The sequence below is a fragment of the Sinorhizobium terangae genome (assembly GCF_029714365.1).
GTDB classification, from domain to species: Bacteria; Pseudomonadota; Alphaproteobacteria; order Rhizobiales; family Rhizobiaceae; genus Sinorhizobium; species Sinorhizobium terangae.
This window is the reverse complement of record NZ_CP121659.1, coordinates 629,202-683,479: the sequence shown is the minus strand read 5'-3', so window position 1 is coordinate 683,479 and position 54,278 is coordinate 629,202. Positions and strand designations below refer to the sequence as shown.

Here is a 54,278-nt window from a genome sequence, read left to right as displayed (position 1 = left end):
AGAGGCTCGGCGGCGGCACTCGCGCCACCGCCCTGGTAGAGTCCGTTTCGAAGAAAGCGAGCGTCGAACGGGTAGAGGCCTGGCTGCGTGCGGATGGCCAGGGTGCCGCCGAGCCAGCCCGCTACGAAGCCCATTTCGCCGACAATCGTGGCGCCGACCCTCGCCAGCAAGAGGCTCGTCCAGCCGTCGCTCATCAAGGCACGACCCAGCCCATGCGAGGGTTCGGGCGGCGCTAACCCTCACATCGCCCGCGCCTTGCTTATCGCCGGCGATCGACGTCGTCGGCCACGACCTCGAACAGACCGTCGCAATCGTCCAGTTCAATTTCGACAATCCAGCAATCAGGATCGAAGCGAATCTCGGAGGAAAGCGCGTTGTCGATGTGATGCGCTTCCGTATTCTGCAATCGTATCTCGAACTTGCGGCTCGTATCGGCCTCATCTTCGAAGAAGTTCTGCGGCGCGGGCGCGTAGAGGGTCTCGATCCCCAACCGCGAGCGCTGGCGAATGAAGATCGCGCCGGCCTCTTGCGCACCCTTGCGCAGCACGGCGGCATAGCCACCGACGGCAAAGACGCGGCGCAGCAGGGAGGACACGAAGATATCGGATTTCAGGCGCATCGGAGGCTGATACACGTGAGACCACCGGCATGCAATTGCAGCAATTCAAACCAAGCGATCTTGGCGCGTCCGATTGGACGCGCGGCGCTGTAGTGGGAAACGTCAAGCCGCTGCGGTCACGAACTAAAATTGCCAGCGCGGCTCAAAGCGCGCCGATTTCCTTCAGCTTCTTGAGAACCTTCGCATTGGGTTCACCGGTCTGCGGCAGGCGGTAATGCTTTTCAAAATGCCGGATGGCGGCGCGCGTCTGATCGCCCGCCACGCCATCGACCACGATGTCGGCATAGGCAAGATTGCTGAGCCCCTTCTGGATGCTCACCACCATTTCGCTCGAGACAGGAATGTCAGCCCGAGGGAGCAATGTCTTGTCCTCTTCGGCAGTGCGGATCGCCGCGGCGATCGGATCGACCTCTTCCGGTGCGGCCTTCGAGTCTGAATAGGGACGATCGCCAGGGGTTGCTACGGCACGTCCGGTATCGCCCGCCGCACGCAACGCCTGCAACAACTCGTCGCTCGCCTCGCCGCTTTGCATACGGCCGGCCTGTTTTTCGAAGCGCAGGATCGCGGCTGAGGTTTTCGGGCCGCTACGCCCATCGGGGGCTCCGTCGTAAAGTCCCAGCCGCGCCAGCTCGTTCTGTACGTCCGCAACAAGCGGCGAGGCAGACGAGGCGGTTTTCGCCTGTTCATCCGGCTCGTCTTGTGCAGCGGCCGCGTCGCCGATGGTCTCGGATCTTTCGGCCCCTTCCCGTTCGATGACGAAGGTCGTTACGTTACGACGCTCGACCGGCTCACCCTTGGCAGCCGCCAGGCGCTCGGCTACTTCGGGTCCGACCAACGGAACACGGGTGCGCAAAAGCGGCGACGGGTGGGCCCCGTGCTGATACCACATGGCATTGGCAGCGACGAAACTGAAGACGATGACGAAGGCTGCCGATCCGCCGGCGCCGACGGGGTGGCGCGCCATCATTCTGCCGGCAAATGCAAGACCGCGAGCGGCGACGGCCAGGCCGCGCAGTGCGACGCCTGGTCGATTTCGTGCCGCTCTCTTCCGCTCAGGCTGTTTGCGCTTGCGCGGAGCCATGTCCCCGGTCCTCGTTCAATCCCTCGTCCTGGAAGCCAACCCCCCGTATACGTGCCGCTCCCTCGCCGCGCTCCTTGAGGCGCGGAGGGAATTCCACGGTAACGGGAATGCTCGTTTGTTCGCCGTTCGCAATGCCGGATCCGTCGCGCGGGATTGAAACGACGATTACCGTCCCCTCGCCTTCGGAACTACGGATCGAAACCTTGCCCCCGTGCAGCGTGACCAACCCCTTCACCAGCGACAAACCGAGTCCGGTCCCTTCGTAGCGGCGCGTATAGTCATTCTGAATCTGGACAAAAGGTTGGCCGAGCATCTGCAGCTTGTCTTCGGCAATACCGATCCCCGTGTCGCTCACCGTGAGCTCCAATAGGGCGCCGTCGGTTTCGGCATCGATGGTGACCAGCCCGCCCTGATTGGTAAACTTGATCGCGTTGCCGACAAGGTTGATCAATATTTGCTGAAACGCGCGCTGATCGGCATTGATTTCACCGACCGCGCGCGTGACGCGGCTCACCAGCCTTACGCCCTTCTCGCGCGCCTGATGGGAAAGCATGGCCTCGCAAGCGGCAACGGCATCGGCCACACGGAAGGGCTCCGGAACAAGCTCGTAACGGCCGGCCTCGATCTTGCTCATATCAAGCATCGTGTTGACGACAGACAGGAGGTGAGCGCCGGATTTGTGGATCAGCGAGACGTATTCGCGCTGTCTGTCGTTCTCCAGCTTCCCGAAATATTCACCGGCCAGCACATCAGAAAAGCCCAGGATGGCGTTGAGCGGCGTACGCAGTTCATGGCTGACGGCCGCGAGAAAACGCGTCTTCGCGTCGTTCGCCGATTCGGCATGGGCTGCCTTGGCGGTTGCTTCCGCCCGCAGTCGGGCTTCCTCGGAGACGTCGCGGGATTGCACGACGATGGCAGTCAGCCGATCCTCGGCATCCCGGATCGGGGTCATCTCGCAACGCATGTGCACGAACTGCGCCCCTTCGGCCGGTGCCGACAGCCGCTCGAGGCGGATATCGACCGCCGATCTCTCGCCATTCTGGCGCAGCGCATCGATAGCCGTGAGGAACGTGATCCGATCCGAGACGTGGATCTGCTCGATGAACCCGCGGCCGCAAGGATCGCGCATCAGAGTGAGATGTTCGGCGGCATCGCGACCGTGCACGGACAGGACATGGCCGCGCAGGTCATGCACCGTAACCAGACCGGCGAAGAGATCGTAGGCTGCAGAAAGATCGGGAAGCGCAGTTGCAGGCCCGCGCTCGCCATATGCCTGACGCTGATCATCCCAACCAATGGCAGCGGCGGAGGCCAAGAGCGATGCCGAAGCCCACAGCGCCGTCCCGACCGGCAGGGCGGCGGAGACCGGCAAGACAGCCATGAGCGCCAGTGGCACGACCGGCAGAGCCGTCAGAGAGACGGCCGCGACGGCGCGCAGACGCTTGAGGTCACGATGTGGCAGCCACGCGGCGGCAGCTTCATCCACGCGGGATGCCCATCTGCCAGCCATGTCACGCAATACATTCACGCTTTGCCCTGCCACCTTTGTTGTTCTTTCGAGCCGATCCGGAACGCCTTTTTTCGCTTTCGCAGGGCGGTTGGCCGGGCTGTCTCGTGATGGTCCGAATCTCGCACTCCCGACTTAATGAAAGAATAAACGGGCCGCCTCGGAGCGGGCGCAAAACCGGCGAAAAATCCTGTTTTGGGGCAATTCCGGCGAGCTTCGTTGCTTTTGGTTAACGGGGCGTAAGCGCCGGATTTCCGTGGATTTTCCGGTTCTTGTTAAGAATTTGGGCAGCCGCTTTGAGGCCTGTCGCCCGCGCCATATGCGGTCGCTGGCTGGAGCCTTGCCATGAACCTTAACGGCTATCGCTAAAATTCGAGATAAATGCCACCTCGGATACCAAGATCGCGCATTTCATTAAAATTCGAGACAAATTCCACTGGTTTTGGAAAAGCGACCTTGTGATTCCCGCTCTAATGTCGGCCACAACGCATGGAAGAGCCGGACGCGTGATCGGTTCCGGACATGGATCGAATGCAAGCGGGCGGGTATATCAGGCGATAACACTCGTCCGGGACTGTCGAGAAGGGCAAAATCGGTTAAAAGACCGGGACCTGCGACAGCCGAACAAAGGATGGGCAGAAGATGTGGTTTCTCGTCAAGGCAGCATTCTGGTTTTCTCTGGTCCTGGTACTCCTGCCGTTCCTGGATCCATCGAGCACGGAGAAGCTTCAGCACGGACCGAAGGTTGAGATCGGCGATACCTTTTCGGCGGCCAGCGAGGCTTTCCGGTATGTTAGCGCCATCTGCGTGCAAAAGCCCGACGTCTGCGAGAAAGGTGCCGAGACCTTCGTCGCCCTTGGCCATCGAGCCCGTGAAGGCGCGCGCATCGCATATGAGTTTCTCGACACGCAGTTCGCCGAGACCGATGTTCCCGATGCCAAGATCATGACGGGCACGGTGGCGCCCACGGATGCTTCGCATGAAGAAGCGACCGATAGCGCGCCGATCTTCAAGCGCACGCCAGTTCCCGAGAAGCGTCTCGACCCAAAGGCCGCCGTGGCGCAATGACGATCGGACTACAGACGCCTGCAGTCAGCACAATTCAACTGCCTGATTAGCCGTTCCGTTTCGGCCGCCGCGAGGATGCCCATCCTGCGCGGTGTCTTTTTTTGACGATATGGAACGAGAGTGCGACGATGTGCGGGACGAAATGGTATTGGCTGTTCTCATTGCCGCCCGCATCTCCTATATGAAAGGGTGAAATCCCGATGACGCCGGCATGGGCGGGATCGAGACAGGCGCAGTTCAGGAAGCGGCGCCGAGAATTGGACGGACTATGACTTCACTTGACCAGATCATCGACGATTTTTCCTTCCTCGACGAGTGGGAGGACCGCTACCGTTACGTGATCGAGCTGGGCAAGGGCTTGCCGGAGATGCCGGAGGCCCTGCGGACGAGCGAGAACAAGGTTCAGGGTTGCGCAAGCCAGGTATGGCTTGTGACGCACACGAGCGGTGATCCGGAGAACCCCGTCCTCACCTTTGAAGGCGAATCCGACGCCCATATCGTCCGGGGTCTCGTGGCGATCGTTCTCGCCCTCTATTCCGGCAAGCACGCTTCCGAAATCGCACAGCTCGACGCCCTCGACGTCTTCGGCAAGATCGGCCTCATCGAGCATCTGTCGTCGCAGCGCGCCAATGGCCTGCGCTCCATGGTCCGGCGGATCAAGAACGAGGCGGAGGTCCGGCTGGCTGCCTGACGCCGCGCGGTCGGAGACTTTGTCGCAAAAAGGCCGGACCCTTGCTCGGCCCGACTCTTCTTTCCAAGACGAAACGCTGGGCGCACGCTTGCGCGCGCTCAGCCTAGCCGGGCCAAGCGGCGAACGGGATTACTTGCCGCGACGCTTGCGACGCTGTCCGAGGCCCATCTCCTTGGCGAGGCGCGAGCGGGCTTCCGCATAGGCGGGCGCCACCATGGGATAGTCGGCAGGCAGATCCCACTTTTCGCGATACTCTTCAGGTGAAAGATTGTGATGGGTCATCAGGTGGCGCTTCAGCGACTTGAACGTGCCGCCGCATTCAAGGCAGGTGATCTGATCATCCTGAACCGACTTGCGCACCGAAACGGCGGGTTTCGGCTTCTCGACCGGAACCACCACCGGTGCAGGAGCCGTCGTGTTGTTAAGCGCCGAGTGAACATCGGCTATGAGTGTCGGAAGCTCGGCAACCGGAACCACGTGGTTGCTTACATAGGCGGCAACGATTTCCGCCGTCAACTCAACCAGGAGTTCATGGCTCGCGCCGGGCGTGGTTTCTATCATTTCTTTCTCCTATCGGAATCCAGCAACAAATCTGAAACAGCGTTTCAGAGGGAGGAATTCGCGAAAATGCCGCCGAACAGCGCCCGCTGCCTTGGAATTGACCGATAACTGCGCGGCAGGGACCAAGGTTCTGCCGCAACATCAAGGCTCGAATTGGGATAGCGAAACCCGCCACCAAGGCATCAGGACAATCGACACCTCAAAGCAACGGATAATATTCACAACTCAAGCTGGAATTTCAGTTCAAAGTATTTTCCACGACGACACTTTGCATTTACTGCATTAACACTGATCGCCGAAAAGTCCAAACATAAATTTATGGAAAAGCAGCAACTTTATTCCAAATTGCTAAAATTGTCCCCGCGCGCGGAATTGTTCGGAAATACAGAGACAGAAACGGCGTCAATCAAAGCCGACGTGGCTCTTCCTTTTGTGGAAGCTGATCTATGACCGACAGTTTCGTCAGTTTGTAACCCGCCTGGTGCGCGCCCTTGGCCAAGAGATGGGCAGAGATCGGCGCGGTCAGAACGAAGAAAACAAAGCCGGCAAGCGCCCGCACAAGAATTGCACCATCAAGGGAATGCAACCCCGCTGCCAGGAGCAAGAGGCCGGACCCGATGGTTCCCGCTTTCGAAGCGGCATGCATGCGGGTGTAGAGATCAGGAAACCGAACGATCCCCAAAGCCGCCAGCAACGAGAAGGCGGCGCCGACAACGACGATCAACGCGACGCCAAGCTCGACTGCGGCATTGACTTGCGCTTCCATCACCGTGCTCCTCTGCGTTTGCGGCGCGCCGACTGGACTGTCTTGCCGCGCTTCGCGGGTATCTTCTTGGCCGAAACGGCCTCCGCGGCTTGTTCGGGCGCCAGTCCGCGCGCCAGGATGAAACGGGCGAAAGCCACGGTCGCAAGAAAGCCGACCAGGCCCAAAGCGATGGCGATGTCTATGTAAAGGCTGAAGCCGGTCTTTATGGCGATCACGGCGATGAAACCGATCGCGATCGCCACCAGCATGTCGAGCCCAAGGACGCGGTCCGGCAAGGTGGGCCCGCGGACAATACGCAACACCGTGAGCAACAGGGCGGCGGAGAGGAGCACCAGCGCGAAGCCGATCGCTGCGGATAGCACGGTCTGAGCCATCACGATCCAAAGGCCTCCCGGATTCGGCGCTCGAAGCCGCGCGCGATGTCCTGTCGAAGCGCGCCGGGGTCGGCGCAATCAAGCGCATGGACATAGAGGGTCTTGCGGTCGTCGGAGACGTCGACCGAAAGGGTTCCCGGCGTCAGCGTGATGAGATTGGCGAGCAGGGTGATCTCGAAATCGCTCTTGAGCGTCAGCGAATAGGAGAAGATGCCGGGCTTCAGCACCATCCTCGGCTGCATGACGAGAATGGCGACCTTGGTCGCGGAAACGGCAAGTTCCTTGAAGAAGAGCAGCATGAGAAGCAACATGCGCAGAGGCCGGATCGGATAGGTCACCGGCCGCAGCTCACGCCGAATGAGCGCCAGCGACAGTGCGCCGACCAGGAAGCCAAGCACGAGATTTGCGAGCGTGAAGCTCGAACTGATGGCGCCCCAGATAACGGTGAAGATCACGTTGATCGCAAGAAACTTCATTCCAGGGAACTTCATTGCAGGCCTCCCGCAGGAAAGACCGAGTTCAGATAGGCCGACGGCTCGGCAAGCCCCGCGGCTGCACTCCGTATCGTCGCCAGCAGCGGCTCCGGGTAAAGGCCGATCCCGAGCGTAAGGAGGGCAAGGACCGCAAGCGGCGCCAACACGGCCGACGGCAGCCGCACCGTCTCGACGGCCGCGCCAGCCTCGTCGCGCCAGTAGGCAAGCAGGAACAGGCGGCCGGTCGCAATCACCGTGCAGAAGCCGGCCAGAAGAAGCGCGGCCGCAAGCCACCAGGCGCCGATGTCGAGCGCCGCCTTCACGAGCATAACCTTTGGCCAGAAGCCGGAAAAGGGCGGCAGCCCGGAAACGGCGAAGCACAACATCAGGGTCAGCGCGGCAAATCCAACGTTCTTGCGGTAGAGACCCGAGACGGTCGCGATGGAAGAGTCACCGCCGAGCCGCGCGGCGATTCCGGCAGCAAAATAGAGGCCGGTCATCACCACCATCGAATGGAGTGCATAGAAGATCGCGCCGCCGATGCCGCCGGGACCGCCGACGGCGATCCCCGCCAGCATCGACCCGATCCCTGAAACGACGAGATAGCCGAGGATGCGGCGGAAGTCGGTCTGCGCCAGCGCGCCGAACACGCCGACGACCATCGTCAAGGCTCCCGCCAATGCGATGACGAAGCTCAGCTCCTCTCTTTCAACCGGGAAAAGCATGACCATCACGCGGATCAGCGCGTAGATACCGACCTTGGTGAGCAGGCCGGCAAAAAGCGCCGATACGACGACACGCGGGGTGTGATAGGAGGCCGGCAGCCAGAAATTCACGGGGAATGCCGCTGCCTTCATTCCGAAGGCGAGCAGATAGAGGGCGGTCAGCGTCATCAACGGCGCGCTGCCCCGCAGGCCTTCTGCCTTGCGGGCAATGTCGGCCATGTTCAGCGTCCCGAACACGGCATAGAGATAGCCCGTCGCGACCAGGAACAGCGTCGTTGCCACGAGATTGAGGAAACCATACTTCACCGTGCCGTCGATCTGCTCGGGCTCGGAACCGAGAACCAGAAGCCCGAACGAGGAAATGAGCAGAACTTCGAACCAGACGTAGAGGTTGAATATGTCCCCGGTCAGGAAGGCGCCGGAGACGCCCGCCATCAGCAGCATCAGGAACGGATAGAAGCCGTAGCGCCTGCCGCCGTCGTTGATATCGGCGAGCGAATAGATACCGCCCGCGAGCGCAACGATTGCCGCGACCAGTGCGAAGAGCGCACCCGTCAGATCGACAGTGAAGGCAATGCCGAAGGGCGGCAACCATCGGCCCATGACCATGGTCATCGGCCCCTTGGCTGCCACATGCCCAAGCAGCAAGGCGTCGATCAGGACAAGTCCCGCAAGCCCTGCAACCGCGATGATCGGATGAAGGCCGATCACGCGGCGCAACATGATCAGAAGCGCGCCGATCGCAAAGCACCAGGCGACCGGCAGTATCACCAGCCAATCGGCGAACGCCGTCGGGCCGAGAACGAGCGCGGCGGAAAGATCGACGGGGGATGAGGTCGTAACAGCCATGGGTCGATCAATATCCAAGCGGCGGCATTGGTTCCTTCACCGGCTCGGCCACACGCATCTCGTCCGTGTTGTCGGTCGACAGGCCCTCATAGGCGCGCCAGGCGAGAACCAGGAGGAAGGCGAAGAAGGAAAAGGAGATGACAATCGCCGTCAGGATCAGCGCCTGCGGCAACGCATTGGCGGCAGGGCCATCCAGCGCGTCGGTGCCGCCGGCAATGACCGGCGGCACATCGCGCGTGAGCCGCCCTCCGGTAAAGATCAACAGGTTGACGGCGTTGCCGAGAACCGCCACGCCAAGGAGGACGCGGATGATGAACTTCGACAGCATCAGGTAGACCGCGACAGCGAAGAAGATGCCGACAAGCAATGCAAACCAGGCCTCCATTACTCGCCTCCCCTTTCCTCAAGCGAAAGCGCGATCGAACTGATCGATCCGACAACGACGAGATAAACGCCGGTATCGAAGAGCATGACGGTCGAGAGCGGGATCTCGATGCCGAAGAGCGACGGATAGATCCACAGGCCGGTCATGAAGGGCACATGCGCGACGAGCGAAATTAGACCCGCGACCGTCGCGGCAAAGAGCCCCGCGCCGGCGACCGCCATAGGATGGAAGTAAATTGCATGCCTGACAGTCTCGACGCCGTGGGCGATGCCGTAGATCGCCAAGGCGGAGACGGCGATCAATCCGCCGATGAACCCGCCGCCCGGTTCGTTATGGCCCCGCAACAGGACGAAGATCGAGAACAGCGTCATCAGGCTTGTCAGGAACGGCGCGACGGTCTTGAAAATCACCGATTTCATGCGCGTTCCTCCACATCCTGTCGATCATCGGCGCCGCGCTTGAGCGACCCCGCCCTCAGCCGCACGAGCGAGAGGATGGCTAGACCGGTGATCATCACCACGGCGATTTCGCCAAGCGTGTCCGTACCGCGGAAATCGACGATGATGACGTTGACGACATTGGCTCCGTGCGCGATCGACTTCGAATAGAGATTGTAGAAATCCGTCAACGTCGCGTCGAACGGCCTGCCCGTGGCCTTGAGCAGGAAGAGGCCGAAACCGAGCCCGCAAGCGAGCGCGATCATCGAATCGGGAACCTTCTGGCGTAGCGGCCGCCGATCCGAAGGGGAAAGTCGCAGCCGGGTCATGACCAGTGCCAGCACCACCACCGACAGCGTCTCGATCATGAACTGCGTGAAGGAGAGGTCCGGCGCACCGTAGAGCAAGAAGATAACCGCGACGGCAAAGCCCTGGATGCCGAGCGAGACGATCGCAGTCAGACGATCGGCCGCCAGCACGACGGCGAAAAGGCCAGCGACCGCAATGGCCATGATCGCAAGTTCATGCACCGGAACATCCGCAGCGAAGAACGGCGCGCGCGGCAGTTCTCCAAAATGGACCGGAGTTGCAAGAAGAACGGCCGCGATCAACACGAAGACGACGGTCATATAGACATCGAGCTTGCCGCTTTGCAGGCGGCGCGTGACGGCCACAGCGAGCCGCAAGAGCCCGCGGATGAATTGGTCGAAACCCCGATCCGGGCCCCAGCCGATATCGGCAAGGATAACCGTCATGGCTGCGCGGAGACGGTCGAGGTTGAGATAGAAGACGACGCCCAGCAGCAGGGTGACAGCGGAAAGAAGCAGCGGCGCGCCGATATGCGGTGCCAGCGAAGTCGTCACCGTTCGCGGTTCGCCGGCAATGGCGGAGGACATCGGCGAAGAAATCAGGCGATGGGCATAGGCGGACATCAGAGCGATCGAGAGACCCTTCAGTGCCAGGACCGCCGGACCAAGCCAGAGGAGGATCGGCGCCTCGTGGGCGCGCCTCGGCGTCTCTACCTTTGATCCGAGGAACGGCTTCAAGGCGATGGCGAAAGCGACGGCAAACATCAGGGCGTTGCCGAGAATGGTGAGCGCAGCAAAGACTACAGAGCGTCGGTCGAAGCTGGACAGCGCTTCGTAGATTTCTTCCTTGGCGAGGAAGCCGAAAAGGGGCGGCAGACCGCCCATCGAAAGCGCGGCAGCAAGGGCGATCACGAAGGTCAGCGGCATGGCCGAGCGAAGCCCGCCGAGCTTCGTCAGGTCGCGTGAGCCGGTCTCGTGGTCGATGATGCCGGCGACCATGAAGAGTGCGCCCTTGAACAGCGCGTGCGCCACGAGATAGAGCGCCGCCGCCTCAATCGCGTGCGGCGAACCAAGGCCCGTCAGCAGGACCAGAAGGCCGAGCGACGCCATCGTCGTATAGGCAAGCATCAGCTTGAGGTCGGTTTGACGCACTGCCAGCGCCGCACCACTCACGAGCGTCGCCGCCCCGAACAATGGCAGCAGGATCTGCCATTCCGGCGTGCCTCCGAGCACCGGATTGAGCCGCATCAGCAGGTAGACGCCCGCCTTCACCATCGTCGCCGAATGCAGATAGGCCGAAACCGGCGTCGGCGCCTCCATCGCATTCGGCAGCCAGAAATGAAACGGAAACTGCGCAGACTTGGTGAAGGTTCCGCCCAGCACGAGGAGAAGTGCTGCGAGATAGAACGGGCTTTCCTTCAACTCGGCGCCGAAGGAAAGAAGCAAAGAGAACTGGGTAATGCCGCTTACGTTCCAGAGGATGAGAAGGCCGGCAAGCAGCAGCAGGCCCCCTCCCCCCGTCACGACCAATGCCTGCAGCGCCGCGCGCCGTGCGGCCTCGCGGCCGTGATCGAAGCCGATCAGCAGGAAGGACGTAATCGACGTCAGTTCCCAGAAGACGAAGAGCATCAGGAAACTGTCCGAAAGGACGAGCCCCTGCATGGAGCCCATAAACATCAGGATGAAGGAAAGAAACCGGCCCTGATGCGGATGGCCTTTGAGATAACCGCCCGAATAGAGGACGATCAGCGCCCCGATGCCGGAGATCAAAAGTGCGAAGGTTAGCGACAGGCCGTCAATCAGCCAGGAGAAACTGACGTTGAAGGAAGGAATCCAGGCATAGCCGCCGGTGACAATTTCGCCGTCGGCGATTTCCGGAACGAAGTGGAGGAAATGCACGAAGATCGCGACCGGCGCGAGAGCCAGGAGCCAGGCGGCATTGTGACCGAGAAGCCGCGTCAGCACCGGGGCCACGAGCGCCGCGACGAAGGGGAGACCGAGGGCCAGAAATGTCAGGGCCGCGATATCCATCGTCTTGGCAAGCTCCTTCGCCGTTTTGACCATCCGATCAAATTGTCACCGGACATAAAATAAGGCCTGTTACGCCTCAAGAGTGAATCGGCACGAATCGGAGTTGCGCGACAGTAATACAATGCAAAGCGCAGGCAAATCTTACAGTGTCGCGTCATGCGCGAAGTTGGTACCGAGTACCCCTTTGCCGAGCCTTACCCAATAATGAGAAACGGTCGGCGCCGATATACGGGCCTGTCGCAGCCGGGGATCCTTTTCCTCAGATACGAAATTCCATTCAGGTGGAGCTATTTCGCACCCATCGACGAGCGGACGATCAAAGAATATGTTGATCGCACGCATTTCATGGTGCGGACCGAAATCCGCTGCGCGCTGCGCGACGCCATCTCGGCCATGTTTCCCGGCCGCCCTCGGCGACAAGCTTCGCGTTGCTGCTTCGACGGCACGCCATACCTTCGAAGAGGATTGACAGCGCGAGACGGAAGCAGTGCCATGAGCGCGAGCGCTGCTTTTGTACGTTGTGTCGAACACGCGGCGCTCCTGCTGTTGCAGGACAGATAGCAAGGGCTTCGGGGCCGGGCTACGAGGGAGCGGCAGATCGAAGCGAGCCAAGAGGATGCCCCGCATGCGCCGCGCTTTCTTCGCCCTCGCCCTTGCCACGGGGCTTGCGTTCCCCGCAGCCGCGGAGGACGACTGGCACCCCTATGCCAATCCTCGCTTCGGCTACACCGTCGAGATCCCGCCGGGTTTCGAGCTTCGCCAGGACGCGCCCGACGATGGCGACGGCGCGAGTTTCCATGCGGATGACAACGGAGCGACGCTTGCTGTGTTCGGAAGCCATCCGCCGGATGGTGATTTCGAAACGGATGTCGCCGATCGCATCAGCCTTGAGACACAGGATGATTGGAGAATGCTGTTTTCGCGCGTGACGCCTGCCTGGGCCAGTTTCTCCGGCGCGCGTAACGGCGAGGTGTTCTATGCCCGGGCGATCGCCCTTTGCGACGGCAGTGCCGCCTATTTCCGCCTGCAATATCGCAAGAACCCGCTGACGAGTTTCGACGGGATCATCTCGCGCATGGCCGCAGCTCTCAGGCCGTCCGACGGCTGCCGGCCCGCACCGGAATGAGAGTCAGGAGAGGGCCGTGCCGCTGAAGCAGGTCACGACCGCCGAATAATGTACCGCCGAACCTGCGACGACAAAGCCGTGCCAGATGGCGTTCTGGAAGCGCAGGCGTTCCCAGACGTGAAAGATCACTCCGGTCGAGTAAATGAACCCCCCGATCAGGATCAGGATCAGTGTCGTCGCTGTCAGCGTGGATAAAAGCGACCGGGCGGCGAGCACGCCGCTCCAGCCCAGGCCCATATAGAGCAGGATCGCAAGCCGGTCGAACCGCCCGGGGAAGAGACATTTGATCGCTACCCCGAGCGCGGCGATGACCCAGATGCCGATCAGCATTCTGGAAAGGAACGGGTTGTCCCAGCCGCGCTGGAGAAACGGCGTATAGGTCGCCGCAATCAGCAGGAAGATCGAGGAATGGTCGAACCGGCGCAAAAGCCACTTCAACCGGCAGATCGGGAAGAGATTGTAAAGGAAGGACACCGAAAGGGTGGTGACGAGCCCGACACCGTAGATCCAGGCGGCGGCAAGCTGACCGGACGTGCTCCATAGCGTCGCATAGAAAATCAGCGCCGTGACACCGCAGAGCGCTGCCGCAAGACCGATGCCGTGAACGATTCCATCCGCAATCAATTCGAATCGGTCATAGTTCCACTTGACACCGTCGATCTCCACGCGTTCCTCCCTCGACGCCAGCGCCAAACATCCCTTGGATGCACAAAGGGCCTGCTCGTGCCCGGGTCCGCACAGCGACCGGAAATCGACACAATTTCCCCAATCGGCGGCTGATGTTCGGTCCGGTAAGGCACGTGTTCTACCCGTTTAACGTGCCACAACACGCGCCCACAGCAAAGAGCAGCCGGACGACGAAAGGATCAATTTTTGCAACCTATTACAACAGTCGCCTAATGTCCCGGAAAGCGGACGCGGCATGCCTCGCCGGCTGGCTGTCGGAGCGACAATCGTCGGCGCTTAAATGCGTCAGCGGGCGAGAGCGACGCCAAACGAAAATGTGTGGGGCCCAGCTTATTTTGCGCCTGCTACCTCCGCCGCACAGGTCTGGCAGAGCGGCGCGTGCGGTACCGCGTGCAATCTTTCCGGCGAAATCGGGTCACCGCAGCGCACACAGATGCCGAATGTTCCGGACTCAATTCGGTCCAGAGCGGCGTTAATGGCGCGGATCTCGCTCTGACCTGCGAGCCCGAGGCCCTCCAATACCTCGTCGTTTTCTCGTTCGGTAACGCGATCCGGAACATCGGCATTCATCGGTTGATCGAGATCCTCCTCGATCTTCACCAGCCGACCGTAAAGCTCGCGTTTGCGGCGGAGAAGCTGTTCGCGAAAGTCATCAAGCGCGTACTTATCCATTTGCAGGGCTCCCTTGGTCGCGGCGCGGTTCGAATCACGCCGCCTTCTTGTTCTTGGCATTTTACCGGTCGACGAGAACGGCACAGGGGCAATGGCTGACCACGCGGCTGGCGGTCGAACCGATAAAATAATCGATCAAACCCGGCCGGTGCGACGCAATAATCACGAGGTCCGCATTCTCTTCCTTGGCGAGAGCGTTGATGGTGCCCGCCGCTCCGCCGGTACGGATTTCGATACGTCCCTTGATCCCATGCTTGGTCTTCAGCGCTTCCAACGTCCTGACGGCGTGTTTGCGTGACTCCTCGATCATCTCGAGCGGAAAATCGACGATCATGTATCCCTGTGCATAGGCGTTGAGGTCCTCGACGACGTTGAGCAGGACGATTTCCCCCTCTTCGTCGATCAGCTTCTCGGCGATGTTGAGTACGGATTCGCCATGCTCCAGCTGATCCATGGCGATCGGGACGATGATTTTTTTGTACATGCTGCACTCCTTCTGCTGCGTTCCCGGGTCGCCATATGGCGAGGCCAGCCCCTAGCGCGGATCAAGGAGAAAACCGGTCTTCACCTCTCCCGTTTCCGCGCCAACATGAATTTGCGCGGAGGCGATGTTCCAGCATTGATTGAAATCAAATCGGCCGCCACCGTCGTATTAGCATCACTGAAAGATCAGGTAGTGCGGTGGTCATGACTGTCAACGCTCATCGAACACAACATCAAGTAATATAATAGCTTTCCTGAACGTGGTCACGGGCCGATATTTGTGGCACTTTCAACAAATTGCGACCGGCAGCCACGGGGCTTACCGGTCCGGCCCCGAAAGGCGACGCCATGCAAGCTACAACCCAGTCGCACCCTGCAGTTAGCATACCCGCGGACCACGCGGTCGCGATGCCGGCCTATGTCGAACGGTCCCACCTCGTGGTCCAGGACTTGCCGATGGTTTCCAACTGGTACCAGAGAATTCTGGGGCTGACGCCGATCGAAAGCGGCGCCAACGGCGAAACCCTCGGCGTCGCCGGCCGACCTCTCTTGACGCTGACGACCGAACGGAACGCGGCAAAAGCACCGCGCAGTGCGCCGGGTCTGTTCCACACGGCTTTTCTGGTTCCCAATCGACGTGATCTCGCACACTGGCTTGCGCACGCGGCGCACAACAACATTCGCCTCCAGGGCGCATCCGACCACCTGGTCAGCGAGGCGGTCTATCTCGCCGATCCCGAGGGCAACGGCATCGAGGTCTATCGCGACCGTTCGCGCGGCGAGTGGAACTACCAGCCCGATGGCACCGTGGCGATGAGCACGCTGCCGCTCGACCTGCAGGCCCTCTACAACGAAGCACCGAAGGACCATTGGGAAGGCATCGCGGAGGGAACTGCTATCGGCCATATCCACCTGCAGGTCTCTGACATCCCTCAGGCGGACGCGTTCTTCCGTGACGCGCTCGGGCTGGACCTGATGGCGCGCTACCCAGGGGCAAGTTTCTTTGCTACGGGCAAGTATCATCACCACGTCGCGGCCAACATCTGGAACTCCCGAGGTGCGTCCAAACGGCAGAGCAACATGACCGGGCTTGCGGACTATACGATCCGCTTCAACGATATTGCGAAGCTCGCAACGGCGCTGGGCAAGCTCGAGGAACTGGAAATACCGGTAAGCACGGAAGGCAGCGTCCACAGCCTGGTCGATCCATGGGGCATCGGCCTCCTGCTCGTCGCCGCATAAGGGGGTGGCGAGCAATCGTCGATAAGCGCCAATAGGAAGAAACGGCACCTGCTTTCTGCTTGATCGCTGCGGTGACGCTCTCTATCTCATGGTCTCCCATCAAATCCGGAGACGCGCCTTGTCTGCTTTCAAGAACCTGCCCACCGCCCCCGTCGCTCCGAAGAAGCCGGTCACCGATACACGTCACGGCATTACCCGCACCGATGACTATGCCTGGCTCAGGGCCGACAACTGGCAGGCGATGTTCAAGGATCCTTCCATTCTCGACCCGGAGATCCGCAAGCATCTCGAAGCGGAAAACGCGTATATGAACGCGGCGATGGCTGACACGAAGGAATTGCAGAAGGCGCTCTTCGGCGAGATGCGCGGCCGCATCAAGGAGGACGACTCTTCGGTTCCGATGAAGGATGGGGCCTTCGCTTACGGTACCTCTTACGTGACGGGCGGCGAACAGCCCCGCTACTTCCGGATCCCGCGCGACGGCAACCCCAAGGATGAGGCGATCCGCCACGTGCTGCTCGACGGCGACAAGGAAGCCGAGGGCAAGGCTTATTTCCGCCTCGCCGGTATCGACCATTGCAGCGACCATTCCCGAGGCATCTGGGGTTACGACGACAAGGGTTCGGAATATTTCACCCTGAAGGTGCGCGATCTTTCGACCGGCGAGGATCTGCCCGATGTGATCGAGAATACGGGTGGCGGCGGCGCATGGGCGCCGGACGGCAAGAGCTTCTTCTACACCGTGCTCGACGAGAACCATCGGCCGTCGAAGATCTTCCACCACATCATCGGCACGCCGCAGAAGGACGACCGGCTCGTGTACGAGGAAAAGGACCCGGGTTTCTTCATGTCGGTCGGCGGGTCGCTGCTCGACGACTTCATCTATATCGATATCCACGACCACGAAACCAGCGAATACCGGCTGCTCTCGACCACGGATCTGACGGCCGAGCCGCGGCTCGTGGCCGAGCGGGTAACCGGCCTCGAATACTCGATGACGGAAGGCGGCGAGGTCTTCTACATCCTCACCAATGCCGACGGCGCCAAGGATTTCAAGATCATGGAAGCGCCTGTGGAGGCGCCGCAGAAGGAAAACTGGCGCGAGGTCGTGCCGCACAAGCCAGGCACGTTGATCCTCAATCACATGGCCTATGCCCGCCATCTGGTCTGGCTGCAACGGCGTGAGGGATTGCCGGAAATCGTCATCCGTGACCGCAGCACCGGCAAGGAGCACGCGATCGCCTTCGCCGAGGAAGCGTATTCCTTGGGGCTCTCCGGCGCTGCCGAATACGACACCGACGTCATCCGCTTCTCCTACTCGTCGATGACGACGCCGTCGCAGCTCTTCGACTACGACATGGCAACGCGTCAGCGCACGCTCCTGAAGACCCAGGAAGTGCCTTCCGGCCATAATCCGGACGACTATGTGACCCGCCGCGTCTTCGCGCCGTCCTGGGATGGCGTCGACGTCCCTGTCACCCTGCTCTACCGCAAGGATACGCCGCTCGACGGTTCCGCCCCTTGCCTGCTCTATGGTTACGGCGCCTACGGCATCACCATCCCGGCGGGCTTCAACACCAACTGCCTCTCGCTCGTCGACCGCGGCTTCGTCTATGCCATCGCCCATATCCGCGGCGGCAAGGACAAGGGCTTCCAATGGTACGAAGACGGCAAGATGGCGAAGAAGACCAATACGTTCAAGGACTTCATCGCTGCCGCTGACTATTTGAATCAGGAGAAGTTCACGTCCTACGCGAACATCATCGCCGAGGGCGGCTCAGCCGGGGGCATGCTGATGGGGGCGGTCGCCAACATGGCGCCGGAGAAGTTCAAGGGCATCATTGCCGCGGTTCCCTTCGTCGACGTCTTGAACACCATGCTCGACGACACGCTGCCGCTGACCCCGCCGGAATGGCCGGAATGGGGCAACCCGATCGAGAGCGCCGAGTTTTACAACATCATCGCCAGCTACTCGCCCTACGACAAAGTGGAGGCGAAGGCTTATCCGGCAATCCTGGCGCTCGGTGGCCTGACCGATCCGCGCGTGACCTATTGGGAGCCGGCGAAATGGGTGGCGAAGCTCAGGGAGAAGACCACCGGCAGCGCTCCGATCCTGATGAAAACCAACATGGATGCCGGCCACGGTGGCGCGTCCGGGCGTTTCCAGCGGCTTGAAGAAATCGCCTTCGAATACGCCTTCGCCATCAAGGTCGCGGAAAAGATGTAACGGGCTGGAGGAGGCGAATGCCGGTTTACGTCGCACTGCTGCGGGCGATCAATGTCGGAGGGACCGGCATGCTTCCAATGGCGGAGCTGAAGGCTATTTGCGAGAGCCTCGGCTTCACCGATGTGAGAACTTATATCCAGAGCGGCAATGTGCTCTTTCGCTCCGAGCTTTCCGAAGCCAAGGTGCAGAAACGGCTCGAAGATGCTCTGGCGGAACGAATGGGCAAGGCGCCCGGCGTCATCTTGCGCAGCCGGAGCCAACTCGAAAAGATTGCCGACGAGGCGCCGTTCGCGGGCGCCAAGCCGAATTTTCTGCTGGTGACCTTCCTGCCCGAGCCGCCGCCGGCCGATGCGCTCGAGAAGCTCGTCGCGCCAGACGGCGAAGAGGTGCAAATCAGCGGCAGGGAAATCTATATCCACTTTCCCAACGGCTCAGGAAAGTCGAAGCTGAAATTGCCCGCCCTCAAGCCAGGAACCGCCCGCAATCTCAACACCGTCCGGAAACTCGCCGAGCTGGCCGCAGAGCTCGAGGAAAGCCGTGCCTGAACCCCATCACGCCTGCGCGATTGGTTGAAACAGCATCCGCACGAAGGTGCGGAAGACCAGCAACTGGTCGGGCAGGCTCTTCGGTTCCTTCAACGCCTTCGAAATTACGATGCCGCCCTCGATCACGGTCGAGACCATGTCGGCCAGTTGGTCGGCGTCGAGCGCTTCGCGCGGGCGGTAGTGGCGCATGATGTCCCGGAACATCCCGCCGAAGCGCCGGCGCCACATCAGTGCAGCCTGCCGGTTGATCTCCTGGATCTCGCGGTCAAAGGCGCGCTCCTGCGTGCACATGGTTGCAACAAGGCAACCGGGATGGCCGTTCGGCAGGTCCGAGAGCAATTCAGACAGCAGCTTCAGGCCGAGCAAAAAGGCTTGCAGAGGATCATCCGAGAGTTCGTGTGCCCGGCTGAAGATCTCGTCGTAGATCCGTTCGTCGTTTTCGATGTAGCGTTCCAGGAGTGCCTTGGCGAGTTCGTTCTTGTCGCGGAAATGATAGAAGAAACCGCTCTTGGTGATGCCGGTTTCGGCGATCAGTTCGTCGATCGAGGTCGCCCCAAAACCCTTCGCCAGCACGGCGGCTTCGGCGACATCGAGGAGCCTCGTCCGCGTTTCCTCACCCTTTCGCATGGTCCGCTCCTGTACCGCCGGTACGGTTTTCAGCTTAGAAAACGCCTCCCACGTCCTCCGCCGCCATCCGATCTCAACGGCAAGTGTCTGTTTTCACATCGAAATGGGGATCTCCCGTAAGTAGTATACCGCAACTCCTCTAGTTTAGCAGATGATAAAAAGGCAGAAATTCATCCAATCCCTGGCACGGAAGATCCGGTCAGGAGGAAAGAGGATGGAGCAAGAGATGGCCAAGTACAGAGAAAACCTGCCGCTACTGAACGGAGGCACATTCCTCAGCGATGGCGGCATGGAGACGACGCTGATTTTTCATGACGGCTTCGAGCTTCCGCATTTCGCTTCCTTCGTGCTCTTGTCGTCGGCCGAGGGGCGCCGGAAGCTTCTGCAATATTACACGCACTATCTCGACATCGCCCGACGTCATGATACCGGCTTCATCCTCGACACTGCCACGTGGCGAGCCAATGCCGATTGGGGCGAGAAGCTTGGCTACGACGCGGACGCGCTGGCAACGGCCAACCGAGACGCCGTCTATCTGCTGACCGAGTTGCGCGACCAATACGAGCGGCCGCAAGCACCTATTGTCCTCAATGGCGCGATCGGCCCGCGCGGCGACGGTTACAAAGCCGGCAGGATGAACGCCGACGAGGCGGAGGACTACCATGCGGCCCAGATTGCCACTTTCGCCGCGAGCGAAGCCGATATGGTGTCCGGTATTACGTTGAACAATGTCAATGAAGGCATCGGCATTGCTCGCGCGGCCAGAAGGTATGGCATGCCCTGCGCGATCTCCTTCACGGTCGAGACCGATGGCCGGCTGGTGACCGGCCAGTCACTGCAGGATGCGATCGAGACCGTGGACGCGGAGACGAATGGCTATCCGCATTACTACATGATCAACTGCGCGCATCCGAGCCATTTCGATGGCGCACTGGACCAAGGCCAAGCGTGGGTCAAGCGGATCGGCGGCATACGCGCCAATGCCTCGATGATGAGCCATGCCGAACTCGACGAGAGCGAGACGCTCGATGCGGGGGATCCTGCAGATCTCGCCCGGCGCTATCGGTCGCTGACCGGCCGTTTGCCGCAATTGCGTGTGCTCGGCGGCTGCTGCGGCACCGACCACCGCCACATCGCGGCGATCTGCGAGGCTTGCCTTCCTCGCACCGCGCTCAGCGCCTGACGCGGAGATAGAACCGTCGCCTCTCCGGCAATACACCGGAGAGGCGACGGATTAAGTCCCGGCCTCGCGGAACAATCGGCGCTCGTGTAGACTTGTCCTGAGAGTGTGGCTCGTCGGCACCGCTCCGGCGCACGCAACGGGACCAGGAACGATGAACTACGTACCCCCGCAACCGGCCTCTGAAACGGGCCCCTTCCCCTTCGATAATAGCTATGCGCGGTTGCCCGCGAATTTCTATGCTCGTGTCGAGCCGACACCGGTTGCGGAGCCCTGGCTGATCAAGTTCAACCGAAAGCTCGCCGAAGAGCTTGGCATAGACACGGAAGCGCTCGAACGTGACGGCGCGGCGATCCTTTCGGGCAACAGAGTGCCGCCGGGTGCGGAGCCGCTTGCCATGGCCTATGCGGGACACCAGTTCGGCACCTTCGTTCCGCAGCTCGGCGATGGGCGCGCCATCCTGCTCGGCGAGGTAATCGATCGCGGCGGAAAAAGGCGCGACATCCAGCTCAAGGGATCCGGCCAAACGCCCTATTCCCGCCGCGGCGACGGACGGGCGGCGCTCGGACCGGTGCTGCGGGAATATATCGTCAGCGAAGCGATGCATGCGTTGGGCGTGCCAACGACCCGCGCGCTCGCCGCCACCGTTACCGGTCAGCCGGTCTACCGCGAGCAGATCCTGCCCGGTGCGGTCTTCACCCGCGTCGCCGCAAGCCATATCCGGGTCGGGACCTTTCAATTCTTTGCCGCCCGCGGCGACATGGAGTCGGTCAAGGCCCTGGCCGACTATGTGATCGCACGCCATTACCCGGAGTTGAAGGATGGCGAACAACCTTACTTTTCGCTGTTCAAGGCGGTCGCCGCGCGGCAGGCGGAACTGATCGCCCGCTGGCTTCACATCGGCTTCATCCACGGGGTGATGAACACCGACAACATGGCCGTTTCCGGCGAGACGATCGATTTCGGCCCCTGCGCCTTCATGGACGCCTATGATCCGAAGAAGGTGTTCAGTTCGATCGACCAGTTTGGCCGCTATGCCTATGCCAACCAGCCCGCGATCGGCCAGTGGAACCTTGCGCGTCTCGCCGAAACGCTGGTGCCGCTGTTCGATCCGGTCGCCGATACGGCGATCAATCTCGCCAACGACGCGCTCACCGAATACGGATCGATCTTCCAGAGGCATTGGCTCGACGGTATGCGCCGCAAGATCGGACTTTCGACCGAAGAAGATGGCGATCTCGATCTGATCCAATCGCTTCTCACCTTGATGCACAAGGGCAACGCGGATTTCACGCTCGTCTTCCGGCGCCTCGGAGCATTGGCCGAAAGCGAGGGCGCCGACCCGGCGCTCGTCGAGCTTTTCGAAGAGCCTGGTGCGGTGTCCCCCTGGCTCCGCGACTGGCGCGGACGGCTGGCCCGCGAAATGCTCGACGCCGGCGCATGCGCCGCGGCGATGCGATCCGTTAATCCGGCCTTCATTCCGCGCAACCACCGCGTGGAACAGGCGATCGAGGCGGCGACTCGCGACGCGGATTTCTCGCTGTTCGAAGCGCTGCTCGACGTCACGTCTAGGCCTTATGAAGACCAGCCCGAGCACGCGGCCTATGCCGCGCCGCCCGAGCCTGGCGAAGAAGTGCTACAGACCTTCTGCGGCACCTGAACGGCAGCCCTCTGCCGCAGTCTGTCGCGACATTCGCGGCGCTTTGCGGCCTCCATATTTTTGCAACCCCACAGCGTGCGGCCATTGAAAGGCACGCTGCAGGCGTTAGCTGTTCAAGAAGGCGCTGTCGTCCGAGGCGGTTGATCGGGGCACCCGGAAAACGGCGCGCGGCGGCTGCCCGCAGGTTTGGCCGTACAGCTCGGCACCGTACTTCAAATCGGGGGACGAACTCATGCTCATCGTGCTGACGGCCATTCTCTTCGCCCTGATCGGTCTCGCGATCGGCGCGGGAGGTATCAGGCTCCTGATGCTCGGCGGCAGCCCCTACTACCTTATAGCAGGCCTCGGTTTCCTGCTGACAGCCTTTCTGCTTTTCCGCCGCCGCCCTGCAGCTCTCTGGGTCTATGCGCTCGTCGTCGTCGGGTCGCTCGCCTGGGCGGTCTGGGAGGTCGGCTTCGACTGGTGGCAGCTCGGTCCTCGCGGCGGTGTCATCATCCTGCTCGGTCTCTGGCTGCTTACTCCGTGGATCCGACGCCCCCTCGGCTTCGTCAGCCCCTCGGGCGAGCACTACAGCGCCGCGGCCTGGCCGCTCGCCCTCGCCAGCCTTGTTTCGATCGGCGTCGCTGGATTCGCGATCACTCAGGACCCGCACGATATCCGCGGCGAGCTGCCGCGCGGCGCGGTCGCCGCCAGCGCCAACCTTGGCGGCAATGTGCCGCCCGGCGAGTGGCACCAGTACGGCCGCACGCCCTTCGGGCAACGCTACTCACCGCTCGACCAGATCAATGCGGAAAACGTCGCAAATCTCAGGGTCGCGTGGCAATACCAGACGGGCGACGTGAAGCGGCCGGATGACGTCGGCGAGACCACCTATCAGGTGACGCCGCTCAAGGTGAAGGACACGCTCTATCTCTGCACGCCGCACAACTGGGCGATCGCGCTCGACGCCGCGACCGGACAGGAAAAGTGGAAGTATGATTCGAATTCCGGCATGAACCCCGACCGCCAGCACCAAACCTGCCGCGGCGTCACCTATTGGGCCGATCCTGCGGCCACCCCGGGCAGCGCCTGCGCCGAGCGCGTCTACCTGCCGACCTCCGATGCGCGCCTGATTGCGCTCGACGCCGCAAACGGCGAGGTCTGCACCAGCTTTGCCGATAATGGCGTCCTGCATCTGGAACAGGGGATGCGGTTCAATCCGGCTGGCTACTACTACTCGACATCGCCGCCGGTGGCGGTCGCCGGCAAGATCATCGTCGGCGGTGCCGTCAACGACAACTACTCGACTGAGGAGCAATCCGGCGTCATCCGCGCCTTCGACATCAACAGCGGTGTGTTGCTCTGGAACTGGGACAGCGGCAACCCCGACCAGACGGCTCCCCTGCCGGCCGGCCAGTTCTACACGACGAACTCGCCGAACAGCTGGTCGGTTTCCTCGGTTGATGAAGCTCTCGGCCTGATCTATGTGCCGCTCGGCAATCAGGTGCCGGACCAGCTCGGCATGGGGCGAAGCGAGCACGTCGAGAAATACTCTTCCTCGATCGTCGCGCTCGACATCAACACCGGCGCAGTGCGCTGGGTGCGCCAGACAGTGCACCACGACCTTTGGGACATGGATGTGCCGGCGCAACCGTCGCTCATCGATATCACGAAGGAGGATGGAACGGTCGTTCCGGCGCTCGTCGGCGCGACCAAGCAGGGCGACCTCTATGTGCTCGACCGGCGGAGCGGCGAGCCGGTCATTCCGGTCGAGGAGGTGGCCGCACCCGGCGGCGCAATCCCCGAGGACTTTTCAGCGCCGACACAGCCGGTCTCGGGTCTCACCTTCATGCCGCCGCCGCTCGAAGAGCGGGACATGTGGGGCATCTCGATGTTCGACCAGCTCGCCTGCCGCATAGCCTTCAGGTCGCTGAAATACGAGGGCCGCTATACACCGCCTTCGCTCGAAGGAACGCTGGTCTATCCGGGCAATTTCGGCACATTCAACTGGGGCTCGGTCGCGGTCGACCCCGAGCGGCAGGTGCTGTTCGGCATGCCGACCTACCTCGCCTTCACATCCCGGCTCGTGCCGCGCGACCAGATCCCACCGAAGCAGGCAGGCGAAACAGGCAGCGAGCAGGGTCTCAACCGCAATGAAGGTGCGCCCTACGGCGTCTTCATGGGACCGTTCCTCGGTCCGCTGCAGATCCCCTGCCAGGCGCCGCCCTGGGGCTATGTCGCAGGCGCCGATCTCAGGACCGGCAAGATCGCCTACAAGCACAAGAACGGCACGGTCTACGACATGACGCCGCTGCCGCTGCCCATCAAACTCGGCGTGCCGGGCATCGGCGGGCCGATGATCACGAAGGGCGGCGTCGCCTTCCTGGGCGCAGCGGTCGACAACTACCTGAGGGCCTACGACCTCACGACCGGCAGCCAGCTCTGGGAGGCTCGACTTCCGGCGGGCGGGCAGTCCACGCCGATGACCTACGCCGTCGGCGACAAGCAATATGTGCTTATGGTTGCCGGCGGCCACGGTTCGGTCGGCACCAAGCCAGGCGACTACATCATTGCGTACACCCTGCCCTGAACTCGCCGGGCGGTTGCGTCGAAAGGCTCACGCAAGCCGCGATAGACAGGCTCCCCCGGACTTCACATCCGGGGGATTCCCATGAAAATCGAAAGCAGCCTTTCCAACTATTACCTTTCGCAACGCCGCTCTGTCGCAAGCAGCCTTCCCGCGCTCGAAGACACGGGCGGCGACCAGGCGCAGCGCCGCTCTCCGCCCACCATTGCCCCCGCCTCGCCATCCGCCTCGCTTTCAAGCGCACTGTGGCTTTCGCTCGCCACGGAGGAAACGACCGGACCCTCGATCACCGAGGGTAAGTCGCCGTTCGGCTCGACCGTTGCCGACGAGTTCCTTGAATGGTCAAAGATGTCGTTGGCCGAAAAAATCCGGGCGCAGCTTCTCGAAGCACGTGGGCTGACTGAGGAGAGCCTGGAAGCGATGCCGGCCGACGAACGCGCAGCAATCGAGGACGAAATCCGCAAGGCGATCGCCGAAAGCCTCGGCATCAAGGAACAGGCAAGCGAGACGGCATCTGACATCGCCGGAAGCGCTGCCGAAGCCTAATGTGAACGCGAGACGGCCCTACTCGGCGGCGACACGGCCGAAAGGCTACTGCGTGATTCCTTAAATCGGAATCCATCTAAGGATAAAATCACGCAGCAAATCAAAGTGCTACAGCGACCTTTGCGCGTCCGATTGGACGTGCGGCGCTGTAGCGGGATGAGGAAAAGTGTGTGCGGTTTTCCGCCTGCATCCCGCGCCAACTTATTAGAATCGATCACGTTTATGATTTAGGTCGATCGGCCCCTCTATTGATGGGCGAATGCCTGTTCCCTATGTAAATACTCCAGCGACTATAGATATGAGGCGGCAGCATGTATTCGATCGGTGACCTCTCCCGCCGCACCGGCGTCAAGATCCCGACCATCCGCTATTACGAGCAGATGGGATTGATCGAGGCGCCGGAACGCTCGGAAGGCAATCAACGGCGTTATGAAAAGCGCGAGCTCGAGCGACTGGCCTTCATCCGCCACGCGCGCGACCTGGGACTCTCGATCGAGGCGATCCGCGATCTTCTGGCGCTCAGCGAACATCCGGAGCGCCCTTGCGGCGAGGCGGACCGCATTGCCACCGAACACCTCGCGTCAGTGCGTGAAAGGATCGCCAGGCTGCGAAAGCTGGAAAGCGAACTGGAGCGCATCGTCGCCTGCCATGGCGATCATACGATCGGCGACTGCTACGTCATCCGGGCGCTCGCCGACCATTCGATGTGCGAGACCGAGCACTGAGGCCCACCGGCTGAGAATTCCCGTTGACAAAATCGCGGAAATCGCGAATCTACGCGCATGATCAAGAACGCACCCATTTCCCGCGTGTATTTTTGGCTGTTCCGATAGGAGCGGCCTGCTGATCATATTCAACAAGGCCGCCATCAGGCGGCTTTTGTTTTTCACGGCACCTGATGGCGGCAGAACCATAGGAGCCGAGAATGTTGCAGACCGCCACCCCTTCCCTTCATCCCCTGCCATCGGCACGCCCACCGATGGTGACGATCCGCTGTGCCAAACCGCGCGATCTTCCCGAACTGCACGAGATGATCGTCGAACTTTCCGCGCATCACGGCGACGCCGCACCGCTGACGCCGGAACGGCTCGAACGCGACCTCTTCAGCCGCTCCCCCTGGATCACCGCGCTTGTCGCCGAAGCCGGCAACCAGCTGATCGGCTACGCCATCCTTGTTCCGACTTATCGGGCAGCCGAAGGCGTGCGCGGCATGGAACTGCATCACCTTTTCGTTCGTCCCGGCCATCGTGGCACCGGCATTGGCCGCCACCTCGTTGCCAAGGCACGCGAACAGGCGCGTATGGTCGGCTGCGACTATCTTTCCGTCAGCGCCGCCACCGGCAATTTCCAGGCGCATCGCTTCTACGAATCCGAACGCTTCGTACCTCGACCCGTCACCGGCATGCGCTATATGCAGAAACTTGGCTGAACGGGAGGGCTCATGCGCCTCGCAATCGTCCTGACGGAAGGTTTCGCCGACTGGGAATGCGCGCTGCTGATGGCAACGGCGCGCACCGAGCTCGGGCTCGACGTGCTGATCGCCGCGCCCGGCGGCACCGTGGTGACATCGATGGGCGGCCTTCACATCACGCCGCACCTGCCGACGAAGACGCTGGCCCCGGCGGAGTTCGACGCGCTTGTGCTCTGCGGCGGGTCGGCCTGGCAAACCTCCGCTGCACCCAATCTCACTGCGATGATCCATGCCTTTCATGGGAAAGGCCGCGTCGTTGGAGGGATCTGTGGGGCGACGCTTGCGCTGGCCGCCAGCGGCATTCTCAACGAAACGGACCACACGGGCAACTCGGCCGAAAGTCTCTCAGCCGTCGCCGGTTATCACGGTCACCAACATTATCGCGACCAACCGCAGGCCCTTCGTAGCGACCGCCTGGTGACGGCTGCGGGTACGGCCCCAGTCAGCTTTACGGCCGAGATCTTCCACGCGCTCGGCCTTGGTTCCGCAGCGCTTGACGACTATCTTTCGCTCTACGCCAGGGAGCATGCGGTCGTGCACGCTGCACGATAATGCAAATCCTGCAGCGAACCCGGTCAAAGCGACGGGAGCGCCTTCAGATAAGCGGCGATCGCCTCGCGGTCGGAGGGTGAAAGTCTTGCCAGGTTCTTCTGTACCTCGACCATCGAACCGCCGACGGAATCGAAATCCGGCGTGAAACCGGTCTCCAAATAGGAGGCGATGTCGGATGCGCTCCAACTGCCGACGCTTCTCGAGCCCGGCGTGATGTCCGGGATGCGGCCTTGGCCCTCGGGGTTTGGCGCACCGGCCAACCACCTGCCTGCCTCGAATCCGCCGAGGGCGTTGCGCGGCGTATGACACTCGCCGCAATGGCCGGGACCTTCAACCAGATACTGCCCGCGTGCGAGCTTCGCGTCCGCCGTATTCATCTCGACGCGCGGCTCGTCGGTGAAGAACAAGAGCTTCCAGGCACCGAGCGCCGGGCGGATGTTGTAGGGAAAAGGCAAGTCGTGCGGCGGCACCACATTGGCGCTCTTCGGCAGCGTTTGCAGATATCCCCAGAGATCATTGATATCCTTGGCAGTCATGCGCGCGTAGGAACCGTACGGGAACGACGGATAAAGGTGCTCGCCATTTTCCCCGACACCGCGCGTCATGGCGTTGCCGAACTCGGCAAGCGTCCAGTCGCCGATGCCGGCGCTTTCATCGGGCGAGATGTTTGGAACATTGAAGGTACCGAAGGGGCTTTTCAGGGCCCGGCCACCTGAAAGCACGAGCCGCGCGTCATCCTGTGCCCCCGGCTGAGCGTGGCAGCTGACGCAGCCGCCTGCCCAAAAAACCTGTTCGCCATTCGCGAGATCCGGTTCGCCGAGCCCTTCCCAATGGCCTTCGTCCCACGGCGCAGGTTTCGTCAGCCACCATGAACCGCCTGCTCCGGCAAGGGCCAGCACGACCAGACCCGACATCAGTTTCGTTGTTCGTCGGCCCATCGGGCCTCCCCTCATGGTGGAAGACAAAGAAGGATGCGCCAGCGGGGCCGGCGCATCGCAAACGGTCAGGATGAAGGAACGCCTCTCAGTCTCTTTTCAGGCGATAGGTCTCGTGACAGCTGGAGCAGTCCTTGCCGAGAATGCCGAGGGCAGCGCCAACACCGGCCTTGTCCGCCGGAAGCTGGGCGAGCAGCGCGCTCGCGTCGGTGCCGAGCTTGGCTGCCTTAGCCTTGAAGTCATCCATGTTCTGCCAGATTTTCGGGCTTGCTTCGGTTTCCGAGCCGGTTTCCGAACCGGCCGGGAAATGACTTGGGAAGATCTTCACCGTCTCGCTGATCGTCGTCAGCGATGCCCTGACGATTTCCGCGTCGTAGGGCTTTTCGCCCTTGGCAATTCCGTTCAACGCACCGGCGGCCCGCCCCACCTTCTTCATCAGTTGCTGGCGCACGGCCTGTGGCTCGTCCGCTGCCGCCACGACGGTGACACCCACGCCCGCCAAGGCGGCAGCAAGAATAATAGCTCGTATCTTCATCATGATCTCCGGTCATTCGAAACCGCCCCTGCGGCTTCCTGTTGAAGACGGGGCATGATGGCATTTTGTTCTTTCGACGGAGGTAACATTTATTTGATGTTCTTGTCCGCTTCAGCATAATTGGCTTCGACGGCGGTACTGGCGGTGTTTGTCGCATCCCCGGAAACAGCTTGGACAAGACTGCGGCGCCTTAATACTTGCAGCACCGCGCGTCTTATCAGCCGGGCAGAGAACGCTGTAGCACGTTGAATTGCTGCATGTTTTTATCCATGCAACAGGGGTGACCGCCAACCGCGTCCTTACCGGACAGCGGCCCAGCCATGCCATACGGTGAAGACAGCAACGGCGATCAGCACGAGACCGGCCGCCCTTCCGATGGCTACCGTTGCGGCTGGACTGCCGACAAGCAGATCACGGCCACGGCCGGCGGCAAGCGCGAGCCCGCCATAGACCGCGAGCTGCGTCAGCGCGATCATCAAAGCCATGACCGCGGCCTGCGACCAGATCGGACCGAATTGCGGCTTGAGGAACTGCGGGTAGACGGCCAGCATGAACAGATAGGCCTTGGGATTCATCAGGCTCGTCAGCGCGCCCTGGCGAAAGCTCGCCCAGCGCGACAGCTGCACCGCCCTTTCGATACTGCCAATGGTGATCGCACTGCGCAACAACGAGAAGCCGATCCAGGCGATATAGAGGGCGCCGGCGAGAAGCAGCACGTTGAATAGCTGGGGCACCAGATGCAGGACGACGCTGACGCCGAGCGCGGCATAGAGGGTATGCAGCACGCCGCCGGCCATGATGCCGGCTGTCGCCGACAGGCCGGAGGCTCGCCCGCCGGTCAGTGAATTGGCCAGGACAAAGACCATGTCCATGCCGGGTACGATGATGATGCCGAAGAGAAGGGTGAAGAAAAGCCAGAGGTTTTCCGCGTAGCTCATGTCAGTTGTCCGTGGGATTTCCATGTGAATGCGTGGCCGGATAGTCGATTTTTCAATCCGTTGACGCATGTTATATCGCTGTCCAACTGACAGGGATTTGTCAGGAGCCTTTCGGGCAATGGAGGTTTTTCCGTGCGTAAGGCGTCGCGCCTGTTTGAAATCATCCAGATCCTGCGGCTTGCCAGGAGACCGGTAACCGCCGCGGAGATTGCCGAAGCACTGGAGGTGACGCCGCGCTCTATCTACCGCGATATCGCCGCTCTGCAGGCGATGCGGGTGCCGATCGAGGGCGAACGCGGCCTCGGCTATGTCTTGAGACCCGGCTTCGATCTGCCGCCCCTGATGTTCACGATCGAAGAGACGGAGGCGATCGTGCTGGCGTTGGCGCTGCTCGCACGCACGGGCGATGAGGAATTGAAGGCGGCCGCGCGGCGCGTGAACCAGAAGATCACCGGCGCCGTCCCCGGGCCGCTTCGCCAGGCGTTCCAGTCCCAGGCGCTCCACGCCTGGGGCACTGTTGCCGCGCCGCCGCCGGCCATCGATCTCGCCATGATCCGCCGGGCGATCCGCGACGAGCAGAAGCTCGCGCTCGACTATCGCGACGAACTTGGGCGGGCGAGCGAACGCACGGTGCGCCCGCTGGCGCTCATCTACTATTCGGAACACGCGATGATGGTCGCCTGGTGCGAACTGCGGCAGGACATCCGCAACTTTCGCGCCGACCGGGTGGAGCATTGCGAGCCAGTCGACGCCTTTTTCCGCGGCGAGGGCAACAATCTCAGGCAATTGTGGATCAACGGGTGGCAGGCGAATGCCGCTCGGCCGCTTGAGGCGGAGGATGGATAGGCAGAGGCTCGGACTTCAAACTGCTTCGAGACAGAGGAATGCCCCTCATCCCGCTGCCGCGACCTTCTCCCCGTTTTGACGGGGAGAAGGGGCTAAGCCGTGCGCTCCTAAGTCCCCTCTCCCCGTCATGACGGGGAGAGGGTTAGGGTGAGGGGCATTTCACCGGCTTTCCCGAAAAGGCCGCCAGTCACCCCGCCATCGAACCGCAACGAAAAGGCCCGGCGCGAGCGCCGGGCCGAATTGCCTGTCGAGACGGAAGCAGCCGCTTACTTCGCCGCAGCCTCGTACATTTCGAGCACGTAATCCCAGTTGATAAGATTGTCGACGAATGCCTCGAGGTATTTCGGGCGAGCGTTGCGGTAGTCGATGTAATAGGAGTGCTCCCAGACATCCACGCCGAGGATCGGCGACGCGCCGTGGACGAGCGGGTTTTCGCCGTTCGGAGTCTTCGAGATTTCAAGCTTGCCGTTCTTGACCGAGAGCCAGGCCCAGCCGGAGCCGAACTGGCCGACGCCGGCGGCGATGAAATCGGCGCGGAACTTGTCGTAGCCGCCGAGGTCGGACTTGATGGCCGCGTCGAGCTTGCCCGGCAGGCTGGCGCCGCCGCCACCCTTCTTCATCCACTTCCAGAAATGGATGTGGTTGTAGTGCTGGCCGGCATTGTTGAACAGCGGCTGGTTGGTCCCATAGGACTTCTTGACGACTTCCTCGATCGAAAGACCGGAAAGACCGGCGTCCTCGGCGAGCTTGTTGCCGTTCGTCACGTAAGCGAGGTGATGCTTGTCGTGATGATATTCGAGCGTTTCGCGCGACATATAGGGCGCGAGCGCATCGTAGTCATAGGGAAGGTTCGGCAATTCGAAAGCCATTGTGGCATCTCCTCTTGGTATGGATTTTCGTCAAGGAAATCTGTGAGCGGGAACATAGGCACCGGCATGGACCGAGGCAACCGATGCGGTGCCAAAATTTCTCTGCCACACGCAAAATACTTTCGTCGCGTTTCTACAGCGCCGCGCGTCCAATCGGACGCGCCAAGGTCGCTGTAGCGCTTTGAAGTGCTGCATGATTTTGTCCCCTAAATCGATTCCAAGCTAAGGAATCATGCAGTAACGAACCATTCTCGTTGGCAAATTCTCGTCACGATCGGCGTGCTACCTGGCCGCGCATTCCCAGCAACACATATGAGGAACCCGATGCCGATACGCACTACTTCAATCCTGAGCCTCCTTGCCGTAAGCCTTGGAGCCGGTGCGGCACATGCCTCGTCCGGCGACGCATGGGAGGAATTCCGGGCAGACGTGTCGGCCAAGTGCGTTGCCGCCGCCGAATCGCTTGAGGATGTTAGCGCGATCGTTGATCCTTTCGGTACCGAAAGCTACGGAGTGGCACTCGTCTCCGGCAAGCCGAAAGGCGGCCAAGGCAACGTCACGCAGATTTGCGTCTACGACAAGCAGACCAAAGCCGTGGAACTCGGCGGCGAGATCGGCGCTCAGGTGATACCCGCGTCCAAGCCGTAATTGACAAGCCGATCACGTGACCCACGCTTCCGCCTCTCAATGACCTCGGCGGGCCGTCACGATCTTGTGAGATTCAGACACTTGTTTGTCGACCAACTAGTCGGTAGGTTCTTGTTATGGCAAGCGGGACATATGACAAAATCCTGGACGCGGCGGAGGACCTCATGGTTTCGAGGGGCTACAACGCCTTCAGCTATGCGGATATTTCAGCCGAGGTCGGCGTCGGCAAGGCAACGATCCACCACCATTTTCCGACCAAGGCGGACCTCGCCGAAAAGGTTCTCGCGCGCTATCGCGAGAGGAATCGACGAAGCGTCGAAGAGCTGCTTTCGGCGGTGTCGGATCCGGCCGAGCGGCTTGGCGCCTATATCGGCTACTGGGAAGACTGCATCCGCAGAAAGGAGAGGCCTTTCTGCATCGGTGCCCTGCTCGCCTCGGAAATTCCTTCGCTGCCGGAGGGCGTCGTGCGGCAGGTGCAAGGTCATTTTTCGGATCTTGCCTCGTGGCTTGCCGCCGCGATCGACGGCGGAGTTCGAGCCGGCAAACTGGAGACGGAAAAGGGAGCGACCGCCGAAGCGGAAATGCTCATGGCAACCGTTCATGGAGCCATGCTCGCAGCGCGTGTCGCTGGATCGGACCCTGAAGTATTTTCAACAATTGCGCGCCGCGCGGTCGAACAGATCATGCAGTCGCCGAAGAGATAAACGCATCAATTTTTGAGTCGATATCAACCAACTAGTCGGTCTACCAGGAAGGAACAGGAAAATGGCCAATCCCCTCTCCACCCTCGGCATTGTCCATACGGCGATCAGCCTCGCGCCGGTCGTCGCAGGCCTCTACGGCTTTGCGCGCCACGGTGCGATCCTGCCGCAGACACGTTCGGGCAAGTTCTATCTCTCCTCATTGGTGCTCTCGGTGCTGACATCCTTCGGACTGTCGAGCACCGGCGGCTTCAACGAGGGGCATGCGCTCGGTATCGTGACGCTTGTTGCCGTGGCGGGGAGCCTTGCCGCCGCCCGCACAGGCAGACTCGGCCGCTTGAAACCCTATCTCTTGAGCTTCGGACTAAGCTTCAGCTTTTTCCTGCTGATCGTGCCGGCCATCAATGAGTCGCTGACGCGACTGCCTGCTTCCCAACCGCTCGCGAGCGGACCGGAGTCGCCGATTGTCCAGACGACCCTGATGGTCTGGCTCGTGATTTTCCTCTCGGGCGTCTCGCTTCAGGCCTATTTGTTACGCAGGCGCGCTGTCGCGGTGAAAGCCGCCCGCGCCCCCCTCTCCCGCTGACCGCAAGATAGACCGGGTCTACAGCCGCGCGTCCAATTGGACGCGCAAAGGCCGCTGTAGGACTTTGAAGTGCTGCTTGATTTTTTCCTAAATCGATTCCCATTTTTTAGGGAACCATGCGGTCGGGCGACTCGAAAGCGGCATTTGTTTCCGCCTGCCCGGCAGCCGCATCGACATCCTGCATAAGGATCCTATGTCTTCCAGGGTCCATGCACAGAACAAGCAAGCGGAGGACGTTATGGAATTCCATCAGGGGCGGCTACTCGACCATGTGCATCTCCGCGCAAGAGACCTCGCCGCCAGCAAGCGTTTCTATCGCGCAATTCTTGCAGCTCTCTGCCACCAGCCGACTTTCGAGACCGAGCAGGCGATTGCATTCGACGAACTCTACATCGATCAGGCCGAAAGCTATCGCAGCCATGTTCACATCGCCTTTCAGGCGATCGACCCGGATGCGGTTCGCCGCTTCTATGAAGCCGGCCTTTCGAACGGCGGAGAGGACAATGGCGAGCCCGGCGAGCGGCCCTATCATCCCGGCTATTTCGCCGCCTTTCTCCTCGACCCCGATGGCAACAACATCGAGGCGGTCTACCACGGGCCGACGACCCGATCGTCCGCGGATGTCGTCATCCGTCCGCTCGGAGACTGAGGCGTGAAAGGAACAAAGGCATGGCATGCGCCTGCGACCGGCTCGACGAGAAATAGTCGTCGCACTGTCGGTCGGCGCAGCATTTGCCCGAGTTAGGACGAGCCTGCGATAAAACGCGGGTCCGTGCCGTCAGACGTCCCGGCTCGAATGCGCCCAGTCCATGTAAAGGTCGCGCGCCTTGGCGGCAATCGGGCCGGCCTGGAGGTCGCGGTCGTCAAGGCGGGTCACCGGCAGCACCTTGGAATAGTTGCCAGTGGTGAAGATCTCGTCCGCCGCCTCGAAATCGGCCATCGTCATCGTGGTCTCGACCACCTCGAAGCCGGCCTCGCGCAAGAGGCTCATGACGCGGAAGCGGGTGATGCCGGCAAGGAAGGTCTTGTTGGCTGCCGGCGTGAAGACGACACCGTCCTTCACCATGAAGATGTTGGATGATCCGGTTTCGGCGATATTGCCGAGCATGTCGCGCACGAGCGCGTTGTCGAAGCCGCGCGAGCGCGCTTCATTGAGGATCCGGGCATTGTTGGGATAGAGGCAGCCAGCCTTTGCATCCGTCGGCATGCACTCGATCGTCGGCCGGCGGAAGGGTGACAGGGTCAGCGATGAGCCGCCATGCGCGTTGCCCATCGGTGCCTCGAACAGGCAGAGCGCGAAACGGGTCGATTCCGGATCGACCGCCACGACGCTCCAAGAGCCGTGCTCGCCCCAATACATCGGCTTGACATAGATCGCCGTCTTGCCGTCGAACTTCTTCACGCCCTCCCAGGTCAGCGCCTCGATCTCTTCGGCGGCCATGGTGGGCTTGAGGCCCAACGAAACAGCGGAGCGGTTGACGCGCTGGCAATGCAGGTCAAGGTCCGGCGCGATGCCATCGAACCAGCGGGCGCCGTCGAAAACCGTCGAGCCGAGCCACATCGCGTGCGAGGTCGGCCCGATCAAGGGAGGGTTGCCGGAAAGCCATTCACCGTCGACATAGGTCCAGGTGGTTGAGCGGGGGGATGTATCGATGGCCATCGGTGTCTCCTCTCCTTTATCGTCCGTTCGGCCGCTTGATCGTCTTTCGGCTGGTCCAACCGCGATGGTGGTCGGCCCTACTGGTCAGAGCGAAGCGGCCGGAAAAGCGGACACTTTTTCCTCATCTCGCTTTAGCCGAAAAAAGCAGTATCAGGGTGAATGGGTACATCAAAAAATGTCATGGCGTCTATTGTGGAACCGGCCGAATCGCCATGCCAAAATAGCCGTACGAGTACAGGAGCAAGACCAGCCATGAGAGCGATGTATTACGACGCGTTCGAAAAGACGCCGGAGATCAAGGTTTTGCCGGATCCGAAGCCGACCGAAAACGGTATCGTCATCAAGGTCGAGGCTACGGGCCTTTGCCGCAGCGACTGGCACGGCTGGATGGGACACGACGCCGACATTCGTTTGCCGCATGTGCCCGGTCACGAGCTCGCCGGGACCATCGCGGCCGCCGGACGCGGAGTCCTGCGCTACAAGGTCGGGGACCGCGTGACCGTTCCGTTCGTTTCCGGCTGCGGCCGTTGCGCCGAATGCCGCTCGGGTAACCAACAGGTTTGCGAGGCACAGTTCCAGCCGGGCTTTACCCACTGGGGCTCGTTTGCCGAATATGTGGCGATCGACTTTGCCGACCAGAACCTCGTGCACCTGCCGGAAAGCATGAATTTCGCGACCGCCGCAAGCCTCGGCTGCCGCTTCGCCACATCCTTCCGGGCGGTCGCCGACCAGGCTCGCGTCAAGGGCGGTGAATGGGTGGCGGTGCACGGCTGCGGCGGTGTCGGCCTCTCGGCGATCATGATCGCCGCGGCGCTCGGCGCCAACCCGATCGCAATCGACATTTCCGAGGAAAAACTCGCCTTTGCCCGCAAGCTTGGCGCTGTGGCCGCGATCAACGGCAAGGAAACGGGGGACGTTGCCGAGGCCGTAAGAGAAATCACCAAGGGCGGCGCCCATGTCTCGATCGACGCGCTCGGTTCGCCGGTCACCTGCTTCAATTCGATTAAGAACCTGCGCCGGCGCGGGCGCCACGTGCAGGTGGGTCTGATGCTGGCGGAACATGCGACGCCGCAGATCCCGATGGCGCAGGTGATCGGCCACGAACTTGAGATCTACGGCAGCCACGGCATGCAGGCCTGGCGCTACGACGCGATGCTTTCGATGATCACCGCCGGCAAGCTGAACCCGAAACAACTGATCGGCCGCGAGATCTCGCTCGAAGAAGCCGTGCCAGCGCTGGTGACGATGGACCGGGCGACAGATCTCGGCATCAGCGTGATTACACGGTTCTGATGCGTGCAGCGGGCGAAGCGGCCGCCTTCGTCCCACAAGTTCGTTCAAAGACCCCTCCCCAACCCCTCCCCACAGGTGGGAGGGGCTTAACCTACCGCACCCGTACCGCCTCTATTGTATGGTAGCGGCAGGGTCGAGCTCGGGAAAATGGCAGTCGGGCGCTGCGGGCACCAAAGCCCCTCCCCCCTGTGGAAAGGGGTTGGGGAGGGGTCTTGCCCCGAAAGTTTCAAAGGTGACGATTCCCTCTCTTTTCCTCCTTTTTTGCGGCCCTCCGTCGGCTTGCAATAGGCTCCCGCGCGCTTCTGATCAGGGATTCCGATCGCCGCCGCGCGCTGTTATGGTTTTCGCAAGCAAGACGAATCAACGAGGGTCCCGTCATGGCGCTTGCGGCTCAATCCACCGATATTGAACTCTATCGGCCTGTTCTCGGCAGCAATTCCCGGCATCCGAACGGCTGGCCGATACGCGTGATCGTCAGTTCGCAGACCGAGGCACGCCACAACCGCCATCTTTGGGCGCCGACGCATCTTGTCTCGATCCGTGCGCCCGCGAGCCGCCTGCTCTCCATGATCGAGTTGCCGCCCGAGCGGCATCTGGAGCTTTACTTCGGCGATGCGACCGACCCGGACGCACCTGACGCCGCGCGGGCGGGGGCGATCGAGGCAACGTTTGCTTTCATCGACACGTTGCCCGAAGATGCACATCTGCTCGTCCACTGTCTTCGGGGCTTCGGCAGATCGACCGCGCTGACCCTCGGCATTCTGGCGCGCTACATGGCGCCGGAGGAAGCGGCCGCCGCCCTTCATGCGCTCCGCCCGGAGGCCAAGCCGAACCGGCACGTCGTCGGCCTCTGTGATACCGCCCTTGGGCTCAAGGGGAAACTCGCGAAACAGGCGCTGCGTTTTCCGGCAAAAGTCTGGAAAGGCTAACAAAATTCGCATTGCTACGCATGATGGCATTGTGCGCTGCACAAAGTTTTGACATGATCCCGGGAAACAACTGACGAAGCGTTGCGCCTACCGCACCGGGGCCGAAGTCGGAACCGATTTTCAGCGAGCACGTGCGTGATGCGCCGCTGAACGGTGATGACGGGAGTGTTCGATGCCTCTGGCGGCCTATGTTTTCGATGCCTATGGCACGCTTTTCGATGTGCATGCGGCAGTGCGGCGTCATGCCCAAGCGATCGGTCCTGACGGCCAGGCCTTTTCCGAACTCTGGCGCGCCAAGCAGCTCGAATATTCCTGGGTGCGCTCGCTGATGGGCGCCTATGTCGACTTCTGGCAATTGACTGAGCAGTCGCTCGACTACGCCTTTCAGCGCTTCCCCTCGGCCGATCCGAAGCTCAAGAAGTCGCTGCTCGATGCCTATTGGGAGCTCGACTGCTACCCGGAAGTTCCGGCCGTACTCAGGGGCTTGAAGGAGCGCGGCGCCCGCATCGCCATTCTCTCCAATGGCTCACCGGCCATGCTCGCATCGGCGGTGAAGAACGCGGCGCTCGACATCGTCATCGACGATGTGTTCTCGGTCAACGCGGTCAAGGCGTTCAAGACGGCGCCTGCGGTCTACGATCTGGTGACGACGCAATACCGGCTTTATCCGTACGCGGTTTCGTTCCAATCGTCGAACCGCTGGGACATTGCGGGCGCGACGAAATTCGGCTTCCGCACCGTCTGGATCAACCGCTACGACATGCCCGACGAGTACAAGGATTATGGTCCGGCGCTTATCCTCCCTTCGCTCGAAAGCCTGCAGTTCGGCATCTGAACCTGCAAGCTAAAACCGCTACGCACTTTTGGGCGACATGCACTGTTAGTTTCACGCATGTCGTTGTCCCAAAACCGCTACGCACTTTTGGGCGACATGCACTAGATTCTCTCGACCAGGAAATCGATGAAAGCGCGGATGCGGGCGGCAAGGTGTTCATGCCCGGCATAGACGGCGTGAACGCGTTCTATGTCTTCGGGATTGTAATCTTCCAGCACCGGCACCAATCGGTCCGCGTCGATATCCGGCTGCACATGGAACGCGCCGACGCGGCCGAGGCCGAGACCGGCAAGGCAAAGATTGCGGACGATCGCACCGCTGTTTGCCTGCATGTTGCCGGTGACAGGCCGCACATAGACGTTGGAGGAGCCCGGGTCGCGGAAAGGCCATCCGTCGAGACTGCGACGGAAGTTGAAGGTGAAGCAATTGTGGTCGGCGAGGTCATCCGGCGTCTGCGGCACGCCGTGGGCCTCGAGATAGGCCGGTGCGGCGATGATCACCTGCCGGCTCTCCAACAGCTTGCGCGCCTTGAGCGCGGAATCGCGCATCGGACCCGACCGGATGGCGATATCTGTCCGTTCCTCGATCAGGTCGATGATGCCGTCGGTCAGGGAAAGATCCAGTTGCACGTCCGGATAACGCGCGAGGAATTCGGCAGCAAGCGGCAGGATATAGCGCTCGCCGAAGCCGACGGATGCGTTCACCCGTAGCGGGCCACGCGGCATCGCCCGACCGCCGCCGGCAATCACCTGTTCCGTCTCGGCGATCGCGGCCAGGATACGTTGCGCGCGTTGAAGGTAGATTTCTCCCTCCGGCGTCAGCTGCAGCATGCGGGTGGAGCGAACGACGAGCCGCGTTCCGAGCCTGTCCTCGATGCGCGAGACAAGCTTGCTGACGGCGGAGGGCGACAGCTTGAGCCGCCGGCCGGCGGCGGAAAAGCTGCGCAGTTCAGCAGCGGCAACGAAGACTTCCATTTCGCCGGCGCGGTTGTCCATGTCGCGTTACCTTTGAATTCAGTTCACAGGCATTTATCCATTCTCCCGGATTATCGCGCAAGCCCGATCGATCCATATTCCCGGTCATCAATCACTCAACAGCGGCACAGCCGCAAAGCTCAGCCCGCATCGCATGCGGGCGGGGAAGGTATTTCTATGCCCATCGCTCTCTTTGCCTTGACGATCGCGGCCTATGCGATCGGAACCACGGAGTTCGTCATTGTCGGCCTGCTGCCGACAGTCGCCTCCGATCTTCACATCTCCCTGCCGCTCGCCGGCCTCATCGTCGGCGTTTATGCACTCGGCGTCACTTTCGGCGCGCCGGTGCTGACGGCGCTCACCGGTCGGATTGAGCGCAAGCCCTTGCTCCTCGGTCTGATGGCCCTCTTCATCATCGGCAATGCCGCCGCAGCACTTTCGCCGAGCTACGAATTGCTGCTCGTCGCACGAGTCCTGTCAGCCTTCGCACATGGCGTCTTTTTCTCCGTCGGCTCGACGATTGCCGCCGATCTCGTGCCCGAAGATCGCCGCGCTTCGGCAATCGCGATGATGTTCATGGGGCTGACGGTCGCAATTGTTACCGGCGTGCCGCTTGGCACCTATATCGGTCAGACTTTCGGCTGGCGGGCCACGTTCTGGGCGGTCACCGCGCTCGGCGTCGTTGCCTTTATCGGCATCGCCGCCCTGCTGCCGAATACGTTGAGCAAGGCCGCCGCGGCACGTCTCGTCGATCAGGTTCGCGTGCTTGGATCCGGCCGCCTGCTGATCGTCTTTGCCATGACCGCTCTCGGCTATGGCGGCACCTTCGTCGCCTTCACGTACCTCGCACCGATCCTGCAGGAAATAACCGGCTTTTCCGAAGGCAGCGTCAGCCTCATCCTGGTTTTTTATGGCATCGCCATCGCGATCGGTAATGTCATCGGGGGAAAGATTGCCAACCGCGATCCGGTAAGGGCACTGATCGGCCTCTTTGTCGCCCAGGCAGCCGTACTCGTGCTCTTCACCTTCACTGCCCCCTCTCCGGTACTGACGCTGGTCACGCTGGCGGCGCTCGGCTTCCTCTCCTTCGCCAATGTGCCGGGCCTGCAGCTCTATGTCGTGCAGCTTGCCAAGCAGCACCGCCCTGGCGCCGTCGACGTCGCCTCGGCGCTCAACATCGCCGCCTTCAATCTCGGCATTGCAGTCGGCGCCTGGCTCGGTGGCCTTGTGATGTCTTCGCCGCTTGGTCTCAGTTCGACACCCTTCGTCGGCGCGATGCTGGTTGCCGTCGCCCTGGGACTGACGTTGTGGAGCGGCGCGCTCGACCGGCGCGCGGTTCTCGTCGCGCAGCCGGCTTGAACCTTCGCCCCGCCACCACAAGTATAGAATGTCTCATTCGCCCGGCACCCTGCCGGGCCTCTCCAAACTAGGAGCTTTTCCATGCACGCAGTCAATTCCAACGGCGCCAATATTCCCGCCCTCGGGTTCGGGACCTTCCGCATGCCCGGCGCCGATGTCCTTCGCGTCCTGCCCGAAGCGCTCAAACTCGGCTTCCATCATGTCGACACGGCGCAGATCTACGGCAACGAGGCGGAAGTCGGCGAAGTGATCCACAAGTCAGGCGTTCGGCGCTCGGACATTTTTCTGACCACGAAGGTCTGGGTCGACAATTATCGCCACGACGTCTTCCTCGCCTCCGTCGACGAGAGCCTGAAAAAGCTGAAGACGGACTACGTGGATCTTCTCCTCCTGCACTGGCCGGGCAGCGATGTGCCCATGGCCGAGCGCATCGGCGCACTGAACGAGGTGCAGAAGGCTGGCAAGGTGCGCCATATCGGCGTCAGCAATTTCAACATCGCGCAGATGGAAGAAGCAGTCCTGCTTAGCGATGCGCCGATAGCGACCAATCAGGTCGAATATCACCCCTATCTCGACCAGACCAAGGTCCTGCAAGCCGCCCGCCGGTTGGGCATGTCGCTCACCGCCTATTATGCCATGGCCAATGGCAAGGTGCCCTCCGATCCCTTGCTCAAGGATATCGGTGCGCGCCACGGCAAGACAGCGGCTCAGGTGGCTTTGCGCTGGCTGGTGCAGCAGAAGGACGTGATCACCTTGTCGAAGACTGCGACGGAGTCTCGGCTCAAGGAAAATTACGCAATCTTCGATTTTGCGCTGACGCCGGAGGAAATGGTGGCGATCCGCAAGCTTGCTCGCCCGGATGGCCGTATCGTCAGCCCGGCGGGTCTCGCGCCTGAATGGGATAAGGCGGCCTGAGCGACCGCCTCGCGGCGCTCGCGATTAGGCAAAATCAAAGCACCCGCCGGATCATTTCCGTCGGGTGCTGTCGTATGCGGACCGAACCGATCAGACGAACTGGCTGAGGCCCGGAACGGAGGCGACGACTTCATCGACGACTTCGTCACCCGCTTTTTCCTTGGCGAAAGCAATCGTTTCCTTGGCAAGCGAGGTGATCTCGCCCATGCCGAGGCCCTGGCTCATCAACTGCTGGCCGAGTGCCATGACTCCGCCGCCACCGATTGCCGACATCAAACCGCCGAGCAGACCGCCACCATTGCTGCCCTCGCCATTGTACTGGGCGACCAATTCGGGGGCGCCGGGAATGGCTTCGATCATCCTGGCAACCGGACCTTCCGCCGCTTCGCGCTGCAGGAAGCCGAGAATCATGCCAACCGCCTTCTCAGCCGTTGCAGATTCGATGCCGACGTTTTCCGCCACCCGGGTGACCAGCTCACTCATGGAAATCTCCTCGTTTGAATTTTGACGTTGACGTCTAGGTAAATGATCGTTTCCGAAATAACAAGCGGCAGCGAACGGCTCACGACGCAATCGCGGCCACCGCCGAAATCACCGGAGGCACGTATCCGAGTGCATCGTTTCACGGACCGTCGGCCTTGGCAACGCACTCGATCGAGCAACAGTTGCCGCGCCCAATTGCACCGCCTATAACAGAAACGCACGATATTTCGGTGACGGCGCAGTGCAACGAAACGCCCGCTTTGATTGGCAAAACGGAGACCAGGCCCACATGCTGCAAGAAGGCAAGCTCTATATCGGAACCAGCCGCAAGCCGGACGATTCGATCAACAAGGGCGAATATCTGGAGCTGAAATTCGGCAACCGCCACGGGTTGATCACCGGCGCAACCGGCACCGGCAAGACTGTGACGCTGCAGATCCTCGCGGAAGGATTTTCCAATGCCGGCGTTCCGGTCTTCTGCGCCGACGTGAAAGGCGACCTTTCCGGCATCGGCGCGATCGGCGAACAGAAGGATTTCCTCCTCAAGCGTGCTGAGCAAATTGGCCTTACGCCATACGAATTCCAGGAATTTCCGGTGATCTTCTGGGACCTCTATGGCGAGAAGGGCCACAGGGTCCGCACGACCATGTCCGAGATGGGACCGCTGCTGCTGTCGCGCCTGATGAACGCCACCGATGCGCAGGAAGGCGTGCTGAACATCGCCTTCAAGATAGCCGATGAAGGGGGCCTGCCGCTCCTCGACCTCAAGGACCTGCAGGCGCTGCTCAATTACATGGGCGACAATGCGAGCGAGCTTTCCAACCAGTTCGGCTTCATCTCCAAGTCCTCTGTCGGCTCGATCCAGCGCGAGCTGCTGATTCTCGAGCAGCAGGGCGCGGAGCACTTCTTCGGCGAGCCGGCACTGAAGATTACCGACATCATGCGCACGACCAATGACGGGCGCGGCGCGATCTCGGTGCTTGCCGCCGACAAGCTGATGATGAACCCCAGGCTCTATGCGACCTTCCTGCTTTGGCTTCTTTCCGAGCTTTTCGAGGAACTGCCGGAAGTCGGCGATCCCGACAAGCCGAAGCTGGTGTTCTTCTTCGACGAAGCGCATCTGCTCTTCAACGACGCGCCGAAAGTGCTCGTCGAGCGCGTCGAACAGGTGGTGCGCCTGATCCGGTCAAAGGGCGTCGGCGTCTACTTCGTGACTCAGAACCCGCTCGATGTGCCGGAAACGGTGCTGGCGCAGCTCGGCAACCGTGTCCAGCATGCGCTGCGCGCCTATTCGCCGCGCGAACAGAAGGCGGTGAAGACCGCCGCCGACACCTTCCGTCCCAACCCGGACTTCAACTGTGCCGAGGTGATCACCAATCTCGGCACCGGCGAAGCGCTGGTTTCGACGCTCGAGGGCAAGGGCTCGCCTTCCATGGTCGAGAGGACCCTGATCCGCCCACCGGCATCGCGCCTTGGTCCGCTGACGGAGGCCGAACGGCAGAAGGTCATCGATGTCAGCCCGGTGCGCGGGCTCTATGACGAGGATTTCGATCGGGAATCGGCTTACGAGCTGCTCGCCAAGCGCGCCGCGAAGGCTGCCGAACAGGCCGAGGCCGCAAGACAGGCGGAAGAACAGACTCAAGAAGGGACGTCCGGCGGCAGCCGCTGGACCCTGCCCGGATTTGGCGACGACGAACCGGCGGCGCCCTCCGGCAAGCAGGCGCGGCCGCGCTCATCCGGCTATCAGCGCGAAACCATCGTCGAGGCGGCGATGAAGTCCGTTGCCCGCACGGTTGCAACGCAGGTCGGCCGCGCCCTGGTGCGCGGCATCCTCGGCAGCCTGAAGCGATAGCACCGCAGCGAACAGGCGAGCGGCCCCCGCGCCTGCGGGGTCGAACCAGACTGCATTCTTGCGACCCAGAAAGGATTGACGATGGAAGTCAAGGATTCGAACGGCGCCGTCCTCAAGGACGGCGACAGCGTCACGCTGACCAAGGATCTGAAGGTGAAAGGAACCTCCACCACGCTGAAGCGCGGCACGCTGGTGAAGGGCATTCGCCTGACCGACGATCCGGACGAGGTCGAATGCCGGGTCGAAAAGATCAAGGGACTGGTGCTGCGCACCGAGTTCCTCAAGAAAGCTTGAGGCGCCGATCCCTTCGTTCGGTCCGCGTGCCTGCAAAGACGCAGCCGCCAATATTCGAAGCCCGGGTGAATGCCCGGGCTTCAGTGCATGTAGGCTCTCGCCTTTTGCTTCAAGCCACCGTCAACTTCACGTCGACATTGCCCCTGGTCGCGTGGCTGTAGGGGCATACGATATGAGCCTTCTGCACCAGGTCCTCAAGGACGGCCTTGTCCACGCCGGGCGAAGTGACCTCAAGCGCCGCATCGATGTAGAAGCCCGTGCCGTCGTCGCGCGGGCCGATCCCGACCGTGCCTGTCACTTTCGTGTCTTCCGGAAGTTTTACCTTTTCCTTGCCGGCAACGAATTTCAGCGCGCCGAGGAAGCAGGCGGAATAACCGGCAGCGAAGAGCTGCTCCGGATTGGTGCCGCGCGCGCCGTCGCCACCAAGCTCCTTCGGAACAGTGAGGGAAATGTCGAGGACGCCATCGGCGCTCTTGGCCTGGCCGGCGCGGCCGCCAGTCGCGGCGGCGGTGGTGCGATAGAGGATAGGCATGGCAGTCTCCTTGGGTGATCATTGTCAACACGCATTCCATATCGCAAAATTAAATTGCACGCAAATTAATTTTGCAAATTGCATTTTGGCCGTGAATTTGCGACAATGCGATCATGACGACTAAGCCGGCAAAATTTGAGGCAACATCCGATGAGATGCTGACGCTGGGCCAGCAACTGTGTTTCGCGGTCTATTCGGCCGGACACGCCTTCAACCGCACCTATAAGCCGCTGCTTGACCGCTTTGGCCTCACCTATCCGCAATACCTTGTACTGCTCGCGCTCTGGCAACACGACAAGATGACGGTGAAACGCATCGGCGAGGAAATGGGCCTCGATTCCGGCACGCTTTCCCCCCTGTTGAAGCGGCTGGAAGCCGCCGGCTACGTGAGCCGGCTCCGCGATCGCGAAGACGAGCGGCAGGTGATCGTCAGCCTGACGGAAAAGGGGCGGAAGCTGAAGGCGGAAGCCTTCGTCATCCTCGCCGACATCAGCAAGGCGACCGGATGCACCCTGGAGGAGGTCCGCGAGTTGCGCGAGGCGCTGCAGCGCCTGACCCAACGACTGACCAGCAGTCAGCAGGAAAACTGACCAGCTGGCTGGAATTGCTCTAGAGCGGTTCCGGTTTTGACTGAATCGGAGGGGATTCCGTTTTAGTCCGTTTTGTGATTCAAGATGCTGGCTGGAGCGGAGGCCAGCATCCGATGACGCGACCTCTTTCGAACGATCTTCGTGAACGTGTTGTTGGCGCCATTTCGGCGGGGGAAAGCTGCCGATCGGTGGCGGCTCGTTTCGGCATTGCCGTATCGTCGGCGGTGAAGTGGTCTCAGCGCTATCGTTCGAACGGGTCCGTGGCGCCCGGCAAGATGGGCGGCCACCGCAAGCATGTGCTGGAGCCGCACCGTGCGTTCATCGCGGAGCGGATCAACCAGACGCCGCATTTGTCGCTGCACAGGCTGAAGGAAGAGCTGGCGGCGCGTGGGGTGAAGGTGTCGCACGATACGGTCTGGCGGTTCCTGCGCCGCGAGGGGTTGCGGTTTAAAAAAAACGCTGTTCGCCCTTGAGCAGGCCCGTGCCGATATTGCCCGCCGGCGGCAACGCTGGCGCTCCTGGCAGTCCGGTCTCGATCCGAGACGGCTGGTGTTCATTGACGAAACCTGGATCAAGACCAACATGGCGCCGCTCTATGGCTGGGGGCCACGAGGCAAGCGCCTGCGCGGCTTTGCCCCGCACGGCCACTGGCGCACGCTGACCTTTGTCGGCGCTTTGCGCCACGACCGGCTGGCAGCGCCTTGCGTCTTCGACGGACCGATCAACGGTCGGTGTTTCCGCGCCTATGTCGAACAACAGCTCGTGCCCGTGCTCGAACCCGGCGACATCGTCATCATGGACAATCTCGGCTCGCACAAGTCGGCGGCCATCCGGCAGATGATCCGAGCCGCCGGCGCGCGGCTCTGGTATCTCCCGCCATACTCGCCCGATCTCAATCCGATCGAGCAGGCCTTCGCCAAAATCAAACACTGGATGCGGGCGGCTCAGAAGCGAACCGTCGAGGAGACATGGAAATACCTCGGCAGCCTTGTCCCCTCACTCCAGCCCGACGAATGCAGCAACTACTTCGCCAACGCCGGATATGCTTCTGTCAAAACCTGAAACGCTCTAGACTAAAGCGCGTCGCGTTCAATCGGACACATGCGACGCACTTTACAGTGCCGCGCGTCCAATCGGACGCGCTAAGGTCGCTGTAACAATTTGAATGGCTGCATGATTTTGTCCTTAAATCGATTCCGATTTAAGGAATCATGCAGTAGGCCATTGCATTTATGCATGTCGTTGTCCCAAAACCGCTGCATACTTTTGGGCGACATGCATTAGATCACGAGGATCGGCGCCTTGCCGCGGACGCGGTCGTAGAGATCCATCACATCCTGGTTGAGCATGCGCACACAGCCGGAGGAAACAGCCTTGCCGATAGATTGCCACTCCGGCGTGCCGTGTACGCGATACAAGGTGTCCTGGCCGTTCTGGAAGATATAGAGCGCGCGTGAGCCGAGCGGATTGTTCAAGCCGGGCTGCATGCCGCCTGCGCTTTCCGAGTAGCGGGCGAGCTCCGGCTGGCGTTCGATCATCGTACCCGGCGGCGTCCAGCGCGGCCACTTCTGCTTCCACTGAATGACGCCTCGTCCCGACCAGGCGAAGCCCTCACGACCGAGGCCGACGCCGTACCGCATGGCCCTTCCGCCCGGCTGGACCAGATAGAGAAAGCGATCGGCGGTGTCGACCACGATCGTGCCCGGCTGCTCGCCGAACGGGTCGTCGACTTCCTGACGGTAAAATCGAGCGTCGATCTGCTGATAAGGCACCGCCGGGACCAGATAGCCGCCATCGTCCACTGCGGCATAAATTTGCGAGTAGTAAGGGTCCTGCGGCGGCAGGCCGGTCGGCAGTGCCGCTTCCTCGACGGGCCCTTCCAGCAAAGCTCCGGTACGCGGATCGATCCAGCGTCCCTCCAGCGCCGGATTGCGGTAAACCGGCATGGTTTGCTGACGGAAGCGGTCGGTGTTCATCGACGACGTGCAACTCGCAAGCCCGGTCGAAACGATTGCGAGTGCGGATGTTCGAAGAAATTGGCGGCGGGAAAAGATGGGAGGCATCGAACTCTAGCAGGTTGTATGCGAGCAGAAGGGGCGCGATCCGCATCCGCGACTCACACCTCCCCGCTCCGGGCCAGACCTACTGCATGATTCCTCAAATCGGAATCGATTTGAGGAGAAAATCATGCAGCGATTCAAAGTGCTACAGCGACCTTTGCGCGTCTCAAAAGACACGCGGCGCTGTGGATCACGATGATCCTGGAACCAAAATCATCGCGGTCTATTCTCAAGTCGGAATGTAAGCGGAATGGTCTTAATTTTCCCTCGCCTCTCCGTCGGTCACCGCATCTACGGCTGGAACGAAACTTATGTCAGCAAACTTCCAATCACAATCGCGGCATCGTACTCCGCAAGCCACGCCACCGCCACTCAGATACAGTCAGCGTGGAGCCCGGGCTGGCCAAGCAGCGCCTCGAAATCACGGGCGACAAGCGGCGGGCTGAAGAAATAGCCCTGGATCTCATCACAACCGCTTTGCCGCAGGAAATCGACCTGCGCCTCCGTTTCCACGCCTTCGGCGATGACCCGCAGACCAAGATTCTGCGCGAGCGAAATGATCGCCGAGGTGATGGCCTTGTCGTCGTCGTCGACAGGAACGTCCTCGACGAACGAGCGGTCGATCTTCAGCCGTTGCACCGGGAATCGCTTAAGAGCGCTGAGGCTCGAATAGCCCGTCCCGAAGTCGTCGATTGCAAGGTGCACGCCGATCGCCTCCAACTCGTGCATCGTCGCGATCGCGCCGGGCACATCCTGCATGATCAGGCTCTCGGTCAGTTCGAGTTCGAGATAGCGAGCCTCCAGGCCGGTTTCCGCAAGCACCGCCGCCACGCGGGTCGCCCAGTTGCGCTCGAGGAACTGCCGGGCGGAGACATTGACGCTGATGATCAGCGGCGGTAGGCCGGCATCCTGCCAGGCCTTGCACTGACGGCATGCGGTTTTCAGAACCCAATCGCCGATCGGCACGATCAGGCCGGTTTCCTCCGCCAGCGGGATAAAGGCACCGGGCGAAATCACCCCTTGCACCGGGTGCTGCCAGCGCAACAATGCCTCTGCCGCGAAGATGCGGCCGCTTGCAAGGTTCATCTGCGGTTGGAAATGCAGAAAAAATTCGTCGCGGGCGATCGCCTCGCGCAGTTCCTCCTGCCGCAAGAGCTTCTCATGCGCCTTGGCCGCCATCTCTTCGGTGAAGACCTGCAGGTTGTTGCGCCCGAGCTCCTTGGCGCGGTACATCGCGGCATCGGCATTGGCAAGCAATTCGCTGACGGTCCGGCCCTGATTGGGAAAGCAGGCGACGCCCATACTGCAAGTCACCCGCAGGCTGCGGCCGCTGAGTTGTACCGGCGCAGCAATGGCCGCGCGGATTTCCTCGAGGCGCGACAGGACGACGTCGCGCTCCGTCGGCACGCCGTTGAGGAGCAGTATGAACTCGTCGCCGCCGACCCGTACGACCATGTCGGACTTGCGCACTGCCGCGCGCATGCGCTCGGAAACCGCCTTCAGCAACTCGTCGCCGGCCGTATGCCCGAGACTGTCATTGATGAGCTTGAAATTGTCGAGGTCCAGAAAGGCGAGCACTGCCCACTGATCGCGTCCGCGAATCGCCTCGATCATGCCGGCCACCTGCTCCTCGAACAGGACGCGATTGGGAAGGCCCGTCAGCGCATCGTGATGCGCCATGAAGCTTATTCTGTCTTCGGCTCGTTTGCGTTCGATCGCGATTCCGGCGAGGTACGTCGCCGTGGCGATCAGCTCCTTCTGCTGCTCGCTCGGGACGCCGGCCTCCTCGGAATAGAGCGCGAAAGTTCCGAGCACCTTGCGGTCGTGAGCGTGAATCGGCGTCGACCAGCAGGAACGGAAGCCGTAGGGCTTCACAACATCGGTGTAGCCTTCCCACAACGGATCGGCGAACACGTCCGCAACGATTACCTGCTCGCCGCGCCAGGCGGCCGTTCCACACGAACCGACCCTCGGACCGATCTCGACTCCATGGATCGTGGCACAAAACACCTCGTCCAGGCTCGGGGCAGCGCCATGCAGAAGATGCCGCCCGTCCTCGGAGAGAAACAGGATGGAACCCTTGGTGCCCGGCAGCAGCAATTCGATCAGCAAGATGAGGTCGGTGAAGAACTGATCGAGCGGCTTGCCCTTTGCGATCATCTCCAGCAGCCGCGCCTGACCTTCGAGCAGGCGTTCCGCCGCTTTTCGATCGCTGATATCACGCGAAACGCCGACAACGCCGACGATCTTGCCACTCTTGTTGCGCAGCGGCACCTTGGATGTCATCAACCAGCGATCGCGCCCCTTCGTGACGATCGCGCGCTCCTCTATCCCGAAGATCGGTTCGCCGGTCTCGATCACGCGCTGTTCCACGTCGGCGATCGCCTGTGCGGACTCCGCCGGGTGCAGGTCGAAATCCGTCTTGCCGACGAGATCCTGAAGACTCGTAAGCCCGTTGTCTGCGACGGTGACCTCATTGGCGATGAGAAAGCGGCCCTTCGTGTCTTTGGCAAAAATATAGTCCGGGACGTGATTGATCATCGTCTCCAGCCAATAGTGGCGATCGGCTATGTCAGGCTCGGAAGGAAAAATGCGCGCCACCTCGTCCGCCAGCCGATTGCCGGCGTCGATCAGCCGGCGCGTCTCCACGTTGTCTCCGGCATTGAGGGCGGCATAGCGGGTATTGCGGGACGTTTTCCTTGCCAAGCAAAGCCTCCGGAAGAGCAACGCCAACATATTGCGGATCGATCCGGTCTCCGGTCTAGCTAATAGAGGTTATGCTTCTCTAAATTTTGCGGGAAAAAAGCGTCTCAAGGTTGCATGCCGGGCACGGTCGCCGCAACAGGTACGACCCGAAGGAGCGCAGGGGCTGCGTTTCATCAAGAGATTTCATGAGCGACATCAACCGAGGACGCTTCTGCCGGCCCCGGCAATCGCCTATTGAATGCGCATCACAACGGTCGGGAGGAAGCCAGAATGCTGACAATTTACGGAGTTTATCGTTCGCGCGCATCGCGCAACTACTGGATGGCGCGCGAGCTTGGCATTCCCTTCACGTCCGTACCGGTGATTCAGGCGCGCCGCGTCGCCGATCCGCTCGCCGCCGATGCACCGCTCAACACCAGGTCGCCGAGCTATCTCGCGATCAATCCGATGGGCCTCATCCCCGCTATCGATGACGACGGTCTGGTCCTGACGGAGTCACTCGCCAACAATCTCTATCTCGCGCGCAAATATGGCGGTCCTCTCGCGCCGGCCGATCTCCGCGAGGACGGACAGATGGGCAATTGGACGATGTGGGCGGCGACGGAGGTGGAGCCGCATGCGGTCAAGATCGTTCTCGCTTATGACAACGGCATCGAGGACACGCCCGAGGGTCAAGCGCGCATTGCTGCTTGCGCCAAGTCACTTCAGAAAGCCTTCGCGGTTCTCGAAGCGCACCTCGATAACTGCGATTACGTCGTCGGCAACCGCTTCACCGTCGCCGATCTCAACCTTGCCGAGGTCTTCCGCTACACGATGACCCAGACCGCGCTGTTCGACCGGCATCCGCGCATCAAGGCGTGGCTTGCGCGTTGCCAGTCGCGCCCCTGCTTCATCGCCATGATGGAGGAGCGCCTGAAGGAGCCGGAATAGGATCGCCGAGCTTCGTCATTTGACGCAACCCGGACGGAGAACCGTTACACACTTTTCCTGGAATTGCTTGCGCTCACTTGCCGAGATAGCTCGAAACCTTGGCGTCGAGCAGCCGCATTCCCTCTTCGACCTCATCGCGCACCCAGCGCTTGAAAGCCGCGGCGGCCTTACTCTCGCGCCGGGATCGCGAATGCACGAAATAATGGCCGAAGCCAGTCTTCGCCCGGATACCAAATGGCGCAACGAGACTGCCTTCGGTCACGGCATAACCGGCAAGGGTTTGCCAAGCGAGCATGACGCCCTGTCCGGCAATCGTCGCATCGAGTGCGAGCGAGGCTTCGTTGAACGTGTGGCGTACGGTCATTTCGGAGCCCGACAGGCCGGCCTCCTTCAACCACACTTCCCAAGTGAACATCGAGTGACCGTCGATCACCGCCGGCAGATTTAGAATATCTGCAGGCGCGCGCAGGTTTCCAGCCATGTTCGGCGAGCAGACGGGGAAGATCTCCTGTTCCAACAGGAGTTCGGCATGCACACCCGGCCAGTCACCAGTGCCAACGCGGATGCCGACATCCACGTCGGAAGTGTCGAGGTTCACGAGGGTGGTCGTCGCATCGATCCTCAGCCGGATATCCGGATGCCGCTCGGCAAAACGGTTCAATCGGTAAACCAGCCATCGGGCTGCGAAAACCGGGGCCACTGAGATCGTCAGCACCGATTCATCCCGGCGACGCGCCGATGCCACCGTATCGGCAAGTTCGCCGAAAGCGCTTGACAGACGCGCGAGGAACAGGCGTCCGAAGTCCGTGGCGACGAACCCGCGCGAGGTGCGCTCGAACAGTGTGCGGCCGAGTTGCGCTTCCGTCTTGGTAATCTGCTGGCTGACGGCGCCGGTGGTGACGCCGAGTTCTTCCGCGGCACTCGCCAGCGAGCCTAGCCGCCCGGCCGCTTCGACCGCGCGCAGGCCATTGAGATGAATGGCATTCAGCTCCCTCATATAGTTTTTCTAAACCGCGTCGCCGGCAATCTCAATTGAAATCTTGCCGCAACGGGCGGATGCTCAGGAGCATCGAAAGGATGATCCGCCATGCTGAAGATTCTATCGATATTCAACCGTGCCGCATCGAACCCAGGCAATCGAGTCGAAACATTGCTCAACTGGCAGCGCGATCCGCTGCAGCATCCGGACGTCGCCCGCATGGACGAACGCGAACTGGCCGATCTGCCGTTTCCCGGCTGGCCATGGCCGCGCGCTGTCGGCGAACATTGCGACTGTGCCTGATCTGAAGGTATCTTTGGCCGCACTGCGATAGCGCAACGCAGAGGCGATGGTGAGACATGAGCGATGATCTCGAACGCTCCTTCGAGCGCGTGCGGCGGCTGGCGGAGGCGGCAGGACTCCCGGAAACGACGGTCGGCACGTCCTATGGGACACCGGCTCTGCTCGTCAAAGGCAAGAGCTTTGTCCGGATGAAAGACCCGCACACACTGGTGGTCATGTGCGCGCTCGAAGAAAAGGAGATGTTGATGGAACTCGATCCATCGCTTTTCTTCGAGACCGATCACTACAAAGGCTGGCCGGCGATGTTGGTGAGACTCGCCCCAATCGACGACGAAGCATTGACGCAAAGACTGATCGCCGCCTGGCGGGAAAAGGCGCCGAGGCGCCTTGCAAGCCGCTTCGACGCCAAGTCGAACTGAACTTGAAATTCGGCCGCTCGAAAGCCGTTACACACTTCTCCTGAAATTAGGCCTGTACCGCAGCGAGGATCTTGGCAACGGCCGGCCGTGCGACCATGCGGTTGCGGTGGTCGAGAACTTTCGGGAAGCGCCCCGGATCGACACCATCGCCCTCCAGCCAATTGGCGATCGTGAAGAGATAGGGATCAGCGATCGTATAGTTCTCGCCCATCACGAAGGGGCCGGCAAACATCTTGCTTTCGATCAGCGCGAAGCAATCGCCCATGTTCTGCGGCACCTTGGCCTTCATTGCCTCATGCGCCGCCGGATCGTCCGCCCATCTCGGGCCGCGCCGAGCATGGGCATGGGCGACGTGCACCGTCGAGCAGAGATAACTCAGGAACGACTGCAGCCTTGCAAACTCGAACGGATCGTCGAGGGGAGCAAGCCGCTTCTCGGGAAAACTCTGGGCGACATAGGCGAGGATTGCCGGCGTTTTCGTCAGGATCCCGCGGTCGGTCACGAGCGCCGGCACCCGTCCCTTCGGATTGATCGCGAGATATTCGGGAGTGGTCTGTTCGGCCTTCGCGAAATCGACGCGACGGGCTTCATAGGCCGCTCCGGCCTCCTCGAGCGCAATGTGTGAGGCGAGCGAACAGGTTCCGGGCGCGTAAAACAGTTTCAGCATCATTCTGCCTCCCGTGATGGTGTTGCGGCGCGGTGCCGCAAGTTCGCCAGCAGAGAAAATGAAATTGCTGCTGTTTACAAGGCCTCTGAACGCCCGGCCTGTCGCAATCCGCCCCACCCTTCCATATCACGGGGCTACCGTTCCCGCACAGCCCGGCACGTCTTCGAGCCGGTAGTAGACTGGAATGCCGCGCTCGCGGGCGATGCGCACATCGTTGTCCGCGCCTTTGGACTCGCCCGGCAACCGCAGGACTGCGTCGCAGAGCGCAAGCAGACGGTGGGCAACGGGATGGAAGATCTCCTCATAAAGGTCGTCGCCCACTCGGCTTCCGCCGGCGGCATGCCACACGGGCAAGGCCACCCATTCCCCGATCATTGGCACGTGCCCGGCCTTGAAGAGCGCATAGGACGGCTCCTCTAGACGCTCCAAATTTTCCGCCATTTTTGCCGGGTCGTCACCCGTGCCCGAGCGATAGGGGCCCGCAATGAGAATCAACATAGCCATCCTCCACGTTATTACACGAATTTTCCTGATATTCCTGGAGTATCGTGATATTTCGTGCAATATCGTGAATGAGTCAAGGAGGAATCGATGCTGACGACGCAAAGACGGGCGATGATCTCGGCAAGGCTTGCCCGCGATGGGCAAATTGTCGCCAAGACGCTTGCGGACGAACTCGGGCTTTCGGAAGACACGATCCGCCGCGACCTCAGGGAAATGGCGGTAGAGGGCCTGCTCAGGCGGGTTCACGGCGGAGCCCTGCCTCTGGCGCCGCCGCTCCCGGATTTCGCCGCACGCCAGGCGATCGCCAGCGACCTCAAGCGCCGACTCGGACGACGAGCGGCTGACCTCGTCAAACCCGGGCAAACGGTCTTTCTGGATGGCGGCACGACCAATGCCGAAATCGCTCGTGCTTTGCCGCGGGACATGCGGGTCACGATCATCACGCACAGCCCGACGATCGCCGCGGAGTTAGAGCGT

At 61.4% G+C, this 54,278-nt stretch carries 62 protein-coding genes (2 of these 62 cut by a window edge); 34 read left to right on the top strand and 28 right to left on the bottom strand.

Annotated elements, in window-relative coordinates:
- Positions 1-236, top strand: partial view of a DUF2336 domain-containing protein gene (locus QA637_RS03225; RefSeq protein WP_283063387.1) — the end only. The gene continues 811 nt to the left of window position 1, outside the view; only the last 236 of its 1,047 coding nucleotides appear in the window; the start codon falls outside the window, past its left edge; the stop codon is at positions 234-236.
- A 23-nt stretch (positions 237-259) separates the two neighbouring features.
- On the opposite strand, the gene QA637_RS03220 is transcribed toward QA637_RS03225, so the two are convergent.
- The 3 genes from QA637_RS03220 to QA637_RS03210 form a co-directional block, all read right to left on the bottom strand.
- Positions 260-619 carry a DUF1491 family protein gene (locus QA637_RS03220; protein WP_283064860.1) on the bottom strand — a complete coding sequence of 120 codons (360 nt, stop codon included), beginning with the start codon at positions 617-619 and terminating at the stop codon, positions 260-262.
- Between the two features lie 142 nt (positions 620-761).
- Entirely contained in the window at positions 762-1,700 is a 939-nt protein-coding gene (locus QA637_RS03215; RefSeq protein ID WP_283063385.1) for a peptidoglycan-binding domain-containing protein, read from the bottom strand.
- Entirely contained in the window at positions 1,672-3,210 is a 1,539-nt protein-coding gene (locus tag QA637_RS03210) for a sensor histidine kinase (protein WP_283064858.1), read from the bottom strand. The genes QA637_RS03215 and QA637_RS03210 overlap by 29 nt, the downstream gene beginning before the upstream one ends.
- Before the next feature lie 639 nt (positions 3,211-3,849).
- On the opposite strand from QA637_RS03210, the gene QA637_RS03205 reads away from it, so the two are divergent.
- Both QA637_RS03205 and QA637_RS03200 read left to right on the top strand, forming a co-directional pair.
- The gene (locus QA637_RS03205) at positions 3,850-4,275 is read left to right on the top strand and encodes a DUF5330 domain-containing protein (protein WP_283063383.1); all 426 of its coding nucleotides are present in this window, start codon (positions 3,850-3,852) and stop codon (positions 4,273-4,275) included.
- Positions 4,276-4,543: 268 nt separating this feature from the next.
- On the top strand, positions 4,544-4,966 hold the full coding sequence (locus QA637_RS03200) for a SufE family protein (RefSeq protein ID WP_153442113.1): 423 nt from the start codon (positions 4,544-4,546) through the stop codon (positions 4,964-4,966).
- A gap of 129 nt (positions 4,967-5,095) precedes the next feature.
- Here the strand turns inward: QA637_RS03200 and mucR are convergent, their stop codons facing one another.
- The 8 genes from mucR to QA637_RS03160 all read right to left on the bottom strand — a co-directional run bounded on the left by mucR (position 5,096) and on the right by QA637_RS03160 (position 11,875).
- Positions 5,096-5,527: an exopolysaccharide biosynthesis transcriptional regulator MucR gene (gene mucR, locus QA637_RS03195; protein WP_153442114.1), complete on the bottom strand. Its 432-nt coding sequence runs from the start codon at positions 5,525-5,527 to the stop codon at positions 5,096-5,098.
- A 406-nt stretch (positions 5,528-5,933) separates the two neighbouring features.
- Positions 5,934-6,293, bottom strand: a complete 360-nt coding sequence (mnhG, locus tag QA637_RS03190) for a monovalent cation/H(+) antiporter subunit G (RefSeq protein WP_153442115.1) — start codon at positions 6,291-6,293, stop codon at positions 5,934-5,936.
- On the bottom strand, positions 6,293-6,670 hold the full coding sequence (locus QA637_RS03185) for a cation:proton antiporter (protein ID WP_428843117.1): 378 nt from the start codon (positions 6,668-6,670) through the stop codon (positions 6,293-6,295). The genes mnhG and QA637_RS03185 overlap by 1 nt, the downstream gene beginning before the upstream one ends.
- Entirely contained in the window at positions 6,667-7,143 is a 477-nt protein-coding gene (locus QA637_RS03180) for a Na+/H+ antiporter subunit E (RefSeq protein ID WP_283064856.1), read from the bottom strand. The genes QA637_RS03185 and QA637_RS03180 overlap by 4 nt, the downstream gene beginning before the upstream one ends.
- 11 nt (positions 7,144-7,154) lie before the next feature.
- Complete coding sequence (locus QA637_RS03175) at positions 7,155-8,714, bottom strand: Na+/H+ antiporter subunit D (RefSeq protein WP_283063379.1); 1,560 nt, start codon at positions 8,712-8,714, stop codon at positions 7,155-7,157.
- A 7-nt stretch (positions 8,715-8,721) separates the two neighbouring features.
- Positions 8,722-9,099 carry a Na+/H+ antiporter subunit C gene (locus QA637_RS03170; RefSeq protein WP_283063378.1) on the bottom strand — a complete coding sequence of 126 codons (378 nt, stop codon included), beginning with the start codon at positions 9,097-9,099 and terminating at the stop codon, positions 8,722-8,724.
- On the bottom strand, positions 9,099-9,518 hold the full coding sequence (locus QA637_RS03165; RefSeq protein WP_283063376.1) for a Na(+)/H(+) antiporter subunit B: 420 nt from the start codon (positions 9,516-9,518) through the stop codon (positions 9,099-9,101). Before QA637_RS03165 ends, QA637_RS03170 begins: the two co-directional genes overlap by 1 nt.
- The gene (locus QA637_RS03160; protein ID WP_283064855.1) at positions 9,515-11,875 is read right to left on the bottom strand and encodes a putative monovalent cation/H+ antiporter subunit A; all 2,361 of its coding nucleotides are present in this window, start codon (positions 11,873-11,875) and stop codon (positions 9,515-9,517) included. Before QA637_RS03160 ends, QA637_RS03165 begins: the two co-directional genes overlap by 4 nt.
- 156 nt (positions 11,876-12,031) lie before the next feature.
- Between QA637_RS03160 and QA637_RS30965 the strand changes: the two genes are divergently transcribed.
- Together QA637_RS30965 and QA637_RS03155 are read left to right on the top strand one after the other, a co-directional pair.
- A complete protein-coding gene (locus QA637_RS30965) occupies positions 12,032-12,436 on the top strand; it encodes a peptide-methionine (R)-S-oxide reductase (RefSeq protein WP_428843116.1) in 405 nt (134 codons plus the stop codon).
- A 64-nt stretch (positions 12,437-12,500) separates the two neighbouring features.
- Entirely contained in the window at positions 12,501-13,001 is a 501-nt protein-coding gene (locus tag QA637_RS03155) for a hypothetical protein (protein WP_283063374.1), read from the top strand.
- 3 nt (positions 13,002-13,004) lie between these two features.
- Here the strand turns inward: QA637_RS03155 and trhA are convergent, their stop codons facing one another.
- The 3 genes from trhA to QA637_RS03140 all read right to left on the bottom strand — a co-directional run bounded on the left by trhA (position 13,005) and on the right by QA637_RS03140 (position 14,844).
- A complete protein-coding gene (gene trhA / locus QA637_RS03150) occupies positions 13,005-13,667 on the bottom strand; it encodes a PAQR family membrane homeostasis protein TrhA (protein WP_283063372.1) in 663 nt (220 codons plus the stop codon).
- Positions 13,668-14,018: 351 nt separating this feature from the next.
- On the bottom strand, positions 14,019-14,360 hold the full coding sequence (locus QA637_RS03145; protein WP_153442122.1) for a TraR/DksA family transcriptional regulator: 342 nt from the start codon (positions 14,358-14,360) through the stop codon (positions 14,019-14,021).
- A gap of 61 nt (positions 14,361-14,421) precedes the next feature.
- Entirely contained in the window at positions 14,422-14,844 is a 423-nt protein-coding gene (locus tag QA637_RS03140; RefSeq protein ID WP_283063369.1) for a universal stress protein, read from the bottom strand.
- Between the two features lie 347 nt (positions 14,845-15,191).
- Between QA637_RS03140 and QA637_RS03135 the strand changes: the two genes are divergently transcribed.
- The 3 genes from QA637_RS03135 to QA637_RS03125 all read left to right on the top strand — a co-directional run bounded on the left by QA637_RS03135 (position 15,192) and on the right by QA637_RS03125 (position 18,857).
- Positions 15,192-16,085 carry a VOC family protein gene (locus tag QA637_RS03135; protein WP_283063367.1) on the top strand — a complete coding sequence of 298 codons (894 nt, stop codon included), beginning with the start codon at positions 15,192-15,194 and terminating at the stop codon, positions 16,083-16,085.
- Between the two features lie 118 nt (positions 16,086-16,203).
- Positions 16,204-18,312, top strand: coding sequence for a S9 family peptidase (locus QA637_RS03130; protein ID WP_283063366.1), 2,109 nt, complete (start codon positions 16,204-16,206; stop codon positions 18,310-18,312).
- A 17-nt stretch (positions 18,313-18,329) separates the two neighbouring features.
- Positions 18,330-18,857: a DUF1697 domain-containing protein gene (locus tag QA637_RS03125; protein WP_283063364.1), complete on the top strand. Its 528-nt coding sequence runs from the start codon at positions 18,330-18,332 to the stop codon at positions 18,855-18,857.
- A 6-nt stretch (positions 18,858-18,863) separates the two neighbouring features.
- On the opposite strand, the gene QA637_RS03120 is transcribed toward QA637_RS03125, so the two are convergent.
- Complete coding sequence (locus QA637_RS03120; RefSeq protein ID WP_153442127.1) at positions 18,864-19,484, bottom strand: TetR/AcrR family transcriptional regulator; 621 nt, start codon at positions 19,482-19,484, stop codon at positions 18,864-18,866.
- Between the two features lie 226 nt (positions 19,485-19,710).
- On the opposite strand from QA637_RS03120, the gene QA637_RS03115 reads away from it, so the two are divergent.
- The 7 genes from QA637_RS03115 to QA637_RS03085 all read left to right on the top strand — a co-directional run bounded on the left by QA637_RS03115 (position 19,711) and on the right by QA637_RS03085 (position 27,459).
- The gene (locus QA637_RS03115) at positions 19,711-20,667 is read left to right on the top strand and encodes a homocysteine S-methyltransferase family protein (protein WP_283063363.1); all 957 of its coding nucleotides are present in this window, start codon (positions 19,711-19,713) and stop codon (positions 20,665-20,667) included.
- Positions 20,668-20,818: 151 nt separating this feature from the next.
- A complete protein-coding gene (locus QA637_RS03110; RefSeq protein ID WP_283063361.1) occupies positions 20,819-22,324 on the top strand; it encodes a protein adenylyltransferase SelO in 1,506 nt (501 codons plus the stop codon).
- Positions 22,325-22,556: 232 nt separating this feature from the next.
- Positions 22,557-24,893 carry a glucose/quinate/shikimate family membrane-bound PQQ-dependent dehydrogenase gene (locus tag QA637_RS03105; RefSeq protein ID WP_283063359.1) on the top strand — a complete coding sequence of 779 codons (2,337 nt, stop codon included), beginning with the start codon at positions 22,557-22,559 and terminating at the stop codon, positions 24,891-24,893.
- Positions 24,894-24,974: 81 nt separating this feature from the next.
- A complete protein-coding gene (locus QA637_RS03100) occupies positions 24,975-25,436 on the top strand; it encodes a hypothetical protein (protein ID WP_153442131.1) in 462 nt (153 codons plus the stop codon).
- Between the two features lie 311 nt (positions 25,437-25,747).
- Positions 25,748-26,161, top strand: coding sequence for a MerR family transcriptional regulator (locus tag QA637_RS03095; protein ID WP_283063357.1), 414 nt, complete (start codon positions 25,748-25,750; stop codon positions 26,159-26,161).
- A gap of 200 nt (positions 26,162-26,361) precedes the next feature.
- Positions 26,362-26,865, top strand: a complete 504-nt coding sequence (locus tag QA637_RS03090) for a GNAT family N-acetyltransferase (protein ID WP_153442133.1) — start codon at positions 26,362-26,364, stop codon at positions 26,863-26,865.
- 12 nt (positions 26,866-26,877) lie between these two features.
- Positions 26,878-27,459 (top strand): DJ-1/PfpI family protein, encoded by a 582-nt coding sequence (locus QA637_RS03085; RefSeq protein ID WP_283063356.1) that lies wholly within the window; start codon positions 26,878-26,880, stop codon positions 27,457-27,459.
- 23 nt (positions 27,460-27,482) lie between these two features.
- Here the strand turns inward: QA637_RS03085 and QA637_RS03080 are convergent, their stop codons facing one another.
- The 3 genes from QA637_RS03080 to QA637_RS03070 all read right to left on the bottom strand — a co-directional run bounded on the left by QA637_RS03080 (position 27,483) and on the right by QA637_RS03070 (position 29,867).
- Entirely contained in the window at positions 27,483-28,397 is a 915-nt protein-coding gene (locus QA637_RS03080; RefSeq protein WP_283063354.1) for a c-type cytochrome, read from the bottom strand.
- Between the two features lie 85 nt (positions 28,398-28,482).
- Positions 28,483-28,929 (bottom strand): c-type cytochrome, encoded by a 447-nt coding sequence (locus QA637_RS03075; protein WP_283064853.1) that lies wholly within the window; start codon positions 28,927-28,929, stop codon positions 28,483-28,485.
- Between the two features lie 299 nt (positions 28,930-29,228).
- On the bottom strand, positions 29,229-29,867 hold the full coding sequence (locus QA637_RS03070) for a LysE family translocator (RefSeq protein WP_283063352.1): 639 nt from the start codon (positions 29,865-29,867) through the stop codon (positions 29,229-29,231).
- Positions 29,868-29,999: 132 nt separating this feature from the next.
- Between QA637_RS03070 and QA637_RS03065 the strand changes: the two genes are divergently transcribed.
- Positions 30,000-30,713, top strand: coding sequence for a helix-turn-helix transcriptional regulator (locus QA637_RS03065; protein WP_283063350.1), 714 nt, complete (start codon positions 30,000-30,002; stop codon positions 30,711-30,713).
- Between the two features lie 266 nt (positions 30,714-30,979).
- Here QA637_RS03065 and QA637_RS03060 read toward each other — a convergent pair whose 3' ends face one another.
- Entirely contained in the window at positions 30,980-31,582 is a 603-nt protein-coding gene (locus tag QA637_RS03060; protein ID WP_283063348.1) for a superoxide dismutase, read from the bottom strand.
- Between the two features lie 324 nt (positions 31,583-31,906).
- Between QA637_RS03060 and QA637_RS03055 the strand changes: the two genes are divergently transcribed.
- The 4 genes from QA637_RS03055 to QA637_RS03040 all read left to right on the top strand — a co-directional run bounded on the left by QA637_RS03055 (position 31,907) and on the right by QA637_RS03040 (position 34,166).
- Entirely contained in the window at positions 31,907-32,230 is a 324-nt protein-coding gene (locus QA637_RS03055) for a hypothetical protein (RefSeq protein WP_283063346.1), read from the top strand.
- A 164-nt stretch (positions 32,231-32,394) separates the two neighbouring features.
- A complete protein-coding gene (locus QA637_RS03050) occupies positions 32,395-32,934 on the top strand; it encodes a TetR/AcrR family transcriptional regulator (protein WP_283063345.1) in 540 nt (179 codons plus the stop codon).
- Positions 32,935-32,995: 61 nt separating this feature from the next.
- On the top strand, positions 32,996-33,517 hold the full coding sequence (locus QA637_RS03045; protein ID WP_283063344.1) for a DUF2306 domain-containing protein: 522 nt from the start codon (positions 32,996-32,998) through the stop codon (positions 33,515-33,517).
- A 238-nt stretch (positions 33,518-33,755) separates the two neighbouring features.
- Complete coding sequence (locus QA637_RS03040; protein ID WP_153442142.1) at positions 33,756-34,166, top strand: VOC family protein; 411 nt, start codon at positions 33,756-33,758, stop codon at positions 34,164-34,166.
- Positions 34,167-34,295: 129 nt separating this feature from the next.
- Here the strand turns inward: QA637_RS03040 and QA637_RS03035 are convergent, their stop codons facing one another.
- Positions 34,296-35,177, bottom strand: a complete 882-nt coding sequence (locus tag QA637_RS03035) for a branched-chain amino acid aminotransferase (protein ID WP_283063343.1) — start codon at positions 35,175-35,177, stop codon at positions 34,296-34,298.
- On the opposite strand from QA637_RS03035, the gene QA637_RS03030 reads away from it, so the two are divergent.
- From QA637_RS03030 to QA637_RS03015, 4 genes are all read left to right on the top strand, one after another.
- On the top strand, positions 35,170-35,433 hold the full coding sequence (locus QA637_RS03030; RefSeq protein WP_283063342.1) for a hypothetical protein: 264 nt from the start codon (positions 35,170-35,172) through the stop codon (positions 35,431-35,433). The two genes, QA637_RS03035 and QA637_RS03030, sit on opposite strands and share 8 nt — an antisense overlap.
- A complete protein-coding gene (locus QA637_RS03025) occupies positions 35,430-36,470 on the top strand; it encodes a zinc-dependent alcohol dehydrogenase family protein (protein ID WP_283063340.1) in 1,041 nt (346 codons plus the stop codon). Before QA637_RS03030 ends, QA637_RS03025 begins: the two co-directional genes overlap by 4 nt.
- 377 nt (positions 36,471-36,847) lie before the next feature.
- Entirely contained in the window at positions 36,848-37,399 is a 552-nt protein-coding gene (locus QA637_RS03020) for a phosphatase (RefSeq protein WP_283063338.1), read from the top strand.
- 172 nt (positions 37,400-37,571) lie between these two features.
- Positions 37,572-38,234, top strand: a complete 663-nt coding sequence (locus QA637_RS03015) for a haloacid dehalogenase type II (RefSeq protein ID WP_283063337.1) — start codon at positions 37,572-37,574, stop codon at positions 38,232-38,234.
- 101 nt (positions 38,235-38,335) lie between these two features.
- On the opposite strand, the gene QA637_RS03010 is transcribed toward QA637_RS03015, so the two are convergent.
- On the bottom strand, positions 38,336-39,229 hold the full coding sequence (locus QA637_RS03010; protein ID WP_283063336.1) for a LysR family transcriptional regulator: 894 nt from the start codon (positions 39,227-39,229) through the stop codon (positions 38,336-38,338).
- A gap of 156 nt (positions 39,230-39,385) precedes the next feature.
- Here QA637_RS03010 and QA637_RS03005 point away from each other — a divergent pair, with 156 nt between their 5' ends.
- Complete coding sequence (locus QA637_RS03005) at positions 39,386-40,567, top strand: MFS transporter (RefSeq protein WP_283063335.1); 1,182 nt, start codon at positions 39,386-39,388, stop codon at positions 40,565-40,567.
- Between the two features lie 81 nt (positions 40,568-40,648).
- The gene (locus QA637_RS03000) at positions 40,649-41,482 is read left to right on the top strand and encodes an aldo/keto reductase (protein WP_283063332.1); all 834 of its coding nucleotides are present in this window, start codon (positions 40,649-40,651) and stop codon (positions 41,480-41,482) included.
- A gap of 90 nt (positions 41,483-41,572) precedes the next feature.
- Here QA637_RS03000 and QA637_RS02995 read toward each other — a convergent pair whose 3' ends face one another.
- Positions 41,573-41,965: a hypothetical protein gene (locus tag QA637_RS02995; RefSeq protein ID WP_153442151.1), complete on the bottom strand. Its 393-nt coding sequence runs from the start codon at positions 41,963-41,965 to the stop codon at positions 41,573-41,575.
- A 289-nt stretch (positions 41,966-42,254) separates the two neighbouring features.
- On the opposite strand from QA637_RS02995, the gene QA637_RS02990 reads away from it, so the two are divergent.
- Positions 42,255-43,817 carry a helicase HerA-like C-terminal domain-containing protein gene (locus QA637_RS02990; protein ID WP_283063331.1) on the top strand — a complete coding sequence of 521 codons (1,563 nt, stop codon included), beginning with the start codon at positions 42,255-42,257 and terminating at the stop codon, positions 43,815-43,817.
- Between the two features lie 81 nt (positions 43,818-43,898).
- Positions 43,899-44,111: an alkylphosphonate utilization protein gene (locus QA637_RS02985; RefSeq protein WP_153442153.1), complete on the top strand. Its 213-nt coding sequence runs from the start codon at positions 43,899-43,901 to the stop codon at positions 44,109-44,111.
- A 109-nt stretch (positions 44,112-44,220) separates the two neighbouring features.
- Here the strand turns inward: QA637_RS02985 and QA637_RS02980 are convergent, their stop codons facing one another.
- The gene (locus tag QA637_RS02980) at positions 44,221-44,643 is read right to left on the bottom strand and encodes an organic hydroperoxide resistance protein (protein ID WP_283063329.1); all 423 of its coding nucleotides are present in this window, start codon (positions 44,641-44,643) and stop codon (positions 44,221-44,223) included.
- A gap of 113 nt (positions 44,644-44,756) precedes the next feature.
- Between QA637_RS02980 and QA637_RS02975 the strand changes: the two genes are divergently transcribed.
- The gene (locus QA637_RS02975) at positions 44,757-45,233 is read left to right on the top strand and encodes a MarR family winged helix-turn-helix transcriptional regulator (protein ID WP_283063328.1); all 477 of its coding nucleotides are present in this window, start codon (positions 44,757-44,759) and stop codon (positions 45,231-45,233) included.
- 113 nt (positions 45,234-45,346) lie between these two features.
- Positions 45,347-46,295, top strand: a protein-coding gene (locus tag QA637_RS02970; RefSeq protein WP_153441515.1) for an IS630 family transposase whose coding sequence is annotated in 2 segments (ribosomal slippage) — positions 45,347-45,682 and positions 45,684-46,295 — 948 coding nt in all. Because the reading frame shifts where the segments join, the coding sequence is not laid out codon by codon here.
- A gap of 218 nt (positions 46,296-46,513) precedes the next feature.
- On the opposite strand, the gene QA637_RS02965 is transcribed toward QA637_RS02970, so the two are convergent.
- Positions 46,514-47,296, bottom strand: coding sequence for a L,D-transpeptidase family protein (locus QA637_RS02965; RefSeq protein ID WP_283063327.1), 783 nt, complete (start codon positions 47,294-47,296; stop codon positions 46,514-46,516).
- 369 nt (positions 47,297-47,665) lie between these two features.
- Positions 47,666-49,999 carry an EAL domain-containing protein gene (locus tag QA637_RS02960; protein WP_283063325.1) on the bottom strand — a complete coding sequence of 778 codons (2,334 nt, stop codon included), beginning with the start codon at positions 49,997-49,999 and terminating at the stop codon, positions 47,666-47,668.
- Positions 50,000-50,269: 270 nt separating this feature from the next.
- On the opposite strand from QA637_RS02960, the gene QA637_RS02955 reads away from it, so the two are divergent.
- Positions 50,270-50,929, top strand: a complete 660-nt coding sequence (locus QA637_RS02955) for a glutathione S-transferase family protein (RefSeq protein WP_283063324.1) — start codon at positions 50,270-50,272, stop codon at positions 50,927-50,929.
- Positions 50,930-51,002: 73 nt separating this feature from the next.
- On the opposite strand, the gene QA637_RS02950 is transcribed toward QA637_RS02955, so the two are convergent.
- Positions 51,003-51,926, bottom strand: a complete 924-nt coding sequence (locus QA637_RS02950; protein WP_283063322.1) for a LysR substrate-binding domain-containing protein — start codon at positions 51,924-51,926, stop codon at positions 51,003-51,005.
- 90 nt (positions 51,927-52,016) lie between these two features.
- Between QA637_RS02950 and QA637_RS02945 the strand changes: the two genes are divergently transcribed.
- Positions 52,017-52,211 carry a hypothetical protein gene (locus QA637_RS02945; RefSeq protein WP_283063320.1) on the top strand — a complete coding sequence of 65 codons (195 nt, stop codon included), beginning with the start codon at positions 52,017-52,019 and terminating at the stop codon, positions 52,209-52,211.
- Positions 52,212-52,267: 56 nt separating this feature from the next.
- Entirely contained in the window at positions 52,268-52,630 is a 363-nt protein-coding gene (locus tag QA637_RS02940) for an MmcQ/YjbR family DNA-binding protein (RefSeq protein ID WP_283063318.1), read from the top strand.
- A 46-nt stretch (positions 52,631-52,676) separates the two neighbouring features.
- Here the strand turns inward: QA637_RS02940 and QA637_RS02935 are convergent, their stop codons facing one another.
- On the bottom strand, positions 52,677-53,297 hold the full coding sequence (locus QA637_RS02935) for a glutathione S-transferase family protein (protein ID WP_283064851.1): 621 nt from the start codon (positions 53,295-53,297) through the stop codon (positions 52,677-52,679).
- 126 nt (positions 53,298-53,423) lie between these two features.
- On the bottom strand, positions 53,424-53,795 hold the full coding sequence (locus tag QA637_RS02930) for a DUF4406 domain-containing protein (RefSeq protein WP_283063317.1): 372 nt from the start codon (positions 53,793-53,795) through the stop codon (positions 53,424-53,426).
- A 93-nt stretch (positions 53,796-53,888) separates the two neighbouring features.
- On the opposite strand from QA637_RS02930, the gene QA637_RS02925 reads away from it, so the two are divergent.
- Positions 53,889-54,278, top strand: partial view of a DeoR/GlpR family DNA-binding transcription regulator gene (locus tag QA637_RS02925; RefSeq protein WP_283063316.1) — the 5' portion only. Its footprint extends 360 nt past the window's final position; only the first 390 of its 750 coding nucleotides appear in the window; the start codon lies at positions 53,889-53,891; the stop codon falls past the right edge of the window.

Excerpts from the sequence above, each read along its gene's own strand:
- QA637_RS03200 (WP_153442113.1), top strand. The coding sequence starts at position 4,544 with ATGACTTCACTTGACCAGATCATCGACGATTTTTCCTTCCTCGACGAG.
- QA637_RS03155 (WP_283063374.1), top strand. The coding sequence starts at position 12,501 with ATGCGCCGCGCTTTCTTCGCCCTCGCCCTTGCCACGGGGCTTGCGTTC.
- QA637_RS02950 (WP_283063322.1), bottom strand. The coding sequence starts at position 51,926 with ATGAGGGAGCTGAATGCCATTCATCTCAATGGCCTGCGCGCGGTCGAA.
- QA637_RS03030 (WP_283063342.1), top strand. The coding sequence starts at position 35,170 with ATGGCCATCGGTGTCTCCTCTCCTTTATCGTCCGTTCGGCCGCTTGAT.
- QA637_RS02985 (WP_153442153.1), top strand. The coding sequence starts at position 43,899 with ATGGAAGTCAAGGATTCGAACGGCGCCGTCCTCAAGGACGGCGACAGC.
- QA637_RS03210 (WP_283064858.1), bottom strand. The coding sequence starts at position 3,210 with ATGGCTGGCAGATGGGCATCCCGCGTGGATGAAGCTGCCGCCGCGTGG.
- QA637_RS03100 (WP_153442131.1), top strand. The coding sequence starts at position 24,975 with ATGAAAATCGAAAGCAGCCTTTCCAACTATTACCTTTCGCAACGCCGC.
- QA637_RS03015 (WP_283063337.1), top strand. The coding sequence starts at position 37,572 with ATGCCTCTGGCGGCCTATGTTTTCGATGCCTATGGCACGCTTTTCGAT.
- QA637_RS03170 (WP_283063378.1), bottom strand. The coding sequence starts at position 9,099 with ATGGAGGCCTGGTTTGCATTGCTTGTCGGCATCTTCTTCGCTGTCGCG.
- QA637_RS02980 (WP_283063329.1), bottom strand. The coding sequence starts at position 44,643 with ATGCCTATCCTCTATCGCACCACCGCCGCCGCGACTGGCGGCCGCGCC.
- QA637_RS03085 (WP_283063356.1), top strand. The coding sequence starts at position 26,878 with ATGCGCCTCGCAATCGTCCTGACGGAAGGTTTCGCCGACTGGGAATGC.
- QA637_RS30965 (WP_428843116.1), top strand. The coding sequence starts at position 12,032 with ATGCGCGAAGTTGGTACCGAGTACCCCTTTGCCGAGCCTTACCCAATA.
- QA637_RS03205 (WP_283063383.1), top strand. The coding sequence starts at position 3,850 with ATGTGGTTTCTCGTCAAGGCAGCATTCTGGTTTTCTCTGGTCCTGGTA.
- QA637_RS02940 (WP_283063318.1), top strand. The coding sequence starts at position 52,268 with ATGAGCGATGATCTCGAACGCTCCTTCGAGCGCGTGCGGCGGCTGGCG.
- QA637_RS03125 (WP_283063364.1), top strand. The coding sequence starts at position 18,330 with ATGCCGGTTTACGTCGCACTGCTGCGGGCGATCAATGTCGGAGGGACC.
- QA637_RS03135 (WP_283063367.1), top strand. The coding sequence starts at position 15,192 with ATGCAAGCTACAACCCAGTCGCACCCTGCAGTTAGCATACCCGCGGAC.
- QA637_RS03070 (WP_283063352.1), bottom strand. The coding sequence starts at position 29,867 with ATGAGCTACGCGGAAAACCTCTGGCTTTTCTTCACCCTTCTCTTCGGC.
- QA637_RS03020 (WP_283063338.1), top strand. The coding sequence starts at position 36,848 with ATGGCGCTTGCGGCTCAATCCACCGATATTGAACTCTATCGGCCTGTT.
- QA637_RS03055 (WP_283063346.1), top strand. The coding sequence starts at position 31,907 with ATGCCGATACGCACTACTTCAATCCTGAGCCTCCTTGCCGTAAGCCTT.
- QA637_RS02945 (WP_283063320.1), top strand. The coding sequence starts at position 52,017 with ATGCTGAAGATTCTATCGATATTCAACCGTGCCGCATCGAACCCAGGC.
- QA637_RS03060 (WP_283063348.1), bottom strand. The coding sequence starts at position 31,582 with ATGGCTTTCGAATTGCCGAACCTTCCCTATGACTACGATGCGCTCGCG.
- QA637_RS03215 (WP_283063385.1), bottom strand. The coding sequence starts at position 1,700 with ATGGCTCCGCGCAAGCGCAAACAGCCTGAGCGGAAGAGAGCGGCACGA.
- QA637_RS03160 (WP_283064855.1), bottom strand. The coding sequence starts at position 11,875 with ATGGATATCGCGGCCCTGACATTTCTGGCCCTCGGTCTCCCCTTCGTC.
- QA637_RS03050 (WP_283063345.1), top strand. The coding sequence starts at position 32,395 with ATGGTTTCGAGGGGCTACAACGCCTTCAGCTATGCGGATATTTCAGCC.
- QA637_RS03110 (WP_283063361.1), top strand. The coding sequence starts at position 20,819 with ATGAACTACGTACCCCCGCAACCGGCCTCTGAAACGGGCCCCTTCCCC.
- QA637_RS03005 (WP_283063335.1), top strand. The coding sequence starts at position 39,386 with ATGCCCATCGCTCTCTTTGCCTTGACGATCGCGGCCTATGCGATCGGA.
- QA637_RS03145 (WP_153442122.1), bottom strand. The coding sequence starts at position 14,360 with ATGGATAAGTACGCGCTTGATGACTTTCGCGAACAGCTTCTCCGCCGC.
- QA637_RS03180 (WP_283064856.1), bottom strand. The coding sequence starts at position 7,143 with ATGAAGTTTCTTGCGATCAACGTGATCTTCACCGTTATCTGGGGCGCC.
- QA637_RS02955 (WP_283063324.1), top strand. The coding sequence starts at position 50,270 with ATGCTGACAATTTACGGAGTTTATCGTTCGCGCGCATCGCGCAACTAC.
- QA637_RS03040 (WP_153442142.1), top strand. The coding sequence starts at position 33,756 with ATGGAATTCCATCAGGGGCGGCTACTCGACCATGTGCATCTCCGCGCA.
- QA637_RS03080 (WP_283063354.1), bottom strand. The coding sequence starts at position 28,397 with ATGGGCCGACGAACAACGAAACTGATGTCGGGTCTGGTCGTGCTGGCC.
- QA637_RS02990 (WP_283063331.1), top strand. The coding sequence starts at position 42,255 with ATGCTGCAAGAAGGCAAGCTCTATATCGGAACCAGCCGCAAGCCGGAC.
- QA637_RS02975 (WP_283063328.1), top strand. The coding sequence starts at position 44,757 with ATGACGACTAAGCCGGCAAAATTTGAGGCAACATCCGATGAGATGCTG.
- QA637_RS02995 (WP_153442151.1), bottom strand. The coding sequence starts at position 41,965 with ATGAGTGAGCTGGTCACCCGGGTGGCGGAAAACGTCGGCATCGAATCT.
- QA637_RS03220 (WP_283064860.1), bottom strand. The coding sequence starts at position 619 with ATGCGCCTGAAATCCGATATCTTCGTGTCCTCCCTGCTGCGCCGCGTC.
- QA637_RS03010 (WP_283063336.1), bottom strand. The coding sequence starts at position 39,229 with ATGGACAACCGCGCCGGCGAAATGGAAGTCTTCGTTGCCGCTGCTGAA.
- mucR (WP_153442114.1), bottom strand. The coding sequence starts at position 5,527 with ATGATAGAAACCACGCCCGGCGCGAGCCATGAACTCCTGGTTGAGTTG.
- QA637_RS03115 (WP_283063363.1), top strand. The coding sequence starts at position 19,711 with ATGGCCAAGTACAGAGAAAACCTGCCGCTACTGAACGGAGGCACATTC.
- QA637_RS03095 (WP_283063357.1), top strand. The coding sequence starts at position 25,748 with ATGTATTCGATCGGTGACCTCTCCCGCCGCACCGGCGTCAAGATCCCG.
- QA637_RS03120 (WP_153442127.1), bottom strand. The coding sequence starts at position 19,484 with ATGCGAAAGGGTGAGGAAACGCGGACGAGGCTCCTCGATGTCGCCGAA.
- QA637_RS02935 (WP_283064851.1), bottom strand. The coding sequence starts at position 53,297 with ATGCTGAAACTGTTTTACGCGCCCGGAACCTGTTCGCTCGCCTCACAC.
- QA637_RS03175 (WP_283063379.1), bottom strand. The coding sequence starts at position 8,714 with ATGGCTGTTACGACCTCATCCCCCGTCGATCTTTCCGCCGCGCTCGTT.
- QA637_RS03025 (WP_283063340.1), top strand. The coding sequence starts at position 35,430 with ATGAGAGCGATGTATTACGACGCGTTCGAAAAGACGCCGGAGATCAAG.
- QA637_RS03105 (WP_283063359.1), top strand. The coding sequence starts at position 22,557 with ATGCTCATCGTGCTGACGGCCATTCTCTTCGCCCTGATCGGTCTCGCG.
- QA637_RS03165 (WP_283063376.1), bottom strand. The coding sequence starts at position 9,518 with ATGAAATCGGTGATTTTCAAGACCGTCGCGCCGTTCCTGACAAGCCTG.
- QA637_RS03035 (WP_283063343.1), bottom strand. The coding sequence starts at position 35,177 with ATGGCCATCGATACATCCCCCCGCTCAACCACCTGGACCTATGTCGAC.
- QA637_RS03045 (WP_283063344.1), top strand. The coding sequence starts at position 32,996 with ATGGCCAATCCCCTCTCCACCCTCGGCATTGTCCATACGGCGATCAGC.
- mnhG (WP_153442115.1), bottom strand. The coding sequence starts at position 6,293 with ATGGAAGCGCAAGTCAATGCCGCAGTCGAGCTTGGCGTCGCGTTGATC.
- QA637_RS02965 (WP_283063327.1), bottom strand. The coding sequence starts at position 47,296 with ATGCCTCCCATCTTTTCCCGCCGCCAATTTCTTCGAACATCCGCACTC.
- QA637_RS03140 (WP_283063369.1), bottom strand. The coding sequence starts at position 14,844 with ATGTACAAAAAAATCATCGTCCCGATCGCCATGGATCAGCTGGAGCAT.
- QA637_RS03090 (WP_153442133.1), top strand. The coding sequence starts at position 26,362 with ATGTTGCAGACCGCCACCCCTTCCCTTCATCCCCTGCCATCGGCACGC.
- QA637_RS02930 (WP_283063317.1), bottom strand. The coding sequence starts at position 53,795 with ATGTTGATTCTCATTGCGGGCCCCTATCGCTCGGGCACGGGTGACGAC.
- QA637_RS03075 (WP_283064853.1), bottom strand. The coding sequence starts at position 28,929 with ATGAAGATACGAGCTATTATTCTTGCTGCCGCCTTGGCGGGCGTGGGT.
- QA637_RS03000 (WP_283063332.1), top strand. The coding sequence starts at position 40,649 with ATGCACGCAGTCAATTCCAACGGCGCCAATATTCCCGCCCTCGGGTTC.